We start from the raw sequence: 48,220 nt of genomic DNA, 5'->3' as shown, positions 1-48,220 counted from the left end.
GGATTACAGTTTAGTTGTTCTTGCTCTTTTTTAGTAAATAATCTTTTCGTCATTTCATTTCGCTCCGACATCTTTTTTCTCATTATAAACAAAAGTACCCTATAGGATAGACTTTTTTCAAAGTGTCTATCTTATAGGGTACAGTTTATGCATAGGCAGCTCTTTTTTTCTTTATTGAACTAACAATGCAGTTTAGTTGAAGAGTGTTGTTCAACAATCGGGCCAGATTGTTGAATAACATTCTTTAACGAAAGGTTCCAAAACGACGCTTTTGGAATGTTATTTAGGGTATTCGTAACAAGTGATGGAATACCCAATTTAATTATTATGGATTACTACATAATTTACTCATATTGTGAAGTAATGCATCTTCTATTTATTCATTCATGTATTCTGGCCATATTTTAAGGCATTAAGTTCTAGGTCATACTTGCATCGGAGCTTCGTAACTACCTTTGGAAAGTTCGTGATAGCCGGCTAGCTTCTCCTTTGTAAGTGTAATCATGTGGCTCAATTCCTGCTGCTTAGCTTCCAAATCCAACAGATATTTCGAAAGTATTTCTGTTCGTTTATTTAATGTGGGAGTAAATTTAGTAGGGTCTGCCCCTAGCTGTATTTTTTCCATTACACAACCGTCGCGAGTAAATTCTGTGATCTCCTCAAGTGATAAACCTATCTTCTTTAAATTATTTAAACACAGTATATATGAAACTTCGCTCTCGGTATATGCCCTTGCACCTCCTTCGCTGCGATTTGGTCCTTTCAGAACTCCAATTTTCTCGTAATAACGCAATGTATAAGGGGTTAAACCCGTTCTTTCTGACACTTGACTAATGGTGAGCATTGAATGCTTCCTCCTTTGTAATAATGGAATGAAGTAATCGTACACCTTAGAGCTAGCTCTAAGTCAAGTTTTACGAACTCTCACTCTTTTTAAATCCTCCCTTGACTTCGAGTCGACTCTAATTTGTATACTGCATCCATAATAGTTTAGGAGGAATTGCCATGATATCTGAATGTAAAGGTCATTAATCAGTCAATTTTATATAAGAATTAATCAAGAAAGGATGAAATTAACGTGGAAATTACCCCTGAAAACCTTACGTGGAAAGACAGCTACAAATTATATACAGGCTCTATTTTGCCTAGACCGATTGCTTTGGTCTCTACTATCTCAAAGGGAGGTATTCCAAATCTTGCCCCTTTCAGTAATTTTTGCGGCGTATGTCCTTGGCCATTTATGGTAGCCTTTGCTCCTATGATTCGACCCGAAGATGGTACGAAGAAAGATACCACACGAAACATAGAAGAAACAGGAGAATTTGTAATCAATATCGTGACAGAGGATATTGTAACGAAAGTGAATGAAACATCCATAGAATTTGCACCAGACATAGATGAGTTTCAAGAATCCGGTTTAACACCTATTCCCAGCTCGAAAGTGCTGCCGTTTCGGGTTAAAGAAAGTCCCATACAAATGGAATGTGTATTGGAGAATATGCTAACATTTGGGGAAGGAGCAGGATCATCAAACCTTGTTATTGGTCGTGTCGTTAAAATCCACATCGAAGATACACTATACAAAGATGGGAAAATAGATTTAGCCAACTTTAAGCCGGTAGGTCGTCTCTCAGGGCCCCATTATGCGAGAATGTCGGACTTATTTACATTGAAAAGCCCCCAAGGACGCTGACAGGGTCTTAAGAAGGTCAAAACCCAATATTAAATTATTGGAAAGCAAAAATAGACTGGCATCAGCAATAGTACCCTAGAGTAGGGGCGAAAACCAGGGTTTCAACCTTGATACCTATTTAAATTGAGGTATGTTTTAGTTATTCCATTAAAGGGCGCGATTGTGAAGGACGCAGGTAGAAAATGATCAAACTTTTTTATCAAACTGAAATTTAATTCTTCTGGATAAGAATCCATTTTGATCTGTCTTTGTTCAAAATGGATTCTTTTTTTATCGTAAAATACTGGTAGTGGGGTATTTTTGATCGAACTTTATTTCAAAGTAACCATCTATCTCGTTAACAAGACGGATAGACACTTTTTTTATCTTCATTTAGACAAACCCCAGCTACAGAAGTCTCCCACCTTTAGGGGGAGATGGTTGTCCAAACCACTTATCCTGTGTAAACGACCAGTCGTCGAAAATCCATTTACATAATTAGATGAAAATTTTATAGTAAAAACGAATGAAAGGATTGTGATGATATGAGGGTAGAAGTGTCGATTGACCCGGCATGCAAAGAACCAAAAGTTATTATTCACACAGATAAGATAACCGATGAAATAGAGAATATCATGCAGTGTATCACTTCCACTGAAATGAACACATTATCGGTTTTATCACAGAGAGGTGTTGAATTTATTAACTGTGGGGAAATTGTGCGCGTTTATACGGAACAAAAGAAAGTTTTCGTTCAAACGATGGTTAGTATATACAATGTACGCTTTCGCTTGTACGAGCTTGAAGAAAAGCTGAATACACAGATGTTTGTACGTATTTCAAATGCTGAAATTGTCAATCGTAATATGATTATACATATGGACATTAGCAAGACAGGAACAATTGGGGTTGAGCTAAAAGGTGGGATTAAAACATACGCTTCAAGGCGCTATGTAACAAAAATTAAGAAGCAATTAGGGTTATGAGGTGAAAAATGTGCGAAAAGACGTATTAAGTCGGATTATAGGTGGATTTGTCATTGGTGTTGTACTTGGGCAAATAGTACAATTTTTTGTATCAATGGGGATAGTGCAAGGAGGTTACGCTTGGGTAGTTCCTGAATTTCGAGCGTTATTTACAAATGAAATAGTCGCAATTATCACTCAACTTTTGTTGACTGGTTTGATTGGGATAACTTTCGCTTTAGCAGCACTATTTTTTGAAATGGCAAGATGGGGAATGTTGAAGCAGTATATTGTGCACTTTTTTGTAACGGCAATTATTTGGATACCGATTGTGATGATTTTATGGATGCCGAAAACGTTGGCTAATGTTTGTTCCTTATTAGCAAGTTTCTTAGGAACATATGTCGTGACATGGCTATTTCAATATAAGCTTTCAAAGCGTGATATTGAAAAAATAAATGCAATGTTAACAAAAGAGAGGTGAGGAGCATGACGATTGAAATTAAATGCTTAACAAAGCAGTATAAGGAACATGTAGTTGTGGATCAGTTATCTTTAAAGATAAAAATGGGGGAATTTTTTGCACTTCTCGGCCAAAATGCAGCTGGGAAGACGACAACGATTAAAGTGCTTTGTGGACTTTTATTACCAACAGCGGGAGATGCCCTTTTGGATGGGGAAAGTATTGTTCATCATCAGGTCGCTGCTAAAAAGAAATTAAACATTTCTCCGCAGGAAACAGCAATTGCGCCGAATTTGACGGTATTAGAAAATTTGCTATTAATGGGACGAATTTATGGGTGTTCAAAAACAGAGGCAAAGAAACGAGCGAGCGCACAAATGAATTTATTTGGCTTGACTCCTCGTCAGTCTTGTAAAGCCAAAACGTTATCGGGCGGCTATAAGCGTCGATTAAGTGTTGCGATGGCTATGATGTCTAATCCGAAAATACTCTTTTTAGATGAACCAACATTAGGTATGGATGTACGTGCACGCCGTGATTTATGGAAAATACTAAAACAGTTAAAAGGTCAAGTAACGATTGTATTAACGACTCACTATTTAGAAGAGGTCGAGATGCTGGCAGATCGTGTGGGAATTATGCATCGGGGTAGATTACTTGCGCTTGGTACAGTCCAGCAATTAAAACATGAAACAAAAAAGAATTCTTTAGAAGATGTATTTTTAGAGCTTACAGAGGAGGGGGCGCCTTGAAAGCAAGTGTTTTTGCAACAAGAAATCATAAGGAAATAGTACGTGATCCATTAACACTCCTTTTTGGCATGGGCTTGCCAATGATTCTAATGTGGCTATTTTCTGTCATGCAAAAAAATATGCCGTTTGCATTATATGAAATTAGTAATCTCACACCAGGAGTTATTGTTTTTAGTTTCTCATTTCTCACTCTTTTTTCTGGTATGTTACTAGGCAAGGATAAAAGCTCATCGTTTTTAATGCGGATTTTTGCTTCTCCTATGTCAGCAAGCGATTATATTTTGGGGTATGTCTTGCCTCTTCTACCAATTGCATTATTACAAATCATTTTCTGTTTACTTGCTGCTGTATTTTTAGGCTTGTCCTTGAATATATCTGTCCTTTTAATGGTAGGCGTACTTATTGTAATCTCTTTATTGTATATAGGATTTGGTTTATTACTTGGAACAATTTTTACGGATAAGCAAGTAGGAGGTATCTTTGCGATATTTGTCAATTTATCAACGTGGTTTAGTGGCATTTGGTTTGAGCCTGACATGATAGGTGGAACATTTCAATCTATCGCGCAATTTTTGCCATTTGTCCATGCTGTTAATGCGGCACGTGCAGTACTAAGTGGAGCATTTTCAGATGTTTTCGTCTCGCTCTCTATTGTTTTAGGTTATACGGTCTTTATTTTCGTGATCGCTACCCTGTTATTTCAACGTAAGATGCGGGGGCAGAATTAAAATTTAACTTCTTCCAGCAAATGTCTTTTGTAGCGAAAGCGAAGCGGCAGGTACAAATGTTTTTTTGTAACGTAAGTGAAACGGCAGTTACAGAAGTCTCCAACCTCTATAGGTGGTGAAACACCCACTGAAATAGAAGAACTCAGTCTAAGAACGCCACGTCGTGTGGCAACGACTGAGTGACCAACTTCGTGTTGGCCTAAAGCCTCCTTTCCGATTCTGGACGCAATTATGCAGAGGCATAATTGATATTTTATTAGCAGGATTTTAAGGGGATCTCTCGAAATATTTAAATATAAAGGGGGAGAGTGTATGTCAAGTTTACCAATTATAGTAGCTCCGATGTTTTTAGTTTCTAACCCTAAGATGGTTATTGAAGCTAGTAGAGCAGGGGCTATCGGTTCCTTTCCATTATTAAATGCAAGACCCGCTTCAGCATGTGCTGAGTGGCTTGAAGAAATAAAAAAGGCGCTACCTACTGAGCAATGGGCAGTCAACTTTATATGTCACCCTGTAGCGAATACACGTTTTGAGGAAGATTTACAGTTAATTGAACAATTCCAGCCACCAATTGTCATTACTTCACTCAGTAATCCAAAGAGAGTAATAGACATTGTTCATGGCTATGGAGGGAAGGTCTATGCAGATGTTGCGAACGTCAAACATGCTAAAAAGTCTGCTGCCACAGGTGTAGACGGACTAATCCTGGTTTGTGCAGGAGCTGGTGGGCATGGCGGGCAACTGAACCCATTTGGCTTTGTATCTGCGGTTAAGAAATTCTTTACGGGAACTATCATTTTATCAGGCTCCATCTCTAGCGGTGCAGACGTACTAGCTGCTCAAATAATGGGAGCAGACTATGCCTATATGGGTACTCGTTTTTTAGCTTGTGATGAAGGAAATGCACCTGAGGATTACAAAAATATGGTGATTGAAAGTGATACCTCTGATATTTTATATACCGATGCTTTTAGCGGTGTCCATGTGAATGTGTTAATTCCATCCTTATTAAAGGAAGGTATTGATCCTGCAACTTTGAAGCCAAGAGAGGATGTTGATTTAACACATCTCGTGAATGTCAAGGCGTGGCGAGATATTTGGTCTGCCGGACATGGCATCACTAACATTGTCAAACGAGAGTCAGTTCATGAAATACTCATAACTTTGGAAGAGGAGTACGAGAAAGCAAAGCAACGAATAATTTCTGTACAGCCTTTGTAAAAACTATAAAAAGGGCGAGTCCAACCAAATGCATCGGTTGGACCTGCCCTTTAATTTTTAATCATGATTCAAAGTAGCTGCGATTTCTGGTTGTTGTTCAACTTGAAGCAACATATTGAAGGATGCGATGGCTACTTCTACTTGGTCGTCCTTAGGCTCACGTGTTGTCAGTAATTGCAGCCATAAGCCTGGATAGCCAAGGAAGCGTAACACGGGAAGATTACGGCATGCATTTGTCGCTTGGAGTACTTCAAATGATATCCCAAGAACAACTGGAATTAATAGAATACGGTCCAAAATGCGTAACCAAAGTGGATCAGTTGGCACGAAGAAGTATAATAACATACCTACAAACACAGTGAACAGCATAAAACTACTGCCGCAACGATAGTGTAAGCGTGATTGTGCTTGTACATTTTCCACTGTTACGTCCATACCAGATTCATAGCAATTTATAACCTTATGTTCTGCACCATGATATTGGAATACTCGTTTAATTAGTGGAGTTAAAGATATAAAATATAAATAGGTAAGTAGTAAAATTAGCTTAATGCCACTTTCCAGTAATATTTGACCGGTTTTGCCCTCTATCCATTTAGAGAAAAAATCCGCAATAAATACTGGAATTAGTGTAAAGGCAAATTTACCAAATAAAAAGGAAAGAATACCTACAACTGCAACTCCTAAATACATTTGAAGTCTCGAGCCTTCCTCTTTATGTTCTTCTTCCTCGCCAGGTGTAATGTCGTAACGGTCACCTGAAAATTGCATATGGCGAGAGCCTAAACCAGCTGATTCAATCAGAGCTACAACGCCTCGTACCAATGGAATTTTTTTAAGCTTTTGTAAAATAGGGTTTTGAACTTTTTTATAATGATAATAATCAATGGAATCATCGTTACGGCGAATTGCAGTAATCGTATGTTCCTTTCCTCCGAACATTACACCCTCTAACTGTGCTTGTCCCCCGTAAACAGGTGAATTGCTCAAGGCTAACACCACTCTCTTTATATATTTCAACTGTACCATTGTACTAAATTTAGTGAAAAACCTCTAGAGTTACGCATAGTAAAATTTCTATATGGTTACACTAATCGTACAGTTTAGGAAATGATTAACGTTAGAAAAGAAACATTGTGGTACAAGTTAGGAGGATTTTGCTTGAAAGTAGCTAGTATAACATCGCTCGTCAGTGCACTTGTTTTAGCATTGTGTTTAAAGGGACTTCAATACTTTCACCTCATTAAATGGAATCCAATAGGTTTTTATAAGAAGTGGGATATATTTGAGGGTAGCTCAAAACTATTTCAATGGAGCTTTCTCATCTTAGTCTTATTTATGATTGGATTTGTGTTATATATTACGTTGAGATATGTCTATATTATCCCAGCTGTTCTATCTTCTTTTTTGCTCGGCCTTATTTTGTCCATCACATTAGAATGGATTGTTCTGGATTTGCCATTACAATCTTCTTCCTTTAAAAAACTATCGATCCCGTTCATAGTCATTGTTATTTGTCTATTACGTTTCTTGCTTGAAACTGCGAATTTTCATCAAAAGGAGCACACAGCACAAAAAGGAAATTAGTTGCTGTATGCGCCTTGTATGATAAAATAATGGCAAGTACATAGAAAGAGGCGAATATGCGTGAAGTTATTATGTTTGAATGGACCTAACTTAAATCGACTAGGTAAACGGGAGCCACATATTTATGGATATGAGACATTAGAAGATGTGAAAGAAAATGTTCAGAATCTTGCGGCGTCTTTAGGTGCCACTGTTGAGTTTCGTCAATCTAATCATGAAGGGGTACTTGTTGATTGGGTACATGAAGCAGAAGACGAAAAATATGATGGTATAATCTTTAATCCGGGTGCATATACCCATACAAGCATTGCGTTACATGATGCAATTGCAGGGATTTCTGTGCCGGTTATAGAAGTACATATTTCAAATATCCATAAACGTGAGGCTTTCCGTCATCATTCTTATCTCGCTCCGGCATGCCTTGGTCAAATCTGTGGACTAGGTACGAAAGGCTATGAACTGGCACTACGCACATTTATCGAGAGGGAGAATTGATTATGTTGAAATTACAAAAGCTACGTAAGGCACTTCAGGAACAGAACATTGATGGTATTTTAATTACGAACGAGTACAATCGTCGTTATATGACTGGTTTTACAGGAACAGCGGGCGCAGCGATTGTGTCTCAAAATGATGCTGTATTTATTACGGATTTCCGTTATACAGAGCAAGCAGCTGCGCAAGTACAGGACTTCCGAATTGTAAAGCATGAGGCAACGATCATTGAAGAAATTGCAACGCAAGTAAACAACATGGGTATCAAATTATTGGGCTTTGAGAAAGATACTGTTAGCTATGGCACATATGAGCTGTATAAAAATAATATTCAAGCTGATTTAGTGCCGATTTCTGGGCTAATTGAAAAAATTCGCTTGATTAAGACGCAACAAGAGATTAATATTATTAAGGTTGCGTGTGAAATTGCTGATCACGCATTTACACATATCTTAAACTTCATCAAGCCAGGTAAAACAGAGCTTGAGGTTTCGAATGAATTAGAATTTTTCATGCGTAAACAAGGAGCAACTCAGTCCTCATTTGATATAATTGTTGCGTCTGGTCTTCGCTCAGCTTTACCACATGGTGTTGCAACGAATAAAGTGATTGAAAAAGGCGACTTTGTGACATTAGATTATGGAGCGCTGTACAATGGCTATATCTCTGATATTACACGTACTGTGGCAGTTGGCGAGCCATCAGAAAAATTAGTGGATATGTACAACGCAGTACTTGCTTCCCAGCTTTTAGCACTTGAAAAGGTTGGCCCTGGCTTAACAGGGATTCAAGCAGATGCGATTGCACGTAACTACTTAACAGAAAAAGGCTATGGCGCGGCATTTGGTCATTCATTAGGACACGGAATTGGTCTTGAAGTACATGAAGGTCCTGGCTTATCGATGCGTTCAGAAGCGGTGCTAGAGCCAGGTATGGCCGTAACGATTGAACCAGGAGTGTATTTACCAGGAATCGGTGGTTTACGTATCGAGGACGATATTTTAATCACAGAGACAGGTAATGAACTACTAACACATTCGTCAAAAGAACTTATTATTTTGTAAATTATGGAGGAACACAAATGATTTCAGTAAACGATTTCCGTACAGGTCTAACTATTATTGTAGATGGCCAATTATATCGCGTGTTAGATTTCCAACACGTAAAACCAGGTAAAGGTGCTGCATTCGTGCGCTCTAAATTACGTAACCTACGTAACGGCTCAGTAAATGAAAAAACTTTCCGTGCTGGTGAAAAAGTTGAAAAAGCACAAATCGATAACCGTAAAATGCAATACCTTTATGCACAAGGTGACGAGCATGTTTTCATGGACTTAGAATCATATGAGCAAACTGAACTTTCTTCAGCTGCAATTGAATATGAATTAAAATTCCTAAAAGAAAACATGGAAGTGCATATTCAATCATACCAAAGTGAAATGCTAGGTGTTGAATTACCAAACACTGTTGAGCTAGAAGTATCAGAAACAGAACCTGGTATCAAAGGTGATACAGCTTCTGGTGGTACAAAACCTGCAACACTTGAAACAGGTCTTATTGTACAAGTGCCATTCTTCGTAAACCAAGGTGACAAATTAATCATCAATACAGAAGAAGCTTCTTACGTTTCTCGTGCGTAATAAATAAAAACATTCAGCCTACTCTTTTCTAACAAAAAGGGTAGGTTTTTATTTAATTTCTTTCAGCGGATGTCACGGAACTATGCCGAGGCATAATTGATACATATACAGCGAAAGTAATCGAACTTTGTGACCATAGATGGAGAAATAGTAGCTTTTTTTACTAGTATAAAAATATGGTTCTATCATTTGTTATATGGTCATATTTGGAAGAGTTGTTTACAATAATAGTAAGGAGTGAATGCTATGTTACAAACAATTTTTGAGACCAGGTCTCCAATAATACAGGCACCGATGGCTGGTGTAACTACGCCAAAATTTGTGGCTGCCTGTGCAGAAGAAGGTATTTTAGGCTCGATTGGAGCGGGCTATTTAGATGGGGAACAAACAAAAAGCTTTATTCAGGAAGTTAAAAAGCTAACGAAAAAGCCATTTGCTGTTAATTTATTTGTACAGGAAGAGCCACGTATTGATATCAATGTCCTTCAAAAAGCTCGAATGGCTTTACAACCGTTTTATGATGAGCTTGGACTTTCACCTGTACAAAGTGTCATGTCTAAGGAAGTATTTGAAGAACAAGTACAAGCTGTTCTTGATGAAAATGTTGCCATTTGTTCCTTTACGTTTGGTATTCCATCAGCAGATGTTATTCGTCGTTTAAAGGACAACAATGTTTATGTTATTGGTACAGCTACTACATTAGAGGAAGCAAAGCGTGTAGAACAAGCAGGGTTGCAAGCTGTTGTCCTTCAGGGTGGTGAAGCTGGTGGACATCGTGGTTCTTTTACTGAACCTATGCAATTAATTGGTTTGCATGATTTACTGCAACAAATAGTAGGACAAATATCTATACCGATTATTGCTGCAGGAGGCATTATCACGAAGGAAGATGTAAGCAAAGCACTAGCGATGGGTGCTCAAGCGATTCAAATCGGTACGGCCTTATTAGTAGCAGATGAGTGTGAAATTTCACCTCTTTATAAAAATGCCTTGCTTGAATCGAAAGCACAGCAGACGACGATTACTCGTGCTTTTTCTGGTAAACCAGCAAGAGGCCTAGCAAATGGTTTTACGGAACGTATGAAGGATGCTGTTGTAGCACCTTATCCATTGCAAAATGATCTAACTACAACTATTCGTAAAGAAAGTGCAAAACAGGGTAAAGCCGAATATTTATCGATGTGGATGGGTGAAAAGAGCTATTTAGTGAAACAACCAGGTACTGTGAAAAGCATCATTGAAAAGCTACTTTAACTTCTTTCTGATTCCGGACGTAGTTATGCCGAGGCATTATTAATTTCATAAAAATACTAAGATCTCTATACGTATGTATGGAGGTCTTTTTTTGGGGGTAACAACATATATTGCTGTACACGAGGGGGCGTATGAAATGGAATTACAGGACGTATTAAGAGTCGCTGGAGTGGGACTAGTAGTTGCGCTTCTTCATGTCTTCTTTGATCAAACAGGAAAAAAAGAATTTTCGTTTTTCCTATTTTTTATTGCCTACTTATATATGACAGCGGAATTACTACGATTTTTACGTCTATTTTTCAGTGAAATCCTTACATTCTTTCAATGGCTGACCTCTTCTGGGTAGTGTAAATGGAAATTGTCATTGTAGCTGTTGTCATGCTGCTTTTACTATTGCTAATAAAAGAAGTCATAAAGCCACTCCATGCGCTAATTAGTGTAATGTTTTCTTTTTTGTTGTTCGGTATGTTGTTCTCGACACTCCTATTGCCATTCATCAAGCAATTGCTTGAGACTTTAGCTTTTTTGCCTTATGCAAAAGCAATTGTAGTAAGTGCTAGCCTTTTTTATATAGGGCAATGGGTGTCTTTTTTACTTGTAGAACAAAGCTATAAAGTACTCGGGCATATTGTCTATGATGGGGTCAAGATTGTTGTTTTGTTGTACTGGTTCAAGGAATTTTTGGCTGTTTTACAGGAGGTGTCGGCCATTTTACAACGGCTAAACTAAGGGGCGAAGACATTGCTGGAGCAAATATTTTCGTTTTTAACTGATCCATTCTTTCTATTGCTGAAGATGACGCTTATTTTGTGTGGCTACGTTATTATTATTTTGATTGTTAATATGATTTTACCAGAATTTGAAAARGGGACAAGGATACTTTTTTTTCTTATTGTACTTGCAACTATAGGACCGGTTGTTGTGAATTCCTTTAAATTAATAGACGAAATAGCACAAGGGCTTGCTCATTTATTTACTGCATTTTATCCGATTCTTACTTCAAGCTTTCTTTTATCTAGCAGTATTACAGCGATTGCTTCTTGGCAGCCTTTTTTACTTTTTTTTGTACAAGTTCTAACGATTATTAGTAGTAAATGGCTTATTCCGGGAGTACTGTTTGCTATTGTGTTTGATGTCTGCAGTGTCATTGTTAAAGAAATTTCGTTTACTAGAATTGCCGAATTGATTCGTTTTACCATTATGAGCATCGTCTCGGCATCTGTTATTTGTTACATCATTTTAATGTCGGCGAGTGGTGTTGCCGCATTTAGTGTCAATGCAGCTGTTGCAGAGCCTGTGAAGAAATTAATAGAGGAAAATATTCCAGTTGTTGGTTCCTTTATAGTAGATAGTTTTTCGATGTTCCAGCATATGACGCAATTTTCCTCTTCTATTACTAGTATTTCTGCGTTTATAGCGGTTATTACCGTGTCGTTCATTCCAACAGTTCAGCTTGTTGTCAGTGCGTATTCGTTGAAAATGTTAGCTGCTATTTTAGAACCAATTGCCTTCGATGATATTTGTAAACTACTTGATCATGTTAGTAAATCTCTATTTACCTTATGTGCTGTATCATTTCTAATTGCTTTTTCATTTATGTTTTCTTGTTTATTCCTCATCGTTTTTGTACAAGTTATGGCTGGGGGGAGATAGATTGATTCTTTTATTAGCAATGCTCTTTATCTGTCAGATATTTGTGTTTCTAACAGAAGATAAAGAAATAATTTCGCTTACAAAGCTTGTTATTACGTTAGTATTTTTGCAATTGCTATTAAAGATTCCATTTATCAATTCATAGGAGGAAACAAGCGTACATACACTTGAAAAAGAGAAGATGAAAGGAGGCAATGTACAAGTGATGTGGAAAAGAAACGAAAAAAAACAACGTCATTTATAGTCTTAATGCTTATCGCTGCCTCCGTGGGAATTTTCATCATTTTACCAATGTATCAAACGAGTACAACGAATGGGCAAGTAACAACGATGACCAATGAAGAAAAACTTGAGCAGACACTAAAGGCAATGAAAGGTGTTGGGGAGGTTAAAGTCTATTTTTATTACGGAGATATGACAGATGAGAAGGATGACACTAAACTATTCAGTCAATATTTTCGAGGAACTGAACAAGGCACGAAAGAAGTAACAGGGATGCTAATTGTTTCAGAAGGAGCATCAGATATCTTTGTGAAAAATGAAATTCGTGCTGTTGTTAGTCAAGTAATGCAAATGCCGATTCATCGAATTATTATCGTTCCAATGGAGAATAAGGAGGAAAAGTAAATGCGCGTACGTAGAAGAACAGTTTGGTTTATGACATTATTAAGTCTAGTAGCGGTTATTTCAGTGTATTATTTGGTTGATCCAGCAAAACAATTTAATGGACTAACTATTTTCACAGATGACTCATTACAGCAAACTGCGGTAACGGGTGTGACTGATCAAGAAGCAACGAAAGAGGGAGAGACGAAGGAAGTATCTTCTCCAAGTCATTTATTTGAAGAAATGCGCATGCAAGTTAGTGATGAAAGAAGCCAGCTTCGTTTGCAATTAGAGCAGAAGATCGGTTCAAAAGATTACACAGCAGAACAAAAAAGTGAAGCTTATAATGAAATGGATAACCTTATAAAACAAGAATCCTCTGAAGCAATGTTAGAAATGCTTATTAAATCTTCAGGCTACTCCGATGCGTTTGTACGAGCAGATGGTGATAAAGTACAGGTAACTGTTATGGCGGAGGAGCTATCAAAAGCTCAAGCAAATGAAATTATTTATTTGGTAAAAACAGAAATGGAAGGCGCAAATGACGTCCAAGTAAAATTCAGTGCGAATAACTATTAAAAATAGATAGATAAATAGGAATTTTCCGTTTATTTGAAACTATTGTTATATATCAGTATAATGAAAAGGCTTTCGTTTAGTAAAGGAAAGCCTTTTATTTTGTTCATATTTACTTAATTTGCATTAAAGTATTTCAAATTGTTCGAAAAAAATATAAAATAGTATTTGTAGTAGATTTTATTTCATAAGGAGAGTTAGGAATGTTCAAAATTCAAGAAATTCGCGAAATTATTAAATTAGTAGATTCTTCTTCAATTGACGAGTTCGTTTACGAAGTAGATGGCGCAAAAGTTAAATTAAAAAAGAATGGTGTTGTTGTTACTGAAACTGTAGCACCTAAAAAGGAAGTAGTTGCACCTGTTGTAGAACAGTCTGCACCAGCAGCTCCTGTAGCACCAGCAACTCCAGCACCAGCAAAAGCTGAAGAAGCACCAGCTGCAGCACCAACAAATAACGACCCGTCGTTACATAAAATTGTATCGCCGATGGTTGGAACTTTTTATCAATCTCCAAATCCAGATTCACCAGCTTACGTTAAAGTGGGGGACAAAGTTGGTAATGAAACAATTGTATGTATCGTAGAAGCTATGAAACTATTCAACGAAATTGAAGCAGAAGTTCAAGGGGAAATCGTTGAATTACTTGTTAAAGACGGTGAATTAGTAGAATACGGTCAACCATTATTCCTTGTAAAAGCTGAGTAAGGAGTGCACAACCATGAAAAAAGTTTTAATTGCAAACCGCGGCGAAATCGCTGTGCGTATTATCCGTGCTTGTAAAGAGTTAGGCATTCAATCTGTTGCCGTATTCTCAGAAGCAGACGCAGACGCATTACATGTGAAATTAGCAGACGAAGCATATTGTATCGGACCAAAGCTATCAAAAGATTCATATCTTAGCTTCCCGGCTTTACTTAGCGTAGCAGAAAAAACTGGTGCAGACGGTATCCACCCTGGTTACGGTTTCGTATCTGAAAACGCTGACTTCGCTGAAGCTTGTGAAAACGCAGGCATTAAGTTCATTGGACCTTCATCTGATTCTATTAAAATTATGGGTATTAAAGACGTTGCACGTACAACAATGGAAGCAGCAGGTGTTCCACTTGTTCCGGGTACTGGTATTGTTCCAGATATCGAAACAGGTAAAGAATGGGCTGCTAAAATTGGTTACCCAGTGATCATCAAAGCAACTGCTGGTGGTGGCGGTAAAGGTATCCGTGTAGCTCGTACAGAAGAAGACCTTGTAAAAGGCATTGAAATTACGCAAAAAGAGGCTGCTGCAGCATTTGGTAACCCAGGCGTATATTTAGAAAAATTCATCGAGTACTTCCGTCACTGTGAAATCCAAGTATTAGCGGATGGCTATGGTAACGTTGTACATTTAGGTGAACGTGACTGTACAGTTCAACGCCGTATGCAGAAATTAGTAGAGGAAGCTCCATCTCCAGCACTATCTTCTGAGCGTCGTGCTGAAATGGGTGCCGCTGCCGTTAAAGCTGCAGAAGCTTGTAACTATGAAGGTGCTGGAACAATCGAGTTTATTTATGACTATCAAGAAGATAAATTCTACTTCATGGAAATGAATACTCGTATCCAAGTAGAACACCCAGTAACTGAAATGATTTCTGGTGTAGATCTTGTACAACAACAATTAAAAATTGCATCTGGTGAAAAACTTCCTTTCACTCAAGATGATATTCAATTAAATGGATGGGCAATTGAATGCCGTATTAACGCAGAAAATGCTTATAAAAACTTCATGCCATCAGCTGGTACTGTAGATACTTACGTAACTCCAGGTGGCTACGGTGTACGTATTGACTCTGCTGTATATGCTGGCTATACAATCCCACCATACTATGACTCTATGGTTGCAAAACTAATTGTTCATGCCAATACACGTGAAGAAGCGATTGCGAAAATGAATCGTGCGCTTAGCGAATTTGAAGTATCTGGTCCTGGTATCAATACAACAATTCCGTTCCACCAAGCATTGATGAACAATGACGTTTTCAAATCAGCGCAATTCAATACGAAGTTCCTAGAAGAGAATGATGTTTTGGGGACAAGCAAGTAATTGATTTGTAACAAAGGAATAGAGCGCTAACGTTTATTCCTTATACCTTCTGACTTTACTAGTCAGGAGGTTTTTTATTTGTCTGAAATTAATCAGCGTTCAGGTTTATTTGATTAAAAGATATGAAAGGCAAAATTAATCTTAATTTTGACGCTCAATTATCGCAATTAGAGCAGGCGGCATCGCTAAATGCGCTAACGAGTTGAGCCGTCCGTTTTGCGCCAACATTACGGGCGATATACACGCCAGAGTCAGCGCCAACGCCTAGCTTTTATTAGTTTTAACTAATATCCTCCGTTTGTTTAATGAAATTTTGAAACAGTCTTACAGTATTCTTCTAACTCACTCAATGTAAATAGTAATGTAATTGGGAAATCACTTGAAGTTTCTTTTGAATATGTTAAATGAACTACAGCATATTTATTTAGCTTTTCAATCCAAAAAATAACATCATCATTATCTTCTCTTCTAGCCACTGCTACAGCTTCTTTTCCGTAGAGAATGTGTTTTAGTGAAAGTTCTTTCTCTAACTCTTTAGTTAGGAATTCTGACATGCTTGTTGAAATCAACCACCAGGGATCGTTCATAAAATTTTTTAATAGTTCTTGCATGTTAGATGACCACTTCCAATTAATTAATTTTCTAAACTTAATTCAACGTTATATTCTAACATTCCTTCTTGCACTAACCTGACTTGATAGTTGAATGCGGAAGATTTTTCAGAAGTGAGCCTTGACGAACAAACTAACAACACATCGATTTGCCTTTAAATGACCGCTTAATTAGCGCCATATTTTATCCTAAACGGCTTAAAACAACTAAATCAATGGTAAGACAGCGTGGATCCATCGAGGAAAATATTTAAATGTTTTTTGCGGATATCTTGTTCGAAAACGGGATTATGCTTGGGTATAAGTAATGAGGAAACATAACACCTTTATTTCGCCTTTATAAACGTGGCTAAAACCGGCTTTAAATCGCAAGTTGACGTAATTATTGACCAAAGCGTTGCGACGCTAAATCAAACGGAATTGTTAGGAGGATAGAACGGAATGGATATCACAGTAGGTATAGTTAATATCCAACGTAAACTACTCGAACGTACTGGGCGTAAAACAGACGCATATTACAGTGAAGGTCTAGGTGCCTTGTATGTATTCATGGGTGAGCCTTTAACGGCCAGCAACGTAATTTACGCAGTGTCCGAAATGGAGCTAATGATGAACGTTATTTAAGGGGGGAGTGGACAATTTTTACAGGATCGTTAAATATGCACGAAAAGCAAGATCGGCGTTTTTTGAAAATATACAATCGTTTTGGTTTAACGGACACCGATGTCCGGTTACCTCTCGAATTTAGCTTCCTAGATGCGTTAATGCCGCTGGCTTTAAAAGACCTCCAAATATTAGGGTATTAATACCATTTATGAAGCATGTTATTTAGATGTGTTATAATCAAATTTGTGAAGAAATGTAAATTAACGGTGCAGTATCGTTAAATGAACTAGGGGGACAGATGATGGATAATCAATATGTCGTAGGTTGGGGTACATTAGCGTTGATAAATGCTGCACTTGCACAAGGGAAGAATAGGACGGGGGTAAATTGGTTTTTACTTTCTCTTGTATTAGGTCCATTGGCAACACTAATTTTGTTATTTGTTGAAAAGAGACAGTAACACTACATATTCACAATAATTTTATATAAGTTAATAAAGTGAGAAGCGTTGTAATGTAGACTCTCACTTATTCAACAATTTGGGTGTTTAATAAGTCGATTATTGATCGGCTTATTTTCTATATACTAATGTACTTATCGACATTAACCTGTCCCGAATAAATTAAATCGGCTTTACGAAGCCAAACCTTCCTTTTTATAGTATAATAAGCGTAAGTACAGCATTTGTTTGTGATGTGTAAGGGAAAGGATGATATTGTATGGCAGAGAAAGTAGGACAATCTTTCGTACAACCAACGCCTTCTGGAAAAGAAGAACTTGGGAAAATTGAAGTAGCAGCGGAAGTAATCGAGGTTGTTGCTGGAATCGCAGTGAACGAGGTAGAAGGGGTCGCGGCAACTCGTGGTAATATTGCTACTGGCGTAGTAGAACGCTTCGGTAAAAAAGTTCACAATAAGGGCATTAAATCGGGTGTTACTGAAACTGGTGAGATTGCCATTGATGTATTTTGCTCTGTAAAATATGGCTATACAATTCCAAAAGTGGCGAAGGAAGTACAAACTCAAATTCGCCAAGCGATTTATAATATGACAGCACTTGAAACAGCAGAAGTGAATGTACACATTACAGGTATTCACTTTGAAAAAGAAGAAGCAGCTGTACAAGAATAAAAAGAAGGGTTGCCTATATGGCAATCCTTCTTTTTGCGTTGTTGATGGAAATTGATCAGCAGTGATTAGTAGCGCTACTTTTTTATACTTCAATTTGCTTTGGCTTTCTCCAGAACAAAGCAAGTATTACGCCGATTGTTAATACAATTGTCGCAAAGTAATATGGATAGTTTAAATTTATATCGAATAATATCCCACCTAAAATAGGACCAAAGATATTACCGAGACTTGTAAACATGGAGTTCATGCCACCGACGAATCCTTGTTCATTACCAGCGATTTTCGATAAATACGAGGTAACGGCAGGACGTATTAAATCGAAGCCGACGAAAATAAAGAAAGTGACAAATAATATAGCGAAATAGTGGCTAACAAAGGTCATAGCAAATGTTAAAACAGCAGATAGGATGAGTGAATATCGGATAAGATTAATTTCACCCATTTTCTTTGTCAGCCAATCGAATAACATTAGCTGAGCAAGGGCCCCGACTACTCCACTACCTGTAATAATAATCGCAATATCTGAAGGCGTGAATGCGAATTTATGATCCACAAATAGGCTAAATAACGACTCAAATGCAGCTAAACCAAATGATAGTACGAAAATAAGTACGAATGGGATAAGGTATAGCGGGCTAAAAATGCGCTTCACACTGCCTGAAATTGATGGTGCAGACTCAACATCATTTGAAGCACGTGTAGGCTCTTTTAGTAATATAATTGACAAGATAGCTGCTATAAATCCAAGTATACCAGCAGCGTAAAATGGTATGCGTGTTCCGAATTCTGCTAAAAATCCACCGATTCCAGGCCCGATAATAAAGCCAGTACTAATCGCTGCACTCATATAGCCTAGTGCCTTTGAACGTTGTGACAATGTTGTAATATCAGCGATATATGCAGTCACAGCTGGCATGATAAAGGCAGCACTTACACCACCTAGCATACGTGAGATAAAAAGTATTTCAACTGTGCGTCCAAGTCCGAATAGCAGCTCTGAAAAACCGAATATAACAAGTCCTGCAATGATCATTATTTTTCGGCCGATACTATCCACCATTTTACCGGCAATCGGTGAGACGATAAGTTGAGTAATAGCAAATGCTGCCACCATATAACCAACGACAGAGCCTGAAATTTTCAGCTCATTCATGATTGTTGGTAGCACAGGAATAACTAAACCAATACCTAAAAAGGCAATGAATAAATTCGATAATAAAATACTTAAGGTCAAAATTTGTTTCTTGTTCATTTTGTTCTCCTTCAATCTTTCACGATACATGAATCTAAATCTACTAAAATCTTCCCACGTAATACAATAAACCCTATAGTAACTATAGGGTCAAAAGATTTGTTTTGGTTTTTTTCAGTTTATTACAGTGTGGAAGTATTAGTTCGCAGTTATACAAGGTGGTACAATAAATTTCTTTTCATGCTCCGAAGTCAATGTATCAGGTATTCTCCAATAGTAATTCCAAAAGAAGTTTCGTATGGCATCAAAACGAATTTTATGTTTACAATCCTCGCAGTAAAATAGGTGAGATTTGTGTTCTTTGTATTGTTTATATTGTTCCTCACCCTCATATAACTTGAAAGTTCTTTTACAGCTTGTACATATAACTTCATAATGCATAAAGATGAATTATTTTCCTTAATTATAACATTCCTGTTATTTAAACAATAATGGTGGATTTTCATTTTTCAACATTTAATTTCATAAAGTTGATTGAAGGGTGATAAAATAAACAAAAACTTGCTTGAAAAAGGTATCAGATTATTTAAAACTTGCTTGAATTCGTGTTTCTCGTACGAATTTATGCTATTATAAACCTTAATGCCACTTAAGAAGGAGAGCTTTACATGAAACGACATGAAGCACGCGAAAAAGCGTTGCAAGTTTTGTTTCAGCTAGACAATACTGAACTAACAGTAGAAGAAGCAATGGGCCATATCAAAGGCCAGCCAACAAATGTCTTCTACGAAAAGATTGTTACTGGAACAGTTGAACATTTAGAGGAAATCGATGCTACTTTAGAGCAGCATCTTGAAAAGTGGTCACTTGCCCGTTTACCAAAAATTGAAAGAACGGTTTTACGTCTAGCTGTATACGAGATTTTATACATGCCAGAAACACCAAAAAGAGTAGTACTTAATGAAGCAATCGAGTTATGCAAAACATTTGGCGACGATGGCTCGTCGAAATTTGTTAATGGCGTACTTTCTAAATTTACAGAACAATAAAATGTGTTGAATTGGAAGGAGTAACTAAGGTCTATGTCAAGTGCAATTATTAATGGTAAAGAAATTGGTCAAGAAATTCGTAATTCAGTAGCAGAGCGAGTAACGCGTTTAAAAGCGCAAGGATTAACACCAGGCTTAGCGGTTGTTTTAGTAGGAGACAACCAAGCCTCAGCTACATATGTGAGAAATAAGCAAAAATCTTGTGAAGCCATTGGTATGTTTTCTGAGCTAATCAAACTACCAGAGGAAACTACGCAGGATGCATTATTAGCACAAATTGAATTATTAAATAATCGTGAAGATATTCATGGTATTTTAGTACAATTACCACTCCCAAAACATATTGATGAGGATACTGTTATTGCCACAATTGCTGTCGAAAAAGACGTTGATGGCTTCTCACCAGTAAGTGTTGGGAAAATGATGCTTGGCCAAGAAACATTTTTGCCTTGTACACCTTTTGGCGTAATGAAGCTTCTTGAATATTCAGGAATTGAAATAGCAGGAAAGCATGCGGTCATCGTGGGTCGTAGTCATATAGTTGGGAAACCAATGGGACAACTTCTACTACAAAAAGATGCAACCGTTACATATACGCATTCTAAAACACCAAATTTACCTTCATTCACTAAACAAGCAGATATATTAATTGCAGCAGTTGGACGTGCAAACTTTATTACGAAGGAGCATGTTAAAGAAGGCGCAGTTGTTATAGATGTTGGCATTAATCGTGATGAAAACAACAAGCTTTGCGGGGACGTAAACTTTAGTGAGGTCGATGGTATTGCTTCTCACATTACACCTGTACCAGGCGGTGTAGGACCAATGACAATTACTATGCTACTATTCAACACAGTTCAAGCAGCAGAAAATAAGCTTGCACTTCAAGTTAAGTTATAATTTAAAATGACTCTTTAGTTTGCAAAAAGCTATCTCAATATTTTTATTGAGGTAGCTTTTTTTGCATTATTTTACTTTCTAGGTATTCTTTGTGAACTTTTACATTGCCTTCAACGTCTAATGTAACGTTTGGGTCATACATATTAATAGGGAGGTTTTTATGGAAAACATAGATTTAATACTAATAATCAAACATATCATTATCGGTCTTGTACAAGGATTTACTGAGCCAATTCCTGTATCATCGAGCGGACATGTTATGATTGCTAGCGAAATTCTTGGTCTTGGTGAGCAAGGTTTTACTTTTGCTATTTTAACGAACACAGCTTCTTTACTAGCTATTGTTTATATTTATCGAGCGGATATCGTACGGCTCATTACAAACTTTTTCCTTTATCTAAAAACACGAAAGAATCGTTATAAAGCTGATTTCCGTTTTGCCGTATTCATTGTGATTGGTTCTATCCCAGCAGGCGTTTTAGGTGTTTTATTAAGCGATGTAATTGCGGAAAATGTTAGTATGACTACGATTGCACTTATGCTATTTGTGACAGGTATTGCCCTATGGCTAATCCGTAATATGCGTGGTACGAAAAAGGATGCGGATTTGACTGCTAAAGATGCCATTATCGTAGGTCTTGGTCAAGCTGTAGCTTTAACACCTGGCATTAGCCGTTCAGGAGCAACAATTATTTCAGCCATTGCAGTTGGTATGAAGCAGGAAACTGCTTTGCGATTTTCCTTTATGCTTTATATTCCTGTCAGCCTTGGTGGGGTTGTCCTTGGAATTTCAGATTTTATAAATGAACCAAATAAGGGTGATCTAGCAATTCCTTACGCTGCGACATTTATTGTGACATTATTTATGACTTATTTTGCAATGCGTTGGTTTATGGGAATCATGAAAAGTGGCAAGCTTAGCTACTTTACATATTATTGCTTTCTTGTAGGTACTCTCTTATTAATATTTTATTAATTTGAAAAGCCTCATAACTATAAATTAGTTGTGAGGTTTTCTTGTTGTTGAAAAACGCCCAGCCGGAACGAAACAACCCCTCACTTTGCTGGAAAATCATATTAGAATTCCTGGATTTGTAAATTAAATACATTTGCAAATGCAATCATATCAATTTAAAAAAGCTTTATTAAGGTAACTTTTATATAGAAATGTTATAGTAAGTTTTTCAAAATATGAGAAAGACATTCGTTTTTTCAACGAAACTGCATTTTGGCACGTCAGGCTCAATAAAAAATGTTATGATAGGTGTAGTTTTGTGAAAAACTTGATTTTAGTAAAGGAGCCGGAAAAATGTCATCTGCTTCTTATTTAACTGTAAAAGCATTAACAAAATATATTAAACGGAAATTTGATGCCGACCCGCATTTACGTGAAGTCTATGTAAAGGGAGAGCTATCCAATGTCAAGATTCATCAATCAGGGCATATTTACTTTACATTAAAGGATGATGGAGCGCGCATTGCGGCTACCATGTTTAAAACTGCAGCCGCAAAATTAGCGTTTGAGCCAAAGGAAGGTATGCAAGTATTTATCCGTGGAGATGTAAACGTTTATGAAGGCTATGGTACATATCAATTATATGTACAGGAAATGCAACCAGATGGAATTGGTAGCTTGTTTGTTGCCTTTAACCAGCTGAAAGAGCAGTTACAGCAAGAAGGGCTGTTTAAACCTGAGTGGAAACAACCAATTCCGAGGTTTCCAGAAAAAATTGGTGTTTTAACGTCGACAACAGGTGCCGCCATTCGAGATATCTGTACAACATTAAAGAGACGCTATCCACTTGCTGAAGTTTTTATTTATCCAACCCTTGTACAGGGAGCACAAGCAGCGCCAAATATTGTTCACAATATTGAGCGAGCAAATATTGATGCGAGTTGCGATGTACTGATTGTTGGGCGTGGCGGTGGATCGATTGAGGATTTGTGGGCATTTAATGAGGAAGCTGTTGCACGAGCGATTTTTGGAAGCCATATCCCTATTATTAGTGCAGTAGGTCATGAAACCGATACGACTATCGCGGATTATGTAGCTGATTTGCGCGCGCCGACACCAACAGCAGCGGCTGAAATGGCTGTACCAGATCAACAAGATTTATTTCAACGGGTGCTTACACAAAAATCACAACTGCATCAAATCGTAAGGGCGCAACTTATGGCAGAACGTCAGCGTCTAAATAAGCTCCAACAATCTTATCCGTTGTCAATGCCAGAACGCTTATATCGACCATTTACGGAAAGGCTAGCACAACTTGAATCGGGATTACAAAAAGCGATGCAAGTCGATTTAATGAAGAAAACAGCGCAGTTTCAACAATTACATAGTGCGGTAGAGCAGCACTCGCCGAAAAAGGCATTAGCTTTCCATCAACGAGAGCTAGAAACTCACGTCCAACAATTAACTCGTGCTGCAACGCATTATGTAACGAAGCAAAAACAACAATTTGAGGCAACTGTCAGAACTTTAGAGGCATTGAATCCACTTGCCATTTTAACAAGAGGCTTCACGGTAGCTTATAAAGATAATCAAATGTTAAAATCATCAGCTGATGTAAAGCCACAGGATCAATTAACACTTTCGTTCCATGATGGAAAGGTTATTGCTGATGTGGTAAAGATCTTGCCGAAAAATGAGGGGGAATAATTGTGGCAGAGAAACAACAAACTTTCGCAGATGCAATGACGGCACTTGAGGAAATTGTCCGTCAGCTAGAGCAAGGTGATGTGCCGCTAGAAAATGCGATTGATCTATATAAACAAGGAATGGAGCTATCACAATTTTGCCATAGTAAGCTGCAACATGCTGAGGAGCAGTTAATTTCTATTGTCCAAGAGACAGGTGAGACTACGGCATTTGATCCACTAAAGGGAGAGAACTAAGAGATGAACGAGCAATTAAAACATTTTATTGAAAGCAACATCCCGCAAGTTGAAGCTGAAATGTTTGCACTAGTCGAGAAAATTGATGCACCAGCCAATTTAAAGGAATCAATGCTTTATTCATTAAAAGCTGGAGGTAAACGTATTCGCCCTCTTTTCGTATTGGCTGTTCTTGAACTATACAATAAGGATTTGAAGGATGGTTTAACGGTAGGATCTGTAGTTGAAGTCATCCATACGTATTCGCTAATCCATGATGATTTACCAAGTATGGATAATGATGATTTCCGTAGAGGAAAGCCAACAAATCATAAAGTTTATGGTGAGGCATTAGCGACACTTGCAGGTGATGCATTGAATACACTTGCGTTTGGCATTTTAGCACGCATGGATGTATCAGCTGAAAAACGCATAGAATTAGTCAATCTGTTAAGTAAAGCAGCTGGTGCAGAAGGTATGGTTGGGGGTCAAGTACTCGATATGGAAGGTGAGAAGCGTCAGCTAAACATAGCTGAGCTTGAGCATGTCCATATTAATAAAACGGGCGCTCTATTACGATTTAGTATTGAAGCGGGAGCAGTGTTAGCTGATGTAACGCAAGAAGAACGCGAAACTTTAAAGGAATATGCGCATCATATCGGTCTTGCCTTCCAAATTCAAGATGATATTTTAGATATTGAGGGTACTACAGAAGAACTAGGTAAAACTGCAGGTAAAGATGTAGCAAGTGATAAAAGCACATACCCAGCTCTATTATCTTTAGATGGGGCAAAAGAAAAGCTTGCAGAGCATTATCAGCATGCCATTAACGCACTAGATAAATTGGAAGTTGATTCCAGCTTATTGCGTGAGTTTGCAGCCTATATTGTACATCGTAAAAACTAGGGGAAAAACAAGGCGTTATCGGCACATAATATGCTAGAATAGGTGAGGGCGTTTGCAGATGTGCAAACAATAAAGTGTTCGTACTTTTAGCATATTAATAACACTGTTATAATGGTGGAAACACAATTACGGTGAATAATTTATTGAAAAGGTGTGTGAGAAAGGTGGATTTAAATAAGATAACTAGTCCAGCCTTTTTAAAAAGCTTAGATAAGAAGGGTCTTGAGCGACTTGCACAAGAAATTCGTACCTTCTTAATCGAAAAATGTTCTGTCACAGGTGGTCATATTGGACCGAACCTAGGTGTTGTGGAGCTAACGATTATGCTCCATAAAATGTTTGACAGTCCACAAGATAAGTTTTTATGGGATGTTGGCCACCAAGCTTACGTGCATAAAATTTTGACAGGTCGTGCAAATCAATTTGATACATTACGTCAGTTCAAAGGGCTTTGTGGTTTTCCGAAGCGCGTGGAGAGTGAACATGATGAGTGGGAGACAGGTCACAGCTCGACATCGTTGTCAGGAGCCATGGGTATGGCAGCAGCACGTGATATTAAAAATGAAAAGAACTTCGTGATACCAATTATTGGAGATGGAGCTTTAACTGGTGGTATGGCGCTGGAGGCATTAAACCATATCGGCCATGCTAAAACAAATATGATTGTCATTTTAAACGATAATGAAATGTCAATCGCTCCAAACGTCGGAGCGTTACACAATGTACTAGGACGTCTTCGTACAGCCAAAGAATATTCAAAAGCAAAAGAAGAATTGGAATCGCTCATTAATAAGATTCCAGTGTTAGGTGGTAAGCTTGCTACAACTGCTGAGCGCCTAAAGGATAGCTTAAAATATTTAGTGGTATCAGGAGTGTTCTTTGAGGAGCTAGGCTTTAAATATCTAGGTCCGATTGATGGACATGATTTCGACGCTCTTGAGACAACATTATCACAAGCTAAAAAGGTAAAAGGCCCAGTGCTCGTTCATGTTATTACGAAAAAAGGCAAAGGTTATAAACCTGCTGAAGATGATACAATTGGTAATTGGCATGGTACAGGACCTTATAAAATTGAAAACGGTGCCTTTGTAAAGTCTGAGGCGAAAGGTCCAGCTTGGAGTAGCTTGATTGCTGAGACTGTCCGCAAGATTGCTCATGAGGATAAACGCGTTGTCACTATTACTCCTGCAATGCCAGTGGGTTCAAAATTACAAGGGATCCAAAAGGATTTCCCAGAACGATTCTTTGATGTGGGGATTGCTGAACAACATGCAGCAACGATGGCGGCAGGTTTAGCGACACAAAAGATGAAGCCATTTTTAGCCATTTACTCAACATTCCTTCAACGTGCCTATGACCAAGTACTACACGATATCGCACGTCCAAATCTAAATGTCTTTATTGGAATTGACCGTGCAGGTTTAGTTGGTGCAGACGGTGAAACACATCAAGGCGTATTTGATATTGCATTCCTTCGTCATATGCCAAATATGACAATTATGATGCCAAAAGATGAAAATGAAGGTCAGCATATGGTGAAAACAGCCATTGATTATGATGGCGGTCCAATTGCGTTACGTTATCCACGAGGTAATGGTATAGGCGTCCCGTTAGATGATGAGCTTATGACGTTACCAATTGGAAGCTGGGAAGTGTTACGTGAAGGTAAGGATGCAACAATTTTAACCTTTGGTACGACGATTCCGATGGCAATGGAAGCAGCCGATAATCTAGCACAGCAAGGTGTAGAGATAGAAGTAGTCAATGCTCGTTTCATTAAACCGATGGATGAGGATATGCTTCACCGTATATTAACAAGCCGTAAACCAATATTGACGATTGAAGAGTCAGTCCTCCAAGGTGGGTTTGGTAGTGGTGTATTAGAATTTGCCCATGACCATGGCTATTTAAGTGCAATAATCGATCGCATGGGAATCCCTGATCAATTTATTGAGCATGGTAATGTAGATCAGCTTCTCGCTGAAATTCATATGACGGCTGAGGATACAGTGGCACGTATGCATGTGTTACTTCAACAAAAACAGCAAGTAGGTTTGAATAAATAATGACAAAACAACCAAAAGAACGTGTAGACATTTTACTTGTAGAGCGTGGGCTATGCGAAACGCGAGAAAAAGCAAAGCGCTCTATTATGGCAGGGCTTGTTTTTTCTAATGAAACTCGCATCGATAAGGCGGGGGAAAAAATTGCTATAGATGCACCACTACAAGTAAAAGGCTCTGATATAAAATATGTAAGTCGTGGCGGCTTGAAACTTGAGAAGGCGCTACAAATTTTTGATATGTCTGTAGAGGGGAAGCTAATGCTTGACATTGGCTCCTCTACAGGAGGTTTTACCGATTGCGCATTACAGCATGGTGCAAGACATTGCTATGCATTAGATGTTGGTTCTAACCAACTTGCATGGAAAATCCGTTCTGATGAACGTGTAACTGTAATGGAAAAAACAAATTTCCGTTATACGACAGCGCCAGATTTAGCAGAGGGTTTGCCAGACTTTGCAACAATTGATGTTAGCTTTATTTCATTATCGCTAATTTTACCTGTCTTAAAAACATTGTTAATGCCAGGTGGCGATGTAATGGCACTGGTGAAGCCTCAGTTTGAAGCTGGGAAAGAGAATGTCGGTAAAAAAGGCATTGTTCGTGATAAAAAAGTACATTTAGAAGTTTTAGAAAAAACAGCTGCAATGGCGACAGAGGTTGGCTTTGTCGTTAAGGATGCTTCGTTTTCTCCGATTACAGGAGGCGAGGGAAATATTGAATTTTTATTCCATTTAGTGAATCCTATTGGTAATGAAGAAATTCCTGCATATACAGCTTTTAATGCACTCGTTGAAGAAGCGCATAGTGCACTAAAATAACACGTGCTCGTTTACAGAGCCGTGTTTTTTCTTGTGCTTTTATGTTTAAAATGGTAGTGTAAATATACAAATATTCAACTATTTATAAGAGGTGACCGACATGAACAAAGGACAAAGGCATATACGAATTCGGGATATTATTGCCAATCATGAAATTGAAACACAAGATGATTTAGTCGATTTTTTAAAAGATGCAGGCTATAATGTGACACAAGCAACAGTATCACGTGATATTAAAGAGCTTCATCTTGTCAAAGTACCGTTACAGGATGGACGCTATAAATATAGCTTGCCCGCAGACCAACGTTTCAATCCTATACAAAAATTACACCGTGCATTAGCGGATGCTTTTGTCAGCATTGATGGTGCGTCACACTTTTTGGTAATGAAGGCCCTTCCTGGTAATGCCAATGCTATTGCATCACTACTTGACCATTTAGATTGGCCTGAAATTTTAGGTACTATTTCTGGAGACGATACTATTTTAATTATTTGTCGTAACGAAGATGAGCGTGAAAATACAAAAAATCGCTTATTAGACATGCTATAAAATAGCAGGGTAATTTGATACAGAGGTGACATTTGTGTTAAGAGAGCTTAGTATTCGAAACTTTGCCATTATTGAGGATTTAACAGTTAGTTTTTCAGGTGGTTTAACTGTTTTAACAGGTGAAACAGGTGCAGGAAAATCAATTATTATCGATGCCGTACATTTACTTGCTGGCGGCCGAGGGAATTCCGAATTTATTCGTCATGGAGCTAAAAAGGCTGAATTGGGTGGATTATTTCAAATTTCAAATTCTGGGCATCCTGTTCATAAGAAACTTGAAGAGGCAGGCATTGAAATTGAAGAAGATACCATTATTTTACGCCGTGATTTAAATGATACTGGAAAAAGTGTTTGTCGAGTAAACGGTAAACTTGTGCCATTATCTGTACTACGTGATATAGGGGCAAGTCTCATCGATATTCATGGTCAGCATGAAAATCAAGAACTTATGGATGAGAAACAGCATATCTATTTGCTTGACCATTTTGCTGAGGAACAACTTACACCTATTCAAGATTTGTACAGTTCCCATTATGATGAATATCGTTCACTTAAAAAAGAGTTAGCTTCGATTTCGATTGATGAACAGTTAATGGCGCAACGTATTGATTTGTATCAATTCCAAATGAAAGAGCTGGAGGATGCCAATTTAAAACTTGGTGAGGAAGATGAGCTACTGGATGAACGTCGCCGTCTAATGAATTTCAATAAGATTTTCGAACGCTCGAGTGCCGCATATGAAGCTATTCAAGGTGAATCAAAAGGCCTTGACTGGATTGGCAATGCAATGGGTGCCTTAGAGGACGCTGCGACAATTGACGAGCAATTTAAAGAGGCATCAGAATCTGTCACGACTGCATTTTATGCTTTACAGGATGCAGCTTACCAGGTCAAAAATGTGTTAGATGAATTAGAATTTGATCCGGCACGATTAAATGAAGTTGAGCAACGTTTAGCCTTAATGCAAAATTTGAAGCGCAAATATGGTTCAACAGTTGAAGAAATTTTAGCGTATTACGATAAAATTAAAACAGAGTTAAATGAGCTTTTAAATCGAGACGAAATTTTACAAGTAAAAGAACGAAAAGTACTGGAAATGGAAGCAGTGCTAAATGAGCTTGCTGCAAAACTTTCTACTGTTCGAAAGGACGCTGCACATAATTTAAGTGAAGCTATTATGGCCGAATTACGTGAATTACATATGGAAAAAGCAAAATTCATTGTTAATTTTGATGAATTGCCTTACTTTGATGCAAATGGTAAAGACCAAGTAATTTTTTATATTTCTACGAATGTAGGCGAGCCGCCAAAATCTTTACCGAAAATTGCTTCTGGTGGAGAATTATCGCGTATGATGCTTGCGTTAAAGACGATCTTCTCATCCTCTAATGGCATAACATCAATTATTTTTGATGAGGTAGATACAGGTGTAAGTGGTCGTGTAGCGCAAGCGATCGCAGAAAAAATTGCTGCAATATCCGTTAATTCTCAAGTTTTGTGTATTTCGCATTTACCGCAAGTGGCAGCGATGGCTGATCATCATTACTTTATTAAAAAAGAAGTTGAGCACGATCGAACATTTACGTCATTATTGGAAATAGATACAAATGCTCGTATTGAAGAAATCAGTCGCATGATGTCTGGAGCGGAAATTACAGATTTAACTTTGCAGCACGCAACAGAGCTCTTAAAAATGGCTAATGCACGAAAAAAACAAATGAGATAGCAAATGAATCCAGAAACAGCACGTTGTTTCTGGGTTTTTTCTTTTTGCGCAAATATTTACCGCTTATAAGAACGCCACAAAAACACATAGTAAAAAGACCAAAATAAAAAGGAGGTGTCGTATGTATCGTCGTTGGCGTCAATTTGTCATTTTGCCTATGCTCATCGTTTTATTGTTCATGCCCGTAAAGGCTTTTGCCGCAAAAAAGCTGATTCCGATGGGCGAAGCAATTGGTATTCAACTTCAGCTATCACATGTATTTGTAGCACATGATGTGCTATTAGCCTCCAATCAATGGATGAAAGGAGGCGCTGTAATAGAAAAAATAAATGATATTACAGTAAAAACGCTAACAGATGCCAAAAAAGCTGTTGCTCGGCAAGGACAACAGAAATGGACGATAAAAAGTGAAGGAAAAGAAGTGACACTTGATTTACAGGAGAAAGAAGCAGAACATGTTATTTCCTTTCTAAAAGATGAAACAGATGGAGTAGGAACATTGACATACATTGATCCAGAGACAAAAAATTACGGTGCATTAGGCCATCAAATCGTTGATTCAACGTTACAAGAAGCCCCTATTTTCCATGCTGGCTCCATTTTTTTAGCTTCGATTCAACAAATTCGTAAAAGTATACCCGGTCAACCTGGCTATAAAATATCCTCCATTGAAAAACATCAGGATCGATTAGGGAGTATAGATAAAAATACAGTTTATGGAATTTTTGGCCGTTGGGAAGACGGTTATCAACAAAGTTTGCCTAAAGCAATTGAAATTATGCATGAAAAGGATATAAAAACAGGGAAGGCTGAAATCTACACGGCGATTGAGGGCAGTAAGGTGGAAACCTTTTCAATTGAAATTACAAAGGTTGAAAATGAACGCCTTGAATTCATAGTAACTGACAAAAAGCTCATTGAAAAAACAGGCGGTATTTTGCAGGGAATGAGTGGCAGTCCTATCATTCAAGACGGTCGTTTTGTAGGTGCGGTTACACATATGTTTGTGGAGGAGCCAAAAAAGGGAGCAGCACTTACAGTATCAGAAATGTTAAAAAAATCATCATAAAAATGAAGGAGCTGCCATAAGGTAGCTCCATTCTTTCATGAAAATATCTTGTTCATCAAGTATTTCGTTTATTTATGAAGCGATTAGCGACACTTTAAAAAAACTGTAGTTTTATCTCCATTTTTTCTCTAAAATATATGGTATAAGCATTCGAAGCTTTGCAAATATTTATCATAACTTGTCGATATAAAAAGAAAGTATCGGACTACATACTCATTTTTGGAAATTGAAAAGGTTTTTAAAAYAAAAATGTCGAAAATTCCAAAGTGTGCAAAAATTGCATTAGGGGATAGGTGACGCTTTGGGGTAATTCAAAGCACAGTTCAAAAGGAGGAATTTAAATGACAAAGGTTAAAGTAGCGATTGCAGATGATAATCGTGAGTTATTGAAAACGATGGAGCAGTATTTTCAAGGGCATCCTGAAATAGAAATAATTGCAACTGCCTCAAATGGGAAAGTTTGTTTACAGATGCTAGAAGAATTCACACCGGATATTTTACTGCTAGATATCATCATGCCGCATCTTGATGGGTTAGCTGTTTTAGAGTCGATGTATCAAAATGAACGAATGTCATCCATTCAAGTTATAATGTTAACTGCTTTTGGTCAAGAAGATGTGATGAAACAAGCTGTAGACTTAGGTGCATCTTATTTCATGCTAAAGCCATTTGAATTTGATCAACTGGTTCAAAAGATCTTACATTGTGCAGGACAGAAGGCTACACTTCCTAAAAAGACAAGTGTATCGATTTCGTCGATGTTTGGTTATACGGTACATCATTTAAAATCAAAGCCGACAAATAGCGAATTCATCGCCATGATTGCAGACAAGATTCGCATCGACATGATGGCGAGTTAAACGTTGAAGTGACTGCGTTTGTGGACGACAGGCTAGAGGAGAATAGCCGGTAAACTTATTTTATGTATCGATTATATAACGGAAAATTTAACGCCTTATTAAGCAGTTTACGCCGACTGTTTAGGGGGCGTATTTTTTTATGTCATTAAGTCCGTTTTTAATAGAGATCGACCGTTATATGCTCGATTGTTCTGCGAAAGGTCTATCAAAGAAAACGCTAAGTTCATATGAACAAACTTTAAAACTATTTGCGCGATATTTGGAGGATACCTTCGATATTACTGACGTTAAGAGCGTCACAGCAGAGCACATAAAGGCTTATATCCGTTCAATCGAAGAAAGAGGCAAGTTTCAAGTAAGTGCCGCTGAAACACCTGTGAACTATCCTGAGAGACGCGGTGATTACGGCAAACCTGTTAGCAAGACGACAATAGCGAATTATGTACGTAACATAAAAGCATTTTATTCGCATTTATACAACGAACAGATGATTCGCAAAAATCCGTTGAAAGACGTTAAGAATGTTAAACCGGAGAGAAAAGTAAAGATTATGCTCGAAGATAACGAGTTGAAACAATTTTTCCGTTCTTTCGACGTAAGTAAATTCGACCAGTATCGTGATTGGGTAATAGCGCGCATCATTTTTGATACTGGCGCAAGAATTAGCGAGTTATTGGAGGTAGTGCCTGCGGATATTGATTTGCGAGGCAATGCGATGTTACTACGTAAGACAAAGAACGGTAAGCAGCGGTTTGTTTACTATTCAGAAAAGACACGTAAGCATCTAAAATCGTGGATTGCTTATAAAGATCGCTATAACGATAGCCCATACGTATTCCCAACGAATCGTGGCACAAAGTTGCGTATAGAAGGTGTAGAGCGGTCGTTTAGATTACGGAGCCGTGACGTGGGTTTAGAGGTAACGCCGCACTTGCTTCGAAATAATTTTGCAAAAAGATATCTAATTAACGGTGGTGACCTAGCGACACTTTCTCGATTATTAGGACATGCAAGTGTTGAAATAACCTCGCAGATTTATTTAGATTTCGCAGATAAAGAGGTTATGCAGAAGTATCGGCAACATAGTCCGCTAGAGAATTTAGACATTTAACAAAAAGAAAAAGCCTAGCGCTCGTAACGCTAGACCTTTCCATAATCCGATTTAACACTAATTGCCTGCCAGCGATAGTGTTCACTCACAACTGAATATGAGCGATGATATGCCTTCATTTTACCTCGAAAAATCGTAAAATGCAAAGGTCTGCTTTCCTATTGTCTTTTTTAGGAACGTTCACTGACGAGAAGCCGTTAAGCGTCATTAAAAAACACGTCAGGTTACGTCGAGCCAACGCAGTAAATTCGACTATATCGCAGGTCAAGCCGTTTCCTGTTACGGTTGCGATGAATTGGTGAGCGCCACCATTAAGGGCGCGGCATGGTTTATCGGCTAGTTACGGCTAGGGTAAGCATGTACAAGCGGACAATCAGCGTACAAATACGCTCAATTAAGGACTACCGCACGTCTAGGACGATAAATAGACGAGTACATACGGATAGAAATATCCCAATCTAACAGGAGCATACGAGAAACCCAGGACGTCACTATGACGCTGAAATATGCGGTTGTTACTTATTGTTGCTATTCGCGTATTTCTACGTGTCTAGCGATAATAGGTAACCACTTTGCGCCGATTTCCCGGAGCGAGCAGCTATTCTGCTGAAAATGGGTGCGGTTGTCAAGCTATGATTATTAAAAAATATCACTTAATTTATCTAAATCTGATGGTTTATCATTTTCGATTTTAGAAAATAACTCATTTAATTTGTTACGTAAATTAATAATATTAGTTTCTAATGATCCGTCACTTTGTGCGTTAGTATAAACACCAGGTAGGTAAATTCTTCCGTTTTGTAAATTATCAAGAATATACTTAATATCACGTATTTCAGATTGATAGTATTCTTGTAATGATGGTTTGTCTTTTTGCAAAATAATCACCTCATTTCTTTTTTGTGGAATAATTATACCAAATTACAAAAAACAAACAACTGAATGGAAATTTAAATTTATCTTACAGAGACAACAGGGATTATCAATTATTTGTTGAATACTATATTATAAATATTAATTAAGAGGTGTTATAGTTTGGATCAACAAATAATTGATTTAATGTTTAAAGTGAAGGGACTAGATATAATAGAACATTGCCCACATTGTGAAAGTTATGTTGCTCCTACTTTAATAGATAGTGATAATTTTTACGATGAAACAAATCATCAATCACTGGAAACATATATTTTAAAATGTAGTAGATTTAATTGTGGAAGATATTATATGGTAGATGCATGGTTAGATACCGATTTTGATGGAAAATATTATGCTGTGGAAGCTATTAAATATCCTAATAACATGAGTAATTACATTGATAAAGACATTGAAAAGGTATCAAGTAGCTTTATTGAGATTTATAATGAGTCTATCACTGCTGAAAATGCTAAATTGTTAAAAATTTGCGGCTGTGGATATAGAAAAGCAATAGAATTTTTGATTAAAGATTATATTATTTATTCAAATAGACAGGATGAAAACTTCGATGAGGAAAAAATAAAATCTTCGGTTAAAATAATGAATCTGATAAATACATATTTCAACGATAATCCTATAAAATTAGTAGCAGAAAAGATTTTTTGGTTAGGAAATGATGAAACACATTATCAAAGAAAGTGGAAAAATAAAGATATTAGTGATATGAGGAGTTTAATTGAAATACTTCTTTATAAAATTAAGATGGAACTTTCATATGAAAAATATACAACTGAAATGAATCCTCAAAATAAAGACGCCTAGCCATAATGGTTAAGCGTCTTTTTCTTCGTCTACTTCTATAAAATCGATAATCTCCGTAATATCATCAATCCCCAAAGTCTCTGCAATTCTCTCAATATGTCCGAAATTGATGTTTCTTCTCTTACCATTATTCAATTCGCTTAGTGCTGCGTGTCGTATATCGCATTTCTCCGCTAGCTTTCTCAATGATCCGACCTTGTACTCTTTAATTAAGTAATCAATTTTTACAACAACTTGCTTAGCCATTTAAAATTCCTCCTAAAATTACACTTGACGTTACGCAATAGCGTACCATATAATGATAACAGAAGTGGTACTTAAAAGCGTACCAAAAAAAACACTATGGAAGGCGGAATGTGAAATGTTTACAACGTTAGACGAAGGCAAATGGTTAACAGACAACGAAGTTTGGTCAGTGGAGTATCAGATTGTTACGTTTGAAAAAGAAGGCGTATTCTCAACGTCTTATCAAGTGTTTGTAAAGCGACGCAACTGTAGGTGGGATTATACAGTTCCTACGACGCCAGTTCCGTTATACGTACAGGAAATGATTGACGACACTATTCGTAAGTGCAAGCGGTTAATAGCAGAGTATACGAAAAAAGTAGCCGATCAAGCAACGGAAATTGTTATCGCAGATAGTAGTGACTACTTAAATAACTACGAGGCTGTATCCACAGAGAAAGGCGCATGGAGAACGATTGTAATGCGTTTATCAAATAAAGCGCTTAAAACAATACCGATACTAGAGCATATATATGTAGTTTGTTCAGATTTCTATCGTGCCTTGATAGTTGATGGTCAGGAGTTAGTGATTGGGGGGATTCCAGCATGAAACAAGGAGTTGCTCGTAAAGCGTCAGTACAGTCGTTTGAACGCGAATATAAGAAGGCATACATTAAGTTACTTACGAAAGCAGCCGCTGATACAGCAAAGCAGGTAGACGCATATTTTTTCGGTGAAGAAGGCGAGGACGGTGAACTTAGAGTGTGGTACTACGGTACAACAGCGTTTTCTATCGCAATAGCTTTATTTATATATGTAATGATGTAATTAACGGCAATTTAAATTTGGCTAGAGGTGAATGACGTTTCTAGCCTTTGTTTTCCCTTGCTAAACCCGTTGATTTAGGCGTCCTAGCAACGCAGTAATAGTATTTATCATCCGGAGGTTAGAACGCCTTAAAACGCACTATATCAAAGGTCGAGCATCGATTCACTGGCGATAGTAAGACGGATAGTTTCGTAGAGACAAGCGCCTTCATTTCACCTTTATAAACGTGGCTAGAAACGGTTTTAAATCGCAAGTCGACGTATTTAGCATGAAAAGGACAAAACGTCTAAAACGAAAGGAGAATTAACGAAATGACGCAAATAGAAATTTCGAAAATTAAGGTAGAGGATAGGATTCGCAAGACATTCAATAATATCGAGGAATTAGCAGTAGAAATCGACGAGTTAGGACTAATCAATCCAATTACAATTACGAAGGATTTTAAGTTACTAGCAGGTGAGAGGCGATTACGAGCGCACAAACACTTAGGGCGAACTCATATCGAAGTGAACATCGTTGATACAGACGATGAAGAAACGCAATTGCTAATCGAAATTAAAGAGAACGAATCACGTGAAAGTTTTACGTTCAGCGAACGTATGGACTACGCTAGACGATTAGAGCGAATTGAACGTGAGAAGGCAGTACAGCGTATGAGTGAAGGTGGGAAAGGAGTGCAAAATTTTGCACACGTTAAAACAAGGGAAGTTGTCGCAGAGCAAGTAGGATTCGGCTCGGGAGAACAGTACCGAAAAGCAAAATACGTTGAAGCAAACGCAACTGACGAAGTTATTGAAAAGTTAGATATGGGGGAAATGAGCGTACACGCAGCGTGGAAAGAGACGAAAGCACGCCTAGAGCAACAAGTGACTGACGCAGAAACGCGAGCAGAGCAGGCGGAGCAGCGACTGTTAGATGCGGAACGTAGTGAAGAAATCCTTACACGCCAGAATGAGAGGCTTACAGATGAGTTATCGTCTGTAACAAAGCCGGAAACAGTCGTAGTCGAAAAGGAAGTTGAGCGTATTGTTGAAGTTGATAAGACGGATTATTCGGCAGTCAAGCGATTGCAGGCGTATGAGAAGCGATTCGGCGCATTGGAGAATTACAGCGACCGGGTGCGTGCAACGAACGTATCTGACGCAACTACTGCGATTGTTTCGTTTAATATGGCGGTGCGTGATTTTAGAACTGGAGAGTCGGGAGGTTTCAGGGGAGGCAAAGGTATTCCAAATTTGGACACCCTTGAAGGTTCGTCTGCGAACGAAAGATTGGCGAAAATGGCTTGACGCTTAGGGAGAGTAAGGCTGAACGGAAATAGAGGAAATAATTTTAAAAAAATGCAAAAAACTGCTTTACATTTGCAAGCAGTGACCGATATAATGAGGAGTGGTACGTCTGTTTTCGTGCGGACTATAACCATTATAGCATTTTTAAAATTATTTATAATGTCATTATACAGGAGGATGAACGACAATGCAAGCGAAAATCGAAAAATTTATAGTAATCCACTCTTGCCAAGTAGCACAGGAAATCATCGATGCAGGACAAGCCTTAATCAAAATGGAGCCGAGTCGACATAGGCGGGGCAAACTTGTATTTATATTTGAACGATCACATCTTATCGATGGAATTCTCGCCAAAAGTTCCAGACGACCTCAACCGCAGTAAACCGCATCTAGTTTTGTCATCTATATTATCGTAATTAATTGATAGATTGATAGCTGCGGAGGCTTTAGCCGACGCAAAGGGTTTTAATCATTTAATAACGACATCAAAAGTAAGTGAAAACACTTAAGCCAGCTGTCGCTGTCTTGCATAGCGATAATTATTATATCGTCTATTATCTTTAAGGGACACACGCTATAAACCTTGGTATATCAACGTTTCTAAGAAATTCTGCGACGGAAATGTCGCAAAAACAATATTAATCGGGGGTATTATGATGACGAATATTACAGTAATTGATTCAGTAATGGGTAGCGGTAAGACGAATTATGCAATTCAGTACATGAACGAAGCAAGTCCGTTAGATAGGTTTGTATTCGTGACACCTTTTAAATCAGAGATTACACGTATCCGCGAAAATGTAAAAGACCGAAATTTCTTAGAGCCTCTACATATCGGTGGTGGACCTAAGATGACGCATTTAAAACAGTTAATCGCGATTGGTGCAGATATTGCGACTACACACGAATTATTCTCTCGCGCTGACGATGAATTAATCGAGTTGCTAGAACAAAGTGGCTATACGCTAATCCTGGACGAAGTAATGGACATTGTTTCAGATGTACCAATTAAAAAAGCGGATATTCGTCGATTAATTCAAAATGGTGACGTCAAACTAAACACCGACACTATGCAAGTCGAATGGACGGGGGATCCTAACGATGATTCGCGTTATCGAGATATTCGAGAGTTGGCGCAAGCGGGTAATCTTTACTTATTTCGTGGCAACTTCATGGTTTGGGCGTTTCCACCGGCAGTGTTTAAGGCGTTTCCAAGGGCTTACATTTTAACGTACCTTTTCAAGTGTCAAATGCAAAAATATTACTTCAATATTTACGGATTTGAGTATGATTTCAAGGCGGTTGAAAAAGTCGGAGATAGGTACGAATTAGTTGAATACGATGTGCGTCGAGAAAATCGAGAGCAGTTACGAGCGTTAATTACTGTATATGAGGGGAAATTAAATGACGTAGGGAGTGGGAATGGTGCGCTTAGTCAGTCTAAGTTACGAAATTATGACGCTGATACATTGAAGAAAATTCGGGATAACACTTCTAACTTTTTTAGACGATATGCGGATAATGCGAAAGCTGCAGACGTTTACATCTCAACATTAAAGGAAGTTGAGCCTTCGTTATCACCGAGGGGATATAAAGGTTGTTTTATCGCACATAACGCTCGCGCTACGAATGAATACGCAGACAGACGCGCAGTTGCTTACTTACTAAATCGATATATGAATAGAAATAAGCTAACGTTCTTCCAAGAAAACGGCGAAAAAGTAGAGGAAGAATTATACGCAGTCAGCGAGTTAGTTCAATGGATTTTCCGCAGTCGTATACGTAAAGGTGAGCCGATTCATGCGTATATTCCTGCGAGCCGAATGCGTGAAGTGCTTGAAAAGTGGGCGAATTACGAGATTTAAAAGTTAAATTCTTCAAAAAAATTCTACTAAAGGGGAAATGGATATGACAGCTATAAATACAAATATCAAATTAAAAAAAGGTGACGTATTAAAGAGCACATTTTTAAAAGTTGCACCAGGCGCAGGGGCAGTTGATTTAGCACGACGATACTATTTTTTTAATATGGTGAAATACGACGAATTAGAAATCGCAGCAGCATTAATTGACGGTCATTTTGAGGGAGTTGATGACCCGAAAGTCCGCCGTTGTGCTCACTGTGGGTATTACTACCGCGATAAAACGAAAAACAATAGTTCAGTAATATGTAGTAAAGAGTGCGCCAGTGGAAAAGATATTGTGTTAAAAGCTTGGAGACGAGAAGTACGTAAGGATGATAAAGTCCGCCGTTTGACGTGGTTAGATTTACATTATGCGTCATCATATAAGGGAGAACCTCTAGAGTATCCGTTTTGGCGATCAGATTGGCATATGTTTGAGTATGACCGTAAGCGAAAGGTGTATTCATTCGGAGACGACTTCGAGCAATATGTAGCCCAACAAAAACGTAAGGCAGAAATGGGTGGTAAGCGTAAAACTGCGGAACAAATTGATTATGACGGATACAATGTACCCCGCAATATCCACGTTAAGTTAGGCGGGCATGTAGGGTATGGAAAAGTAACTGTAATAAAACAAAGTCGTGAGGAAATCGAGTCGGAATTACTGACGCGATATGGCGCTAAAAAGCTACAACAAGAACGTTTTCGCGCTCAAATGGCAGCATTAGGTAGGTATAAATTTTAGGTACGACCAACTCGGCTATAAGTGAGGATACCAGGTTTATCCTGGCTATTTTATTTAGACGTTTAGCGTAAATAACAACAAAAGACAACAAAAAACGAAAGGGGATTGTATCATGGATTTTAGCGATTACTTACGTAAAACAAGATTTTTCTATGGCTTAACACTTAATCAATTGTCAGAACGTATCCACTATTCAATAGGGCACATTAATGATATTGAAAGAAAAAGAAAAACTGCATCAGATAAATTTAAAGCGACGGTTAGACGTGAATTTCCTCGGAATGAAGCGTTTGACCGTTTTTTATATGCAGAAAAAGAAGGTGAGCTGAGCATTAATGATTAATGAAATGACACGTAAATGTCGCACTTGCAAAGAAGTTAAGAATCTAACCGAATTTACCCGGCGCCCAAAAGCACCACAAGGGCGAGAGTCACAATGCAAGGCATGTCGCAGTAAAGCACGTTTCGAAAGCTCCTCATATATCCGGGAACGATTCCGTAAGCATGTGTACCGCCATAACACGGTTAATCTCTATACGGAAGCAACAATTGAAGAAGTATTGAGAGCTACAAATTGCGCCTATTGTGACGTAGAAATGACGCGAGGTAAACGGGAGATAACAGAGGCTACAGTCGATCATGTATATCTAGGGCACAATATAGACGAAAATGTAGTCGTTTGTTGTCGTAGTTGTAACTCAAAAAAGCATAGACAGCATGTTTACGACTTCTATCAATCTAGCGAAAAATTCACAGACAAACTTTGGCATGAGTTTGTTAAACGATTTGCAAGTCGTTTCTTAAGACATGAGGCGAACGAACAAGAAATCGAGTCCTGGAAACTAGGCTTTAAAGTAGAGAGCGAGGAAATGAAACGATATGGAGCATAAAAAGTATTCATCAAATTATCGGGGTGAAGGCAAGAGAGCGAAGCCGAAACGAAGAAAGAAACAATTCAATCGCAACGGTATCGAAATTCACGGACAGCGACCGCCAAGGCCGCGAGTAATTAATGGGACGGTGTTTTACTAATGCAGATTTACTACAGTAACGAAAACGGAGAGCATTGTATCTATATCGACGAAGAGGAACGCCAGCATCGGATATTCTTGCCGCCGGAAGTTGCAACGTTAGATGCTCGATATTTTGTGCAATCAGAGGCAGCCAATTACGTAATACAGCAACTGCTAAAAGGCGGTGATTAATATGGACGTTGTAGTGGATAAATATGAGCGACCTGTCAACGGTTATGGTGGGCTTGAGTATTTTTATAAAGTTCACAAAGTACCAGGTGGTAAGGTAATTAACTCCTTCTATGTACCTCATAGTTACGACACAGAGGAAATGCTTGAAAATGAAAAGAGAGTAAGGAAAGAGATTCATGCGTATCTAGAAAAGCACGACTATAAAGCAATCACAAACTATTAAAAAAGGCGGAATAAATATGACAATCCAAAAATTAAACGAGTTATTTGATAAAGGCTATGAAATTCAATCGAAATTTGGCACAACAATCGCTATTCAACTAAAGCAAGGAATGGATGAGGAAATATCTAAAATTAGAGCAGATAAACATCTTACGGCGCACGGTCAAAAGGCCAAAATAGAGGAGTTAAAGCGAGAGGCAGCTCGCGAAGTGTTTGGAGTTGTAGCAAAAGAAAAAGCTGAATACGCAAAGGTTGCTGCAGAAGCTACGGCACTCGCTAAAAAGATGAAAACAGACGCTATTAAGCCACCATCTAACCTAGTTGACGTTAAGTTGTTCGAGCAAGAACTCGCTGCCTTACAGACGTCCATCATGCTTAGTACAAACGTAGATACAGCAATTAAAACAATTGACGCATTTCAATCAAAATATGATGAACCTTATTATGCTACCGAACTACAAAAAACGTTTCCTTCGCTTATCCAGACAGTAACTGCTATTGATGACAGTCCGATGCATAGACAGGCATTAAGATATATTTATACTAGCATCCAGGCAAAGGCTACTACGCCAGAAGTTACGAAGGCTAACGATATCCTAGCGTACTTTAGTGAAGGTGAGGACATTAAATTGTTCCGTGAGGGATCGCCTCAGCACGACACTGTTAAGACGTATATTGGCGCTATTGCAAATCACATTAACGATCCAGAAACGGCGCTAGGCATCCTTGACGGACAGGTTGAGACATTTGCAGGCAGCGCAGGGACACATGTAATGGAATAACGATGGGGCGGACTTAGTTCCGCCTTTTTATATTTTCAAAAATAAAACGAAATGGAGACGATTAACTATGATTAAAATTTACTATCGCGAAGATGGGACGGCAGTAATTAAGGGCGATAATCGATTAAAAGAAAAATTACCGGAAGGCTTTAACGTATCACAAGTCGATATTTCAGACGTGCGAATCGACGCTCAAAACTTATTAATCGCCGCAGACAAAGCGTCGTACGCGGGAGTTGAGTATGTGAAGCAATATTTTGCTATGAAAGCAGCGTTTGAACGACGATTGGAATTAATCGCTGAGCAAGCAAAACAACCGAGAGTTTCTCATGCGCCTTCGATTACTTCACGGTCAATTAAGCCAGTGGACGCATAAGCAAAGCGAAGCAAACTGAATAACGAAATATTAACGAAAGGCATGACTTAACCGTTGTGCCTTTTTCTATTCATAAAAACGCAAGGGGGATGCGAGAAATGAACGGAAAGGCAATTGTATTCAAAGCCGGAGCAGCAGTAAATCGTATTGATAAAAGTAATTTTAAAGTTAATGGCGACTATATCATTTATGCGAATAGCATTAGGCCTCAGTTATTACGAGTTGTATATACTGACCTCCGATGGTCATTAGCTGCAGTTAAGATTTTAGAGGCACTTACTTTAGCCATAAAAAAAGTAGAGGGACAAGATACCCTCGATGAATTTAAACGTGCATGTAAAGAGTTTGATTCAGTTATTAGCGGTATGAACGGCGGTGGCTCTTAATTGGCGATGAATCTGACAGCCATATTCAAGGTTCGTGACCAAGGTACGGCAAAATTACGCCAATTAACGCAAATGATGGACAAGATGAACCGTACAAGCCGTACGACTAGCGATAGTATAGCAAAAACGCAATCAGCAACCAATAAGCTTGGAGGCGCAGTCTCTTCCGCGTCAAACCGTATGAGTGGATTTGAAACACGAGTCTCATCAATACGCGTAGGTGCTAACGGGCTTAGTGCGTCACTCCGAGGTATGCAGAGTTCGCTAGTCGGGATAGCAGGAGCATATTTAGGCGCATCTGCTGCAGCAAAAGCATTTGATTCTACTATCGGAAACGCAGCACGCTATGAACAGTCAGAGGTCGCAGTCAAGGCGATATTTAACGATGATAAAAAGTCTAATGCGTATATGCAGATGATCGATAAAATGGCGATTGATAGTCCATTACTTAACTCTACCGATATGTTAGCTTCCTCAAAAAGTTTGGTTGCGATGACCAAGAACGTCAATGATTTAGGTAAAGCTTGGTCGATTATTGAGCGATTAATGGTTCTTGATCCCACGCAAGGTACCGAGGGGGCAACTTTTGCGTTAAAAGAGATGTGGCAAGGTGATTCGTTATCAATGGTTGAGCGATTCGGACTAAATAAAGGTGAGCTAAATCGTATTAAAAAGTTAGCAATTCCAAAACAAATTGCAGAGATTAATAAAATGCTAGACGGCATGGGGATCACACAGAAAACAGTATCTTCAATGGGGGAGACAAGTCTCGGGTATTGGGCACAAATACAAGAACGAGTCGGAAAGTTCATGCGGCAAGTCGGGAAGATGGGTAACTCTAAATTAGGCGCAACTTTAGGGGAAATCGTCGAGGTGTTAGATAAAGCTGACCTAGATGGTTTAGCTGCCAAACTTGACAGAATGCTGGCGAGCCTAGTAGATAGAGCAATAGCATTCGGTAAATTCGTCTGGAAGTGGCGTGATCCAATCTTATATGCAGCAGGCGCAGTCGCTACATTTGCTGGCGCATTAATTGCTATAGGAGCTATATCAATACTGGCAAATCCCATCTCGTTAATCGCCGCCGGAATATCTGCAGTAGTAGTCGGATTCAAAGCTCTTTACGATAATAGTGAACCACTCAGAAACACCATAAACGGTATTGGTAGCGCGTTCAAAGCCGTATCTGAAATATTTAAAAATGGGCTTAAAGGATACGGAACAGCGAGAAACCTTTTGGAAGAAGCTGGACTTAGTGAAGGGCAAATAAGAGCTATTATGACGTTCGGATACTCGCTGAAAGATGCGTTCGACAAGGTTAAAGCTATCTTTAAGAGTACATCAAGCATTTTCGGAGGCGAACATAAAGCGTCTTTAGATATCCTAACAAAGGCTGGTTTCTCGGAGAACCAAATCGCACTTATCCGTAAATTCGGATACGGACTAAAATCAGCGTTCGATTCAGTTAAAGGAGTATTCGACGGAATAGGAACGATGATGCTCGGCGGCGGTACGGTAGATTTATTAACTGCGTTAGGATTCTCGCCGGAAACGGCTGCACAAGTAGAAGGTCAGATTAACGGAATCGTATCGAAAATCTCGGAATTTATAACTAACGTTAAAACTAAATTCGGAGAGGTTAAGGATTACATCGCCGAAAAAATAACGGAATTATCTCCTACATTTGAACGTCTTCAAGAGATATTCTCTACGGCATGGTCAACTATCGTTAGTATCTTCACAAACGCATGGTCGATCATTGAGCCATATCTTAGCGGTTTCTGGAACATGCTACAGGTTCTCGGAGACATCGCAATGGTCGTGTTTAATAACATCATCGTCCCGGCAATTTCGTTCTTAGTTCAACTATTCTCGACTTTGTGGGCGATTGCGCAGCCTATTTTAACTGGTATGGGTCTGTTATTCGAATTGGTATCGACAATAGTCAAGCGACTATATGATAACGTCCTAGTGCCGTTTATCGACTTTATCACAACTGCTGCAAAAAATGCGTTAGACAACCTTTCAGGAGCGTTAGCAATCGTCCAGGGTTGGTTTGAGACGTTAACTGGATGGGTATCAACAGCTTACGATAAAGTTAAGGATTTCATCGGCTTTATCGGCAAAGCTAAATTACCGGATTGGGTAACTAACGGTATTAGCGCAGGTGTAAACTTTGTAGGAAATATTTTCGGCGGGGACAAGGGCGGTAAGAAGTCGCACTACAGCGGATTAGACTCAGTTCCATACGACGGGTACTCAGCAAGGTTGCACAAAGGTGAGCGCGTCCTTACTGCGCAAGAGAATAAGGAATATTCGCAAGGTAAAGGCGGTGGGGCCAGCGGTGGAATTACTATCGCGAAGTTAGCTGACCAAGTTATTATACGTGAGGATGCGGATATCGACGAGATTGCATACAAATTAGCGAAGGCGATAGAGAGACAGGCGACGCAAGTTGGCTAAAAACCGTATTGAATTTTGGTTAAAGGATCGGCATAACGTCTAAACAACGAAGGCAGGCATCGAATTTATAGCGGTGCTTGCCTTTTCTAATTAACCGAACAAGGAGTGATGGAATGACAACGATTGATATTGAGCGTATCCGCGCAGATTTAAAGCGCTTTAGAGAAGAAAAGGCTGCAGCAGATATTGAACGTGGGTACTGTATATTGAAAATGAAACCAATTAGTGACCACTTTGCATATGAGGTGTATCAGCGTTATGAAAAAGATGTGAAGGCGTTCTTATTGCAGTATGCAGATATATTATTACAGACAAACGAATGGCTTATGTTAGATGCCACCGACAAAGTAAATTCATGGATAGAAGCGTTGAGTGTAGCAAGGTGCTGCGCTAACACTATGCTTAAAACTGATTGCACAATGATGGCGTACTATTTGCTTAGGGCAACAGGTCAAACCACAGGTCAAAAAGGATCACCACAAGTTGCCGCAAGACATATTACAGAGGTTGTTGCAGATAAGTTTAATCCTTATTGGTCGGAGATGGAGTGCTTAGACTACACCGGAGATTATGACGCATATTTAACGCAGAAAATGGAGGAGATTAAACAATGGCAAAACTTACACTAGATGGATTAAAGGCGAAGCTAACGCCCGCTAAAATGACAGCGGCAGAATTATTACTTGAACGAGAATATGCGCCAAAAGGTGAGAAGGCAACATATGAATCAATTGCTGGCGAGCTAGGAATCGGTATTCGTACTTTGTATGAGTGGCGTAAAGAGCCGGCGTTTGTTCAGTATATGGCCGCTATTAGCGATACAAAGCTTGATAGCTACCGTTCACTTGCTGACGCACAATTAGTCCGTCTTATTCAAGGAACGAGTAACAACGGAATGGCAGCGATTAAAGCGTTAGAACTATTCTATAAAATCAACGGTAAATTAGTCGATAAGCGAGAAGTAGTAATGCATGAACAGTCACCTGCGGATACATTAGATGTCGACAAGGTTAAGGCGGAGATTGAACGACTACGCCAATCAATGCAATGACGCAAAACTAACGCAACAAATATCGGGCATACCTTCGGGTGTGTCCGTCTTTTTTTATGTCTATTATCGGATAGATGACGTAAAGTTGACGCAGTTTTTAAAACGTAATAATGCCGTTTTATACCGAAATCATCGGGCACACAGGGCTGGCGCACGTGGGTGTCTGAAATCTCCACGGTTCGATATGACGCAGTTTCGACGCATTATAACGTTTTGCAAAAGACAGATAGTCGGCAACCTTTTGAATGTATGCTTTTTATGAAAAGGATACATATAAAACGTTGATAAATAGCCATTTAATAATTGCGTATACAACGAATGTATGCTATTTTGGATATAACGATAAAAAGCATACATTCAAAAGGGGCGTAATTATGGCTAATCATAACGAGAAAAAAGGCATGTTAATCGATGTGCAGCCGTTAAAATCGAAAGAAGAAATAAATGAGATGTTAGAAGCGTTAGGTAGAACGAAGGAATTTGGTCTACGCAATCAGCTACTATTCAAGCTCGGCATATCTACCGGCTTACGTTGCGGAGATTTAGTTGCGCTTAGAGTCGAACAGGTAAAAGGGAAGTCGTCGTTTAAGATTCGAGAAGGCAAGACGAAGAAGGAGCGCACTGTCCACCTGGATCAACTAATGGTAGCTATCGCAGACTATATCGATACATTGCCGCCAGGAACAACGTACTTATTCCCATCGCGCAAAGGCGACGCACATATTAGCACGACGCAAGCTTATCGCATTATTATTGCTGCTGGCGATCAAATCGGCAATCATTCGGTTGGTTCTCACACGATGCGCAAGACTTTCGGTTACACTTACTACAACGCAACTAACGACATAGCAACGCTAATGGAAATCTTTAATCATAGTTCGCAAAAAACAACGCTTCGTTACATCGGAATGACTGATGAACGAATTAAACAAAGTATTAAAAACGTTTCATTCTTTTAATTAATCAACGCGATCAACAGCGATTCAATTCGTTTGTTGGTCGTTCTTTTTTTGCCCCCCAAAGCCCGTCCGCTGTAGCCCGCTCATCTGACGCTCGCTACTTCTACGCAATATTTTTTATTCCTCGAGGTAAAAATAAAATTCGAGTTTCTTCCTATGTAAATAAGTATATAACGCAAAACTGACGCAATAGAACTTATGGGTATATTTAAAAGAGGGATGACGCGCTTCTAACGCAGTCGTATCAAGGGTTTGAGTGAAATTTAGGGGTTGCAATTTATCCGCTAGATATGTATAGTTTGATTCAGCGCAAAAATAATATTTACCGGTAATAGAACATAGGAGTTAAATTGAAGATGGATGTAAAAGAAATGTCTTTATTTTCGGGTTATTCTATTTCTAGGATATACGAACATTTGCAAGAAATTAGACTTATTGACGATGGGTTTGCGTTGAGGGACGATGGTGTCACTATATTTTCTATCGATGAATCCGCAGCTTATATGAAAATGCTACGTACTATTGAGGCGACAGGAAGAGTTAAAAAAGGTATAGTTGCCTTATTCAAGGCGTTAGGAAAATATGAGTATTTAAATCGTAAGTAAGTAGTTTACAATTGCAGAGTGTTAGCGTAAAATAATCGGTAAATATAAGTCGTGTAAAACTGTGAAGGCTTCCGGTAGAATAGCCGGTAAACTTCCGTTTTATAACCGATAGATAAAATAAGTAAACTCCGGACGCCATCACGAGTTGAACGTGCAATTCGTCATGCGATTGAAGTCGCGTGGAACCGTGGAAATTATGAATCGATTTCGTCGATGTTTGGTTATACGGTACATCATTTAAAATCAAAGCCGACAAATAGCGAATTCATCGCCATGATTGCC

At 38.5% G+C, this 48,220-nt stretch carries 59 protein-coding genes and 1 pseudogene; 54 read left to right on the top strand and 6 right to left on the bottom strand.

The window, feature by feature from the left end; translation table 11 throughout:
- Window positions 1-424: 424 nt before the first annotated feature.
- Window positions 425-844 (bottom strand): MerR family transcriptional regulator, encoded by a 420-nt coding sequence (locus AC1DCY_RS22265; RefSeq protein WP_477353576.1) that lies wholly within the window; start codon window positions 842-844, stop codon window positions 425-427.
- Between the two features lie 234 nt (window positions 845-1,078).
- Here AC1DCY_RS22265 and AC1DCY_RS22260 point away from each other — a divergent pair, with 234 nt between their 5' ends.
- The 6 genes from AC1DCY_RS22260 to AC1DCY_RS22235 all read left to right on the top strand — a co-directional run bounded on the left by AC1DCY_RS22260 (window position 1,079) and on the right by AC1DCY_RS22235 (window position 5,801).
- Window positions 1,079-1,693 carry a flavin reductase family protein gene (locus tag AC1DCY_RS22260; RefSeq protein WP_477353574.1) on the top strand — a complete coding sequence of 205 codons (615 nt, stop codon included), beginning with the start codon at window positions 1,079-1,081 and terminating at the stop codon, window positions 1,691-1,693.
- Window positions 1,694-2,217: 524 nt separating this feature from the next.
- Window positions 2,218-2,658, top strand: coding sequence for a LytTR family DNA-binding domain-containing protein (locus AC1DCY_RS22255; RefSeq protein WP_477353572.1), 441 nt, complete (start codon window positions 2,218-2,220; stop codon window positions 2,656-2,658).
- 10 nt (window positions 2,659-2,668) lie between these two features.
- A complete protein-coding gene (locus AC1DCY_RS22250; protein WP_477353570.1) occupies window positions 2,669-3,121 on the top strand; it encodes a DUF3021 domain-containing protein in 453 nt (150 codons plus the stop codon).
- Window positions 3,122-3,126: 5 nt separating this feature from the next.
- Window positions 3,127-3,852, top strand: a complete 726-nt coding sequence (locus tag AC1DCY_RS22245; RefSeq protein WP_477353568.1) for an ABC transporter ATP-binding protein — start codon at window positions 3,127-3,129, stop codon at window positions 3,850-3,852.
- A complete protein-coding gene (locus AC1DCY_RS22240) occupies window positions 3,849-4,580 on the top strand; it encodes an ABC transporter permease (RefSeq protein WP_477353566.1) in 732 nt (243 codons plus the stop codon). Before AC1DCY_RS22245 ends, AC1DCY_RS22240 begins: the two co-directional genes overlap by 4 nt.
- Window positions 4,581-4,892: 312 nt before the next feature.
- The gene (locus AC1DCY_RS22235) at window positions 4,893-5,801 is read left to right on the top strand and encodes an NAD(P)H-dependent flavin oxidoreductase (protein ID WP_477353564.1); all 909 of its coding nucleotides are present in this window, start codon (window positions 4,893-4,895) and stop codon (window positions 5,799-5,801) included.
- A gap of 57 nt (window positions 5,802-5,858) precedes the next feature.
- On the opposite strand, the gene AC1DCY_RS22230 is transcribed toward AC1DCY_RS22235, so the two are convergent.
- Window positions 5,859-6,791 (bottom strand): DUF1385 domain-containing protein, encoded by a 933-nt coding sequence (locus AC1DCY_RS22230; RefSeq protein WP_477353562.1) that lies wholly within the window; start codon window positions 6,789-6,791, stop codon window positions 5,859-5,861.
- 171 nt (window positions 6,792-6,962) lie between these two features.
- Between AC1DCY_RS22230 and AC1DCY_RS22225 the strand changes: the two genes are divergently transcribed.
- The 13 genes from AC1DCY_RS22225 (at window position 6,963) to accC (ending at window position 15,690) form a co-directional block, all read left to right on the top strand.
- Window positions 6,963-7,388: a hypothetical protein gene (locus AC1DCY_RS22225; protein ID WP_477353561.1), complete on the top strand. Its 426-nt coding sequence runs from the start codon at window positions 6,963-6,965 to the stop codon at window positions 7,386-7,388.
- 60 nt (window positions 7,389-7,448) lie between these two features.
- Window positions 7,449-7,883 (top strand): type II 3-dehydroquinate dehydratase, encoded by a 435-nt coding sequence (aroQ, locus tag AC1DCY_RS22220; protein WP_477353559.1) that lies wholly within the window; start codon window positions 7,449-7,451, stop codon window positions 7,881-7,883.
- 2 nt (window positions 7,884-7,885) lie between these two features.
- On the top strand, window positions 7,886-8,947 hold the full coding sequence (locus AC1DCY_RS22215) for a M24 family metallopeptidase (protein ID WP_477353557.1): 1,062 nt from the start codon (window positions 7,886-7,888) through the stop codon (window positions 8,945-8,947).
- Between the two features lie 17 nt (window positions 8,948-8,964).
- Complete coding sequence (gene efp / locus AC1DCY_RS22210; RefSeq protein WP_477353555.1) at window positions 8,965-9,522, top strand: elongation factor P; 558 nt, start codon at window positions 8,965-8,967, stop codon at window positions 9,520-9,522.
- A gap of 246 nt (window positions 9,523-9,768) precedes the next feature.
- The gene (locus AC1DCY_RS22205; RefSeq protein WP_477353554.1) at window positions 9,769-10,776 is read left to right on the top strand and encodes an NAD(P)H-dependent flavin oxidoreductase; all 1,008 of its coding nucleotides are present in this window, start codon (window positions 9,769-9,771) and stop codon (window positions 10,774-10,776) included.
- Window positions 10,777-10,912: 136 nt separating this feature from the next.
- Window positions 10,913-11,122, top strand: coding sequence for a stage III sporulation protein AC (locus AC1DCY_RS22200; RefSeq protein WP_285400502.1), 210 nt, complete (start codon window positions 10,913-10,915; stop codon window positions 11,120-11,122).
- Window positions 11,123-11,127: 5 nt separating this feature from the next.
- A complete protein-coding gene (locus AC1DCY_RS22195) occupies window positions 11,128-11,505 on the top strand; it encodes a hypothetical protein (RefSeq protein ID WP_477353553.1) in 378 nt (125 codons plus the stop codon).
- 12 nt (window positions 11,506-11,517) lie between these two features.
- Window positions 11,518-12,429, top strand: coding sequence for a stage III sporulation protein AE (locus AC1DCY_RS22190; protein ID WP_477353552.1), 912 nt, complete (start codon window positions 11,518-11,520; stop codon window positions 12,427-12,429).
- 1 nt (window position 12,430) lies between these two features.
- Window positions 12,431-12,574 (top strand): hypothetical protein, encoded by a 144-nt coding sequence (locus tag AC1DCY_RS22185; RefSeq protein ID WP_199777723.1) that lies wholly within the window; start codon window positions 12,431-12,433, stop codon window positions 12,572-12,574.
- A gap of 62 nt (window positions 12,575-12,636) precedes the next feature.
- Complete coding sequence (locus AC1DCY_RS22180) at window positions 12,637-13,056, top strand: hypothetical protein (protein WP_477353551.1); 420 nt, start codon at window positions 12,637-12,639, stop codon at window positions 13,054-13,056.
- Window positions 13,057-13,614 carry a SpoIIIAH-like family protein gene (locus AC1DCY_RS22175; protein ID WP_477353550.1) on the top strand — a complete coding sequence of 186 codons (558 nt, stop codon included), beginning with the start codon at window positions 13,057-13,059 and terminating at the stop codon, window positions 13,612-13,614. It abuts the gene before it with no gap.
- 200 nt (window positions 13,615-13,814) lie between these two features.
- On the top strand, window positions 13,815-14,318 hold the full coding sequence (gene accB / locus AC1DCY_RS22170) for an acetyl-CoA carboxylase biotin carboxyl carrier protein (RefSeq protein WP_477353549.1): 504 nt from the start codon (window positions 13,815-13,817) through the stop codon (window positions 14,316-14,318).
- Window positions 14,319-14,331: 13 nt separating this feature from the next.
- Window positions 14,332-15,690, top strand: coding sequence for an acetyl-CoA carboxylase biotin carboxylase subunit (gene accC / locus AC1DCY_RS22165; RefSeq protein WP_477353548.1), 1,359 nt, complete (start codon window positions 14,332-14,334; stop codon window positions 15,688-15,690).
- Between the two features lie 302 nt (window positions 15,691-15,992).
- Here accC and AC1DCY_RS22160 read toward each other — a convergent pair whose 3' ends face one another.
- A complete protein-coding gene (locus AC1DCY_RS22160) occupies window positions 15,993-16,301 on the bottom strand; it encodes a hypothetical protein (RefSeq protein WP_477353547.1) in 309 nt (102 codons plus the stop codon).
- A gap of 441 nt (window positions 16,302-16,742) precedes the next feature.
- Between AC1DCY_RS22160 and AC1DCY_RS22155 the strand changes: the two genes are divergently transcribed.
- From AC1DCY_RS22155 to AC1DCY_RS22145, 3 genes are all read left to right on the top strand, one after another.
- On the top strand, window positions 16,743-16,925 hold the full coding sequence (locus AC1DCY_RS22155; RefSeq protein ID WP_477353546.1) for a hypothetical protein: 183 nt from the start codon (window positions 16,743-16,745) through the stop codon (window positions 16,923-16,925).
- 283 nt (window positions 16,926-17,208) lie between these two features.
- Window positions 17,209-17,367, top strand: a complete 159-nt coding sequence (locus AC1DCY_RS22150) for a hypothetical protein (protein ID WP_477353545.1) — start codon at window positions 17,209-17,211, stop codon at window positions 17,365-17,367.
- Window positions 17,368-17,626: 259 nt separating this feature from the next.
- Complete coding sequence (locus tag AC1DCY_RS22145; protein ID WP_477353544.1) at window positions 17,627-18,037, top strand: Asp23/Gls24 family envelope stress response protein; 411 nt, start codon at window positions 17,627-17,629, stop codon at window positions 18,035-18,037.
- A gap of 82 nt (window positions 18,038-18,119) precedes the next feature.
- Here AC1DCY_RS22145 and AC1DCY_RS22140 read toward each other — a convergent pair whose 3' ends face one another.
- Entirely contained in the window at window positions 18,120-19,289 is a 1,170-nt protein-coding gene (locus AC1DCY_RS22140) for an MFS transporter (protein WP_477353543.1), read from the bottom strand.
- Between the two features lie 608 nt (window positions 19,290-19,897).
- Here AC1DCY_RS22140 and nusB point away from each other — a divergent pair.
- The 13 genes from nusB to AC1DCY_RS22075 all read left to right on the top strand — a co-directional run bounded on the left by nusB (window position 19,898) and on the right by AC1DCY_RS22075 (window position 33,161).
- The gene (gene nusB / locus AC1DCY_RS22135; protein ID WP_100544800.1) at window positions 19,898-20,278 is read left to right on the top strand and encodes a transcription antitermination factor NusB; all 381 of its coding nucleotides are present in this window, start codon (window positions 19,898-19,900) and stop codon (window positions 20,276-20,278) included.
- Between the two features lie 33 nt (window positions 20,279-20,311).
- A complete protein-coding gene (gene folD, locus AC1DCY_RS22130) occupies window positions 20,312-21,178 on the top strand; it encodes a bifunctional methylenetetrahydrofolate dehydrogenase/methenyltetrahydrofolate cyclohydrolase FolD (protein WP_477353542.1) in 867 nt (288 codons plus the stop codon).
- A 160-nt stretch (window positions 21,179-21,338) separates the two neighbouring features.
- Window positions 21,339-22,154 (top strand): undecaprenyl-diphosphate phosphatase, encoded by an 816-nt coding sequence (locus AC1DCY_RS22125; protein ID WP_477353541.1) that lies wholly within the window; start codon window positions 21,339-21,341, stop codon window positions 22,152-22,154.
- Between the two features lie 333 nt (window positions 22,155-22,487).
- Entirely contained in the window at window positions 22,488-23,840 is a 1,353-nt protein-coding gene (gene xseA, locus AC1DCY_RS22120) for an exodeoxyribonuclease VII large subunit (protein ID WP_477353540.1), read from the top strand.
- 2 nt (window positions 23,841-23,842) lie between these two features.
- Complete coding sequence (gene xseB / locus AC1DCY_RS22115) at window positions 23,843-24,076, top strand: exodeoxyribonuclease VII small subunit (protein WP_053483717.1); 234 nt, start codon at window positions 23,843-23,845, stop codon at window positions 24,074-24,076.
- Window positions 24,077-24,079: 3 nt separating this feature from the next.
- Window positions 24,080-24,961: a polyprenyl synthetase family protein gene (locus tag AC1DCY_RS22110; RefSeq protein WP_477353539.1), complete on the top strand. Its 882-nt coding sequence runs from the start codon at window positions 24,080-24,082 to the stop codon at window positions 24,959-24,961.
- Between the two features lie 164 nt (window positions 24,962-25,125).
- Complete coding sequence (gene dxs, locus AC1DCY_RS22105; protein ID WP_477353538.1) at window positions 25,126-27,027, top strand: 1-deoxy-D-xylulose-5-phosphate synthase; 1,902 nt, start codon at window positions 25,126-25,128, stop codon at window positions 27,025-27,027.
- The gene (locus AC1DCY_RS22100; RefSeq protein WP_477353537.1) at window positions 27,027-27,845 is read left to right on the top strand and encodes a TlyA family RNA methyltransferase; all 819 of its coding nucleotides are present in this window, start codon (window positions 27,027-27,029) and stop codon (window positions 27,843-27,845) included. The genes dxs and AC1DCY_RS22100 overlap by 1 nt, the downstream gene beginning before the upstream one ends.
- Before the next feature lie 100 nt (window positions 27,846-27,945).
- A complete protein-coding gene (gene ahrC, locus AC1DCY_RS22095) occupies window positions 27,946-28,395 on the top strand; it encodes a transcriptional regulator AhrC/ArgR (RefSeq protein ID WP_053483721.1) in 450 nt (149 codons plus the stop codon).
- A 34-nt stretch (window positions 28,396-28,429) separates the two neighbouring features.
- Window positions 28,430-30,121, top strand: coding sequence for a DNA repair protein RecN (gene recN, locus AC1DCY_RS22090; RefSeq protein ID WP_477353536.1), 1,692 nt, complete (start codon window positions 28,430-28,432; stop codon window positions 30,119-30,121).
- Between the two features lie 121 nt (window positions 30,122-30,242).
- Complete coding sequence (locus AC1DCY_RS22085) at window positions 30,243-31,190, top strand: SpoIVB peptidase S55 domain-containing protein (RefSeq protein ID WP_477353535.1); 948 nt, start codon at window positions 30,243-30,245, stop codon at window positions 31,188-31,190.
- A 341-nt stretch (window positions 31,191-31,531) separates the two neighbouring features.
- Window positions 31,532-32,050, top strand: coding sequence for a response regulator (locus AC1DCY_RS22080; RefSeq protein WP_477353534.1), 519 nt, complete (start codon window positions 31,532-31,534; stop codon window positions 32,048-32,050).
- A gap of 139 nt (window positions 32,051-32,189) precedes the next feature.
- Window positions 32,190-33,161 carry a tyrosine-type recombinase/integrase gene (locus tag AC1DCY_RS22075; protein WP_477353533.1) on the top strand — a complete coding sequence of 324 codons (972 nt, stop codon included), beginning with the start codon at window positions 32,190-32,192 and terminating at the stop codon, window positions 33,159-33,161.
- Window positions 33,162-33,800: 639 nt separating this feature from the next.
- Here the strand turns inward: AC1DCY_RS22075 and AC1DCY_RS22070 are convergent.
- Entirely contained in the window at window positions 33,801-34,040 is a 240-nt protein-coding gene (locus tag AC1DCY_RS22070) for a hypothetical protein (protein WP_477353532.1), read from the bottom strand.
- 156 nt (window positions 34,041-34,196) lie between these two features.
- Here AC1DCY_RS22070 and AC1DCY_RS22065 point away from each other — a divergent pair, with 156 nt between their 5' ends.
- The gene (locus AC1DCY_RS22065; protein WP_053485967.1) at window positions 34,197-34,898 is read left to right on the top strand and encodes a DUF4145 domain-containing protein; all 702 of its coding nucleotides are present in this window, start codon (window positions 34,197-34,199) and stop codon (window positions 34,896-34,898) included.
- A 9-nt stretch (window positions 34,899-34,907) separates the two neighbouring features.
- On the opposite strand, the gene AC1DCY_RS22060 is transcribed toward AC1DCY_RS22065, so the two are convergent.
- Complete coding sequence (locus AC1DCY_RS22060) at window positions 34,908-35,144, bottom strand: helix-turn-helix domain-containing protein (protein ID WP_053485966.1); 237 nt, start codon at window positions 35,142-35,144, stop codon at window positions 34,908-34,910.
- Between the two features lie 115 nt (window positions 35,145-35,259).
- Between AC1DCY_RS22060 and AC1DCY_RS22055 the strand changes: the two genes are divergently transcribed.
- The 18 genes and pseudogenes from AC1DCY_RS22055 to AC1DCY_RS21970 form a co-directional block, all read left to right on the top strand.
- Window positions 35,260-35,733: a hypothetical protein gene (locus tag AC1DCY_RS22055; protein WP_477353531.1), complete on the top strand. Its 474-nt coding sequence runs from the start codon at window positions 35,260-35,262 to the stop codon at window positions 35,731-35,733.
- Window positions 35,730-35,951 carry a hypothetical protein gene (locus tag AC1DCY_RS22050; RefSeq protein WP_477353530.1) on the top strand — a complete coding sequence of 74 codons (222 nt, stop codon included), beginning with the start codon at window positions 35,730-35,732 and terminating at the stop codon, window positions 35,949-35,951. Before AC1DCY_RS22055 ends, AC1DCY_RS22050 begins: the two co-directional genes overlap by 4 nt.
- 311 nt (window positions 35,952-36,262) lie before the next feature.
- Entirely contained in the window at window positions 36,263-37,240 is a 978-nt protein-coding gene (locus tag AC1DCY_RS22045) for a ParB N-terminal domain-containing protein (protein WP_477353529.1), read from the top strand.
- Window positions 37,241-37,896: 656 nt separating this feature from the next.
- Entirely contained in the window at window positions 37,897-39,105 is a 1,209-nt protein-coding gene (locus tag AC1DCY_RS22040; RefSeq protein ID WP_477353528.1) for a DEAD/DEAH box helicase family protein, read from the top strand.
- A gap of 43 nt (window positions 39,106-39,148) precedes the next feature.
- Complete coding sequence (locus tag AC1DCY_RS22035) at window positions 39,149-39,889, top strand: hypothetical protein (RefSeq protein WP_477353527.1); 741 nt, start codon at window positions 39,149-39,151, stop codon at window positions 39,887-39,889.
- A gap of 112 nt (window positions 39,890-40,001) precedes the next feature.
- Window positions 40,002-40,232: a hypothetical protein gene (locus AC1DCY_RS22030; protein WP_477353526.1), complete on the top strand. Its 231-nt coding sequence runs from the start codon at window positions 40,002-40,004 to the stop codon at window positions 40,230-40,232.
- Window positions 40,225-40,779, top strand: a complete 555-nt coding sequence (locus tag AC1DCY_RS22025) for an HNH endonuclease (protein WP_477353525.1) — start codon at window positions 40,225-40,227, stop codon at window positions 40,777-40,779. The genes AC1DCY_RS22030 and AC1DCY_RS22025 overlap by 8 nt, the downstream gene beginning before the upstream one ends.
- Window positions 40,780-40,920: 141 nt before the next feature.
- Window positions 40,921-41,094: a hypothetical protein gene (locus AC1DCY_RS22020; protein ID WP_477353524.1), complete on the top strand. Its 174-nt coding sequence runs from the start codon at window positions 40,921-40,923 to the stop codon at window positions 41,092-41,094.
- Between the two features lies 1 nt (window position 41,095).
- Window positions 41,096-41,317: a hypothetical protein gene (locus tag AC1DCY_RS22015; protein ID WP_477353523.1), complete on the top strand. Its 222-nt coding sequence runs from the start codon at window positions 41,096-41,098 to the stop codon at window positions 41,315-41,317.
- A 16-nt stretch (window positions 41,318-41,333) separates the two neighbouring features.
- On the top strand, window positions 41,334-42,098 hold the full coding sequence (locus tag AC1DCY_RS22010; RefSeq protein WP_477353522.1) for a hypothetical protein: 765 nt from the start codon (window positions 41,334-41,336) through the stop codon (window positions 42,096-42,098).
- A 67-nt stretch (window positions 42,099-42,165) separates the two neighbouring features.
- Entirely contained in the window at window positions 42,166-42,474 is a 309-nt protein-coding gene (locus tag AC1DCY_RS22005) for a hypothetical protein (protein WP_477353521.1), read from the top strand.
- A 98-nt stretch (window positions 42,475-42,572) separates the two neighbouring features.
- A complete protein-coding gene (locus tag AC1DCY_RS22000; protein WP_477353520.1) occupies window positions 42,573-42,860 on the top strand; it encodes a hypothetical protein in 288 nt (95 codons plus the stop codon).
- Between the two features lie 6 nt (window positions 42,861-42,866).
- Window positions 42,867-45,323, top strand: coding sequence for a phage tail protein (locus AC1DCY_RS21995; protein ID WP_477353578.1), 2,457 nt, complete (start codon window positions 42,867-42,869; stop codon window positions 45,321-45,323).
- 113 nt (window positions 45,324-45,436) lie between these two features.
- A complete protein-coding gene (locus AC1DCY_RS21990; protein WP_477353519.1) occupies window positions 45,437-45,952 on the top strand; it encodes a hypothetical protein in 516 nt (171 codons plus the stop codon).
- Window positions 45,934-46,374: a phBC6A51 family helix-turn-helix protein gene (locus tag AC1DCY_RS21985; protein WP_477353518.1), complete on the top strand. Its 441-nt coding sequence runs from the start codon at window positions 45,934-45,936 to the stop codon at window positions 46,372-46,374. Before AC1DCY_RS21990 ends, AC1DCY_RS21985 begins: the two co-directional genes overlap by 19 nt.
- 374 nt (window positions 46,375-46,748) lie before the next feature.
- Window positions 46,749-47,333 carry a tyrosine-type recombinase/integrase gene (locus AC1DCY_RS21980; protein ID WP_477353517.1) on the top strand — a complete coding sequence of 195 codons (585 nt, stop codon included), beginning with the start codon at window positions 46,749-46,751 and terminating at the stop codon, window positions 47,331-47,333.
- Window positions 47,334-47,689: 356 nt separating this feature from the next.
- On the top strand, window positions 47,690-47,938 hold the full coding sequence (locus AC1DCY_RS21975; RefSeq protein ID WP_477353516.1) for a hypothetical protein: 249 nt from the start codon (window positions 47,690-47,692) through the stop codon (window positions 47,936-47,938).
- 132 nt (window positions 47,939-48,070) lie between these two features.
- Window positions 48,071-48,220 (top strand): annotated as a pseudogene (locus AC1DCY_RS21970) (sporulation initiation factor Spo0A C-terminal domain-containing protein); the annotation flags it as partial.

This window comes from Lysinibacillus sp. 10T31 (assembly GCF_056394365.1).
Note: the sequence above shows the minus strand (reverse complement) of the source record. Positions and strands in the feature narration are given on the sequence as shown.

Bases quoted from the DNA above. Each gene is read 5' to 3' on its own strand.
- ahrC (WP_053483721.1), top strand. From the start codon at position 27,946: ATGAACAAAGGACAAAGGCATATACGAATTCGGGATATTATTGCCAAT.
- AC1DCY_RS22175 (WP_477353550.1), top strand. From the start codon at position 13,057: ATGCGCGTACGTAGAAGAACAGTTTGGTTTATGACATTATTAAGTCTA.
- AC1DCY_RS22000 (WP_477353520.1), top strand. From the start codon at position 42,573: ATGAACGGAAAGGCAATTGTATTCAAAGCCGGAGCAGCAGTAAATCGT.
- AC1DCY_RS21990 (WP_477353519.1), top strand. From the start codon at position 45,437: ATGACAACGATTGATATTGAGCGTATCCGCGCAGATTTAAAGCGCTTT.
- AC1DCY_RS22145 (WP_477353544.1), top strand. From the start codon at position 17,627: ATGGCAGAGAAAGTAGGACAATCTTTCGTACAACCAACGCCTTCTGGA.
- AC1DCY_RS22215 (WP_477353557.1), top strand. From the start codon at position 7,886: ATGTTGAAATTACAAAAGCTACGTAAGGCACTTCAGGAACAGAACATT.
- efp (WP_477353555.1), top strand. From the start codon at position 8,965: ATGATTTCAGTAAACGATTTCCGTACAGGTCTAACTATTATTGTAGAT.
- nusB (WP_100544800.1), top strand. From the start codon at position 19,898: ATGAAACGACATGAAGCACGCGAAAAAGCGTTGCAAGTTTTGTTTCAG.
- AC1DCY_RS22025 (WP_477353525.1), top strand. From the start codon at position 40,225: ATGATTAATGAAATGACACGTAAATGTCGCACTTGCAAAGAAGTTAAG.
- AC1DCY_RS22015 (WP_477353523.1), top strand. From the start codon at position 41,096: ATGGACGTTGTAGTGGATAAATATGAGCGACCTGTCAACGGTTATGGT.
- AC1DCY_RS22245 (WP_477353568.1), top strand. From the start codon at position 3,127: ATGACGATTGAAATTAAATGCTTAACAAAGCAGTATAAGGAACATGTA.
- AC1DCY_RS22055 (WP_477353531.1), top strand. From the start codon at position 35,260: ATGTTTACAACGTTAGACGAAGGCAAATGGTTAACAGACAACGAAGTT.
- AC1DCY_RS22075 (WP_477353533.1), top strand. From the start codon at position 32,190: ATGTCATTAAGTCCGTTTTTAATAGAGATCGACCGTTATATGCTCGAT.
- AC1DCY_RS21980 (WP_477353517.1), top strand. From the start codon at position 46,749: ATGGCTAATCATAACGAGAAAAAAGGCATGTTAATCGATGTGCAGCCG.
- AC1DCY_RS22140 (WP_477353543.1), bottom strand. From the start codon at position 19,289: ATGAACAAGAAACAAATTTTGACCTTAAGTATTTTATTATCGAATTTA.
- AC1DCY_RS22085 (WP_477353535.1), top strand. From the start codon at position 30,243: ATGTATCGTCGTTGGCGTCAATTTGTCATTTTGCCTATGCTCATCGTT.
- AC1DCY_RS22045 (WP_477353529.1), top strand. From the start codon at position 36,263: ATGACGCAAATAGAAATTTCGAAAATTAAGGTAGAGGATAGGATTCGC.
- AC1DCY_RS22080 (WP_477353534.1), top strand. From the start codon at position 31,532: ATGACAAAGGTTAAAGTAGCGATTGCAGATGATAATCGTGAGTTATTG.
- AC1DCY_RS22110 (WP_477353539.1), top strand. From the start codon at position 24,080: ATGAACGAGCAATTAAAACATTTTATTGAAAGCAACATCCCGCAAGTT.
- AC1DCY_RS22060 (WP_053485966.1), bottom strand. From the start codon at position 35,144: ATGGCTAAGCAAGTTGTTGTAAAAATTGATTACTTAATTAAAGAGTAC.
- AC1DCY_RS22200 (WP_285400502.1), top strand. From the start codon at position 10,913: ATGGAATTACAGGACGTATTAAGAGTCGCTGGAGTGGGACTAGTAGTT.
- AC1DCY_RS22160 (WP_477353547.1), bottom strand. From the start codon at position 16,301: ATGCAAGAACTATTAAAAAATTTTATGAACGATCCCTGGTGGTTGATT.
- AC1DCY_RS22030 (WP_477353526.1), top strand. From the start codon at position 40,002: ATGGATTTTAGCGATTACTTACGTAAAACAAGATTTTTCTATGGCTTA.
- AC1DCY_RS22235 (WP_477353564.1), top strand. From the start codon at position 4,893: ATGTCAAGTTTACCAATTATAGTAGCTCCGATGTTTTTAGTTTCTAAC.
- AC1DCY_RS21985 (WP_477353518.1), top strand. From the start codon at position 45,934: ATGGCAAAACTTACACTAGATGGATTAAAGGCGAAGCTAACGCCCGCT.
- AC1DCY_RS22035 (WP_477353527.1), top strand. From the start codon at position 39,149: ATGACAGCTATAAATACAAATATCAAATTAAAAAAAGGTGACGTATTA.
- AC1DCY_RS22020 (WP_477353524.1), top strand. From the start codon at position 40,921: ATGCAGATTTACTACAGTAACGAAAACGGAGAGCATTGTATCTATATC.
- AC1DCY_RS22155 (WP_477353546.1), top strand. From the start codon at position 16,743: ATGGATATCACAGTAGGTATAGTTAATATCCAACGTAAACTACTCGAA.
- AC1DCY_RS22100 (WP_477353537.1), top strand. From the start codon at position 27,027: ATGACAAAACAACCAAAAGAACGTGTAGACATTTTACTTGTAGAGCGT.
- xseA (WP_477353540.1), top strand. From the start codon at position 22,488: ATGTCATCTGCTTCTTATTTAACTGTAAAAGCATTAACAAAATATATT.
- accC (WP_477353548.1), top strand. From the start codon at position 14,332: ATGAAAAAAGTTTTAATTGCAAACCGCGGCGAAATCGCTGTGCGTATT.
- AC1DCY_RS22265 (WP_477353576.1), bottom strand. From the start codon at position 844: ATGCTCACCATTAGTCAAGTGTCAGAAAGAACGGGTTTAACCCCTTAT.
- AC1DCY_RS22205 (WP_477353554.1), top strand. From the start codon at position 9,769: ATGTTACAAACAATTTTTGAGACCAGGTCTCCAATAATACAGGCACCG.
- AC1DCY_RS22010 (WP_477353522.1), top strand. From the start codon at position 41,334: ATGACAATCCAAAAATTAAACGAGTTATTTGATAAAGGCTATGAAATT.
- AC1DCY_RS22150 (WP_477353545.1), top strand. From the start codon at position 17,209: ATGGATAATCAATATGTCGTAGGTTGGGGTACATTAGCGTTGATAAAT.
- AC1DCY_RS22125 (WP_477353541.1), top strand. From the start codon at position 21,339: ATGGAAAACATAGATTTAATACTAATAATCAAACATATCATTATCGGT.
- AC1DCY_RS22195 (WP_477353553.1), top strand. From the start codon at position 11,128: ATGGAAATTGTCATTGTAGCTGTTGTCATGCTGCTTTTACTATTGCTA.
- accB (WP_477353549.1), top strand. From the start codon at position 13,815: ATGTTCAAAATTCAAGAAATTCGCGAAATTATTAAATTAGTAGATTCT.
- AC1DCY_RS22040 (WP_477353528.1), top strand. From the start codon at position 37,897: ATGACGAATATTACAGTAATTGATTCAGTAATGGGTAGCGGTAAGACG.
- AC1DCY_RS21995 (WP_477353578.1), top strand. From the start codon at position 42,867: ATGAATCTGACAGCCATATTCAAGGTTCGTGACCAAGGTACGGCAAAA.
- folD (WP_477353542.1), top strand. From the start codon at position 20,312: ATGTCAAGTGCAATTATTAATGGTAAAGAAATTGGTCAAGAAATTCGT.
- AC1DCY_RS22255 (WP_477353572.1), top strand. From the start codon at position 2,218: ATGAGGGTAGAAGTGTCGATTGACCCGGCATGCAAAGAACCAAAAGTT.
- AC1DCY_RS21975 (WP_477353516.1), top strand. From the start codon at position 47,690: ATGGATGTAAAAGAAATGTCTTTATTTTCGGGTTATTCTATTTCTAGG.
- AC1DCY_RS22005 (WP_477353521.1), top strand. From the start codon at position 42,166: ATGATTAAAATTTACTATCGCGAAGATGGGACGGCAGTAATTAAGGGC.
- AC1DCY_RS22050 (WP_477353530.1), top strand. From the start codon at position 35,730: ATGAAACAAGGAGTTGCTCGTAAAGCGTCAGTACAGTCGTTTGAACGC.